At 61.8% G+C, this 56090-nt stretch carries 53 protein-coding genes and 1 tRNA gene (2 of these 54 running past the window's edge); 33 read left to right on the top strand and 21 right to left on the bottom strand.

The genetic code is table 11. From position 1 onward, the window contains the following. The 3 genes from N2A41_RS03805 to N2A41_RS03795 form a co-directional block, all read right to left on the bottom strand. A protein-coding gene (locus tag N2A41_RS03805) for an acyl-[ACP]--phospholipid O-acyltransferase (protein WP_260110328.1) crosses the window boundary here: on the bottom strand, nt 1-522 show its beginning. 2874 nt of this gene lie to the left of the window's left edge; only the first 522 of its 3396 coding nucleotides appear in the window; its start codon is at nt 520-522; its stop codon lies off the left edge, out of view. A 94-nt stretch (nt 523-616) separates the two neighbouring features. Then, complete coding sequence (locus N2A41_RS03800) at nt 617-898, bottom strand: YiaA/YiaB family inner membrane protein (RefSeq protein WP_003569708.1); 282 nt, start codon at nt 896-898, stop codon at nt 617-619. A 49-nt stretch (nt 899-947) separates the two neighbouring features. Beyond that, entirely contained in the window at nt 948-1634 is a 687-nt protein-coding gene (locus tag N2A41_RS03795) for a PspA/IM30 family protein (RefSeq protein ID WP_260110327.1), read from the bottom strand. A gap of 112 nt (nt 1635-1746) precedes the next feature. Here N2A41_RS03795 and N2A41_RS03790 point away from each other — a divergent pair, with 112 nt between their 5' ends. Together N2A41_RS03790 and N2A41_RS03785 are read left to right on the top strand one after the other, a co-directional pair. Continuing rightward, nucleotides 1747-2352, top strand: coding sequence for a TetR/AcrR family transcriptional regulator (locus N2A41_RS03790; RefSeq protein WP_260110326.1), 606 nt, complete (start codon nt 1747-1749; stop codon nt 2350-2352). A gap of 1266 nt (nt 2353-3618) precedes the next feature. After that, nucleotides 3619-4398 (top strand): SDR family NAD(P)-dependent oxidoreductase, encoded by a 780-nt coding sequence (locus tag N2A41_RS03785; protein ID WP_260110325.1) that lies wholly within the window; start codon nt 3619-3621, stop codon nt 4396-4398. Nucleotides 4399-4412: 14 nt separating this feature from the next. Here N2A41_RS03785 and N2A41_RS03780 read toward each other — a convergent pair whose 3' ends face one another. Further along, on the bottom strand, nt 4413-5546 hold the full coding sequence (locus tag N2A41_RS03780; RefSeq protein WP_260110324.1) for a Fic family protein: 1134 nt from the start codon (nt 5544-5546) through the stop codon (nt 4413-4415). 241 nt (nt 5547-5787) lie between these two features. Between N2A41_RS03780 and N2A41_RS03775 the strand changes: the two genes are divergently transcribed. Beyond that, complete coding sequence (locus tag N2A41_RS03775) at nt 5788-6567, top strand: SDR family NAD(P)-dependent oxidoreductase (protein WP_260110323.1); 780 nt, start codon at nt 5788-5790, stop codon at nt 6565-6567. Between the two features lie 48 nt (nt 6568-6615). On the opposite strand, the gene N2A41_RS03770 is transcribed toward N2A41_RS03775, so the two are convergent. Beyond that, the gene (locus N2A41_RS03770) at nt 6616-7755 is read right to left on the bottom strand and encodes a DUF4268 domain-containing protein (RefSeq protein ID WP_260110322.1); all 1140 of its coding nucleotides are present in this window, start codon (nt 7753-7755) and stop codon (nt 6616-6618) included. 146 nt (nt 7756-7901) lie between these two features. Between N2A41_RS03770 and N2A41_RS03765 the strand changes: the two genes are divergently transcribed. Genes N2A41_RS03765 through N2A41_RS03745 form a run of 5 tightly spaced genes read left to right on the top strand, consistent with a single transcriptional unit; the run spans nt 7902 to nt 15563 of the window. Beyond that, on the top strand, nt 7902-9470 hold the full coding sequence (locus N2A41_RS03765) for a type I restriction-modification system subunit M (protein WP_260110321.1): 1569 nt from the start codon (nt 7902-7904) through the stop codon (nt 9468-9470). Next, nucleotides 9467-10627 (top strand): restriction endonuclease subunit S, encoded by a 1161-nt coding sequence (locus N2A41_RS03760; RefSeq protein ID WP_260110320.1) that lies wholly within the window; start codon nt 9467-9469, stop codon nt 10625-10627. Before N2A41_RS03765 ends, N2A41_RS03760 begins: the two co-directional genes overlap by 4 nt. Nucleotides 10628-10633: 6 nt before the next feature. Next, complete coding sequence (locus tag N2A41_RS03755; RefSeq protein ID WP_260110319.1) at nt 10634-14056, top strand: DEAD/DEAH box helicase family protein; 3423 nt, start codon at nt 10634-10636, stop codon at nt 14054-14056. Between the two features lie 3 nt (nt 14057-14059). Then, nucleotides 14060-14824: a DUF429 domain-containing protein gene (locus tag N2A41_RS03750; RefSeq protein ID WP_260110318.1), complete on the top strand. Its 765-nt coding sequence runs from the start codon at nt 14060-14062 to the stop codon at nt 14822-14824. Nucleotides 14825-14828: 4 nt separating this feature from the next. Next, nucleotides 14829-15563, top strand: coding sequence for an NYN domain-containing protein (locus N2A41_RS03745; protein WP_260110317.1), 735 nt, complete (start codon nt 14829-14831; stop codon nt 15561-15563). A 244-nt stretch (nt 15564-15807) separates the two neighbouring features. On the opposite strand, the gene N2A41_RS03740 is transcribed toward N2A41_RS03745, so the two are convergent. Continuing rightward, nucleotides 15808-15881 (bottom strand) — tRNA-Gln (locus N2A41_RS03740). Nucleotides 15882-16043: 162 nt separating this feature from the next. Between N2A41_RS03740 and N2A41_RS03735 the strand changes: the two genes are divergently transcribed. The 3 genes from N2A41_RS03735 to N2A41_RS03725 are packed head-to-tail and all read left to right on the top strand — an operon-like array spanning nt 16044 to nt 19143. Beyond that, complete coding sequence (locus N2A41_RS03735) at nt 16044-16952, top strand: MBL fold metallo-hydrolase (RefSeq protein ID WP_260110316.1); 909 nt, start codon at nt 16044-16046, stop codon at nt 16950-16952. A gap of 23 nt (nt 16953-16975) precedes the next feature. Then, on the top strand, nt 16976-17425 hold the full coding sequence (locus N2A41_RS03730; RefSeq protein ID WP_260111103.1) for a thiol-disulfide oxidoreductase DCC family protein: 450 nt from the start codon (nt 16976-16978) through the stop codon (nt 17423-17425). After that, the gene (locus N2A41_RS03725; RefSeq protein WP_260110315.1) at nt 17422-19143 is read left to right on the top strand and encodes an SDR family oxidoreductase; all 1722 of its coding nucleotides are present in this window, start codon (nt 17422-17424) and stop codon (nt 19141-19143) included. Before N2A41_RS03730 ends, N2A41_RS03725 begins: the two co-directional genes overlap by 4 nt. Nucleotides 19144-19221: 78 nt before the next feature. Here the strand turns inward: N2A41_RS03725 and N2A41_RS03720 are convergent, their stop codons facing one another. Next, the gene (locus N2A41_RS03720) at nt 19222-20529 is read right to left on the bottom strand and encodes an IS4 family transposase (protein WP_260110314.1); all 1308 of its coding nucleotides are present in this window, start codon (nt 20527-20529) and stop codon (nt 19222-19224) included. 681 nt (nt 20530-21210) lie between these two features. Then, nucleotides 21211-22122 (bottom strand): DUF1499 domain-containing protein, encoded by a 912-nt coding sequence (locus N2A41_RS03715; protein ID WP_222333165.1) that lies wholly within the window; start codon nt 22120-22122, stop codon nt 21211-21213. 339 nt (nt 22123-22461) lie between these two features. Between N2A41_RS03715 and N2A41_RS03710 the strand changes: the two genes are divergently transcribed. Beyond that, nucleotides 22462-22854 (top strand): hypothetical protein, encoded by a 393-nt coding sequence (locus N2A41_RS03710; RefSeq protein WP_260110313.1) that lies wholly within the window; start codon nt 22462-22464, stop codon nt 22852-22854. A 60-nt stretch (nt 22855-22914) separates the two neighbouring features. Here the strand turns inward: N2A41_RS03710 and N2A41_RS03705 are convergent, their stop codons facing one another. Continuing rightward, nucleotides 22915-23160 (bottom strand): hypothetical protein, encoded by a 246-nt coding sequence (locus tag N2A41_RS03705; RefSeq protein WP_003546063.1) that lies wholly within the window; start codon nt 23158-23160, stop codon nt 22915-22917. A gap of 124 nt (nt 23161-23284) precedes the next feature. On the opposite strand from N2A41_RS03705, the gene N2A41_RS03700 reads away from it, so the two are divergent. Continuing rightward, a complete protein-coding gene (locus N2A41_RS03700; protein WP_260110312.1) occupies nt 23285-23473 on the top strand; it encodes a hypothetical protein in 189 nt (62 codons plus the stop codon). A gap of 308 nt (nt 23474-23781) precedes the next feature. Further along, entirely contained in the window at nt 23782-24060 is a 279-nt protein-coding gene (locus N2A41_RS03695) for a hypothetical protein (RefSeq protein WP_260110311.1), read from the top strand. A 39-nt stretch (nt 24061-24099) separates the two neighbouring features. Here N2A41_RS03695 and ppdK read toward each other — a convergent pair whose 3' ends face one another. Then, a complete protein-coding gene (gene ppdK, locus N2A41_RS03690; RefSeq protein WP_260110310.1) occupies nt 24100-26808 on the bottom strand; it encodes a pyruvate, phosphate dikinase in 2709 nt (902 codons plus the stop codon). A gap of 62 nt (nt 26809-26870) precedes the next feature. Here ppdK and N2A41_RS03685 point away from each other — a divergent pair, with 62 nt between their 5' ends. Then, nucleotides 26871-27227 (top strand): hypothetical protein, encoded by a 357-nt coding sequence (locus N2A41_RS03685; RefSeq protein ID WP_170258430.1) that lies wholly within the window; start codon nt 26871-26873, stop codon nt 27225-27227. 435 nt (nt 27228-27662) lie between these two features. On the opposite strand, the gene N2A41_RS03680 is transcribed toward N2A41_RS03685, so the two are convergent. The 3 genes from N2A41_RS03680 to relB form a co-directional block, all read right to left on the bottom strand. Further along, nucleotides 27663-31124 carry a chromosome segregation SMC family protein gene (locus N2A41_RS03680; RefSeq protein ID WP_260110309.1) on the bottom strand — a complete coding sequence of 1154 codons (3462 nt, stop codon included), beginning with the start codon at nt 31122-31124 and terminating at the stop codon, nt 27663-27665. A gap of 219 nt (nt 31125-31343) precedes the next feature. After that, nucleotides 31344-32120 carry a DsbA family protein gene (locus N2A41_RS03675; protein WP_222387146.1) on the bottom strand — a complete coding sequence of 259 codons (777 nt, stop codon included), beginning with the start codon at nt 32118-32120 and terminating at the stop codon, nt 31344-31346. Between the two features lie 207 nt (nt 32121-32327). Further along, a complete protein-coding gene (relB, locus tag N2A41_RS03670; protein WP_260110308.1) occupies nt 32328-32552 on the bottom strand; it encodes a type II toxin-antitoxin system RelB family antitoxin in 225 nt (74 codons plus the stop codon). A gap of 58 nt (nt 32553-32610) precedes the next feature. Here relB and N2A41_RS03665 point away from each other — a divergent pair, with 58 nt between their 5' ends. Further along, nucleotides 32611-32976, top strand: a complete 366-nt coding sequence (locus N2A41_RS03665) for a hypothetical protein (protein ID WP_260110307.1) — start codon at nt 32611-32613, stop codon at nt 32974-32976. 33 nt (nt 32977-33009) lie between these two features. Here N2A41_RS03665 and N2A41_RS03660 read toward each other — a convergent pair whose 3' ends face one another. Continuing rightward, on the bottom strand, nt 33010-33507 hold the full coding sequence (locus tag N2A41_RS03660) for a DUF721 domain-containing protein (protein WP_222387144.1): 498 nt from the start codon (nt 33505-33507) through the stop codon (nt 33010-33012). 108 nt (nt 33508-33615) lie between these two features. Here N2A41_RS03660 and mutY point away from each other — a divergent pair, with 108 nt between their 5' ends. The 3 genes from mutY to N2A41_RS03645 are packed head-to-tail and all read left to right on the top strand — an operon-like array spanning nt 33616 to nt 35707. Next, a complete protein-coding gene (gene mutY, locus N2A41_RS03655; protein ID WP_260110306.1) occupies nt 33616-34719 on the top strand; it encodes an A/G-specific adenine glycosylase in 1104 nt (367 codons plus the stop codon). Between the two features lie 2 nt (nt 34720-34721). Further along, entirely contained in the window at nt 34722-35336 is a 615-nt protein-coding gene (locus N2A41_RS03650) for an HAD family hydrolase (RefSeq protein WP_260110305.1), read from the top strand. A 5-nt stretch (nt 35337-35341) separates the two neighbouring features. Next, a complete protein-coding gene (locus tag N2A41_RS03645; RefSeq protein WP_170259768.1) occupies nt 35342-35707 on the top strand; it encodes a nuclear transport factor 2 family protein in 366 nt (121 codons plus the stop codon). Nucleotides 35708-35861: 154 nt separating this feature from the next. Here the strand turns inward: N2A41_RS03645 and N2A41_RS03640 are convergent, their stop codons facing one another. From N2A41_RS03640 to N2A41_RS03630, 3 genes are all read right to left on the bottom strand, one after another. Then, nucleotides 35862-37016, bottom strand: coding sequence for a site-specific DNA-methyltransferase (locus N2A41_RS03640; protein ID WP_170259767.1), 1155 nt, complete (start codon nt 37014-37016; stop codon nt 35862-35864). Between the two features lie 154 nt (nt 37017-37170). Continuing rightward, nucleotides 37171-37521: an antibiotic biosynthesis monooxygenase family protein gene (locus N2A41_RS03635; RefSeq protein ID WP_260110304.1), complete on the bottom strand. Its 351-nt coding sequence runs from the start codon at nt 37519-37521 to the stop codon at nt 37171-37173. Further along, a complete protein-coding gene (locus N2A41_RS03630; RefSeq protein ID WP_164055556.1) occupies nt 37518-37847 on the bottom strand; it encodes an NIPSNAP family protein in 330 nt (109 codons plus the stop codon). Before N2A41_RS03630 ends, N2A41_RS03635 begins: the two co-directional genes overlap by 4 nt. A gap of 69 nt (nt 37848-37916) precedes the next feature. Between N2A41_RS03630 and N2A41_RS03625 the strand changes: the two genes are divergently transcribed. Then, nucleotides 37917-38603: an ArsR/SmtB family transcription factor gene (locus N2A41_RS03625; RefSeq protein ID WP_260110303.1), complete on the top strand. Its 687-nt coding sequence runs from the start codon at nt 37917-37919 to the stop codon at nt 38601-38603. A gap of 394 nt (nt 38604-38997) precedes the next feature. Here N2A41_RS03625 and N2A41_RS03620 read toward each other — a convergent pair whose 3' ends face one another. After that, entirely contained in the window at nt 38998-39360 is a 363-nt protein-coding gene (locus N2A41_RS03620) for an oxidoreductase (RefSeq protein ID WP_260110302.1), read from the bottom strand. A 297-nt stretch (nt 39361-39657) separates the two neighbouring features. Further along, entirely contained in the window at nt 39658-39879 is a 222-nt protein-coding gene (locus N2A41_RS03615; protein WP_222387140.1) for a hypothetical protein, read from the bottom strand. A 287-nt stretch (nt 39880-40166) separates the two neighbouring features. Here N2A41_RS03615 and N2A41_RS03610 point away from each other — a divergent pair, with 287 nt between their 5' ends. From N2A41_RS03610 to N2A41_RS03580, 7 genes are all read left to right on the top strand, one after another. Further along, nucleotides 40167-40739 carry a hypothetical protein gene (locus tag N2A41_RS03610; RefSeq protein ID WP_260110301.1) on the top strand — a complete coding sequence of 191 codons (573 nt, stop codon included), beginning with the start codon at nt 40167-40169 and terminating at the stop codon, nt 40737-40739. Between the two features lie 51 nt (nt 40740-40790). Beyond that, nucleotides 40791-41141 (top strand): hypothetical protein, encoded by a 351-nt coding sequence (locus N2A41_RS03605; protein ID WP_260110300.1) that lies wholly within the window; start codon nt 40791-40793, stop codon nt 41139-41141. Between the two features lie 9 nt (nt 41142-41150). Then, nucleotides 41151-41594 carry a hypothetical protein gene (locus N2A41_RS03600; protein WP_162119400.1) on the top strand — a complete coding sequence of 148 codons (444 nt, stop codon included), beginning with the start codon at nt 41151-41153 and terminating at the stop codon, nt 41592-41594. A gap of 222 nt (nt 41595-41816) precedes the next feature. Next, a complete protein-coding gene (locus tag N2A41_RS03595; protein WP_222387139.1) occupies nt 41817-43649 on the top strand; it encodes a methyl-accepting chemotaxis protein in 1833 nt (610 codons plus the stop codon). A 188-nt stretch (nt 43650-43837) separates the two neighbouring features. Continuing rightward, nucleotides 43838-44527 (top strand): HAD family hydrolase, encoded by a 690-nt coding sequence (locus N2A41_RS03590; protein WP_017963159.1) that lies wholly within the window; start codon nt 43838-43840, stop codon nt 44525-44527. A gap of 246 nt (nt 44528-44773) precedes the next feature. After that, nucleotides 44774-45409 (top strand): DUF433 domain-containing protein, encoded by a 636-nt coding sequence (locus tag N2A41_RS03585; protein WP_162119398.1) that lies wholly within the window; start codon nt 44774-44776, stop codon nt 45407-45409. After that, nucleotides 45406-45837, top strand: a complete 432-nt coding sequence (locus N2A41_RS03580; RefSeq protein WP_017963156.1) for a type II toxin-antitoxin system VapC family toxin — start codon at nt 45406-45408, stop codon at nt 45835-45837. The genes N2A41_RS03585 and N2A41_RS03580 overlap by 4 nt, the downstream gene beginning before the upstream one ends. Nucleotides 45838-45941: 104 nt before the next feature. Here the strand turns inward: N2A41_RS03580 and N2A41_RS03575 are convergent, their stop codons facing one another. Then, on the bottom strand, nt 45942-46589 hold the full coding sequence (locus tag N2A41_RS03575; protein WP_260110298.1) for a hypothetical protein: 648 nt from the start codon (nt 46587-46589) through the stop codon (nt 45942-45944). A 263-nt stretch (nt 46590-46852) separates the two neighbouring features. Here N2A41_RS03575 and thrC point away from each other — a divergent pair, with 263 nt between their 5' ends. The 4 genes from thrC to N2A41_RS03555 are packed head-to-tail and all read left to right on the top strand — an operon-like array spanning nt 46853 to nt 53132. After that, entirely contained in the window at nt 46853-48277 is a 1425-nt protein-coding gene (gene thrC / locus N2A41_RS03570; protein ID WP_260110297.1) for a threonine synthase, read from the top strand. Between the two features lie 3 nt (nt 48278-48280). After that, nucleotides 48281-49579, top strand: coding sequence for a M16 family metallopeptidase (locus tag N2A41_RS03565; RefSeq protein ID WP_017963152.1), 1299 nt, complete (start codon nt 48281-48283; stop codon nt 49577-49579). 29 nt (nt 49580-49608) lie between these two features. After that, nucleotides 49609-50223 (top strand): GNAT family N-acetyltransferase, encoded by a 615-nt coding sequence (locus tag N2A41_RS03560; protein WP_017963151.1) that lies wholly within the window; start codon nt 49609-49611, stop codon nt 50221-50223. Next, nucleotides 50220-53132: a sensor domain-containing phosphodiesterase gene (locus N2A41_RS03555; RefSeq protein WP_170258445.1), complete on the top strand. Its 2913-nt coding sequence runs from the start codon at nt 50220-50222 to the stop codon at nt 53130-53132. Before N2A41_RS03560 ends, N2A41_RS03555 begins: the two co-directional genes overlap by 4 nt. A gap of 126 nt (nt 53133-53258) precedes the next feature. Here the strand turns inward: N2A41_RS03555 and N2A41_RS03550 are convergent, their stop codons facing one another. Continuing rightward, nucleotides 53259-53885 carry a class I SAM-dependent methyltransferase gene (locus N2A41_RS03550; protein ID WP_222387134.1) on the bottom strand — a complete coding sequence of 209 codons (627 nt, stop codon included), beginning with the start codon at nt 53883-53885 and terminating at the stop codon, nt 53259-53261. 492 nt (nt 53886-54377) lie between these two features. Between N2A41_RS03550 and N2A41_RS03545 the strand changes: the two genes are divergently transcribed. Together N2A41_RS03545 and N2A41_RS03540 are read left to right on the top strand one after the other, a co-directional pair. Then, nucleotides 54378-55205, top strand: coding sequence for a transporter substrate-binding domain-containing protein (locus N2A41_RS03545; RefSeq protein WP_170258447.1), 828 nt, complete (start codon nt 54378-54380; stop codon nt 55203-55205). A gap of 59 nt (nt 55206-55264) precedes the next feature. Further along, nucleotides 55265-56090, top strand: the 5' portion of a protein-coding gene (locus N2A41_RS03540) for an NAD(P)/FAD-dependent oxidoreductase (protein ID WP_260110296.1). 455 nt of this gene lie beyond the right edge of the window; 826 of the gene's 1281 nt are visible here — the first part of the coding sequence; its start codon is at nt 55265-55267; the stop codon falls past the right edge of the window.

Genomic DNA, 56090 nt, shown 5'->3' with positions numbered 1-56090 from the left:
CGTGCCGAAGATCAGCACATTGTCGCCGCCTGAGAAGGCGAAGGCGGCGATGATCGTGCCGGCGAGGATGGCGATGAAGGTGCCGCCCTCGATCCAGGCATTGGCCTTCGGCAGGTCGCGGCGTTCGAGATGATCGGGCAGGATGCCGTATTTGATCGGCCCGAACAGCGCCGAGACGATGCCGAAGCCGAACAGCGCCGCCATCAGCACAAAAATCGAGGAGAATGCCAGACCGACCACCGCAAGGGCGGCGACGGCGATCTCGCAGCGTTTCAGCAGCTCGGCAATTTTTGCCTTGTCGTGCTTGTCGGCGAGTTCGCCGCCGAGCGCCGACAGCAGCAGGAAGGGCACGATCAGGATGACGCCGGCGAGCGTCACCAGGGCAGCCCCCTCGCTGGCCGACATCTTGAAGAGAATGAGGAACACCAGGGTGTTTTTGAGGAAATTGTCGTTGAAGGCCGTGAGGAACTGGGTCCAGAACAGCGGCGCGAATTTCCTTGAGGTCATCAGATTGTGTTGCACGGGCTCGTTCCTCTTTCGGCTGACACGAGAAGGCCACAGAGTTGTTACGCAAAAGTTGAATGCGTCAACAACTCTGCGCTGTGGTTAAGGAAGGTCAATCTTCATCGCTACGATTGAACTTGACGAGCAGCTTTTCGGTGCGGGCATCCTCGACCTTGCGGATCAGCTTTTCGGATTCCGCATTGTCGCGCAGCGTCTTGGTGATATTCACCGTGGTCTGCACCAGCATCAGAATGCCCATGGCGAGATAGCCTTTGCCCCAGAGATCGAGCGGCATCATGTAGAGGCCGAGCGCCAGCATGAAGGCGGCCGAGCCGAAGGAGATGTAGGAGAAGCTGACCCAGCTTGCGGAATGTTTCTGGAAACTGTCGTTCATATCAGTGGTCCCTATGGTTCGATGGATGAATGGTTGGATGGATGCGGTTTCAGGCAGCAGGCGTGACGCGGCTCTTCAGCCGCGCCAGCACATCATCGGCGGAGGAGCGCAGCGGCGCGCCGCAGCCGGCATTGGCAAGCTTCTCGATGATCCCGGCCGGGCGGATGGCGCCTTCCATGTCCTTCAGGGCGACGGCCGTCAGCTCATTCTGGCTCTGGCGCAGGCGAAGGCGGGCGAGGGTCTCCTCGGCATCGTCGAGCGTCGCCAGGCCCGGGCCGGCAACAACCACGTCGAGCTTCTGCGCCTCCTGCGTGGCGCGCGCCAGCCGCTCGCCGCGCTGCAGCTCCTGCAGCCGTGCCTCGGAAGCGCGGACGATGCCTTTCAGCTTGTCGATCGCGCTGGTGAACTGGCTCTGCGCCTTCTCGGACGCATCGCGCTCGGCTTCGAGATAGGCGATCGCCTCGGCCGCCTCGCGGGCCAGGCCCTCATTGCCCTTCGCCAAAGCGGCGGAGGCGCGGATTTCGAGATCGGCGATGCGGGCAACGATCGCCCCGTGCTGCCCCTTCTCCTGTTCGTTCTGGGCGATGGCGACCGCGACGCTGCGGCGGGCCGACTGGATCGACTGGGCGGCATCGCGGATCTGCTGGGCAAGCAGCGGCACGGCGTGATGATCGGCGAAAGCCTGCTCGGCATCATGCGCCCTGCCCCGCAACAAAATGGAAATCAGTTTGAACATTTCCTTCCTCCGGTTTATGAACGTTGTTCACGAGAGGTGTTATGCCAGAATCATGAACGTCGTTCAAGATATATTTTGAACGACGTTCAAAAAAATCGAAAGGGCATGGTTAATGGCCGGTAGACGAGAAGAAAAACGCGAAGACCTGAAGGCCCGGCTGATCGAGGCGGCGCGCGAGCGGATCGCCAAGGACGGGCTGGCAAACCTCAGAGCCCGCGACATCACCCAGGATGCCGGCTGCGCGCTCGGCGGCCTCTACACGGTCTTTTCAGACCTCGCCGAGCTCGTCATCCACGTCAACTCCGCCACGCTGAAGGCGCTGGAGGCGAGGCTGACCCTGCCCGAGACCCGCGACAAACCGCCGACCGACCGGCTGCGCAACCTGGCGCAGGGTTACCTCGCCTTCGCCGTCGAGCACCGGAACCTCTGGAAGGCGCTGTTCGACCACTTCCCGCCGGAAACCAGCCCGACGCCGCAATGGCATCTTAACGAGCACCTCTTCCTGATGGATGTGATCGCCGAACCGCTGGCCGAACTGCAGCCCGACATGCCGCCCGAAGACCGCGCCATCCGCGCCCGCACCCTCTTCGGCGCCGTCCACGGCGTCGTCAGCATCAGCCTCGAAGGCCGCTTCGTCGGCCTGCCGCTGGAGCGGCTGGCGCGGGAGGTGGACGAGCTGGTGCAGACGATCGCGGCGGGAGCGGAGCGGCGGAGGTGATGATGGGGTGATTTCATTGGTTTAATGGGTGGAATTTGGTTGGGACGCCACCCCACTCTCCGTCATCCCAGGCCTTGAGCCTGGGATCCATACCTCGCTGCCGATGGATGCCGCATGGATCCTCGGGTCAAGCCCGAGGATGACGGAGTGTGGGGGAACGACACGGCAAGTAGCGCAGGGCTGACGGCGTTGCCGTTTTAGCCGGAAGCCCCACCTCACTCTCCGTCATGCTCGGGCTTGACCCGAGCACCCACATGCAGCACTCGGCGCGTATATGTTCTTCGATGGATGCCCCCTGCCGTCCCCGGTGCCGACGGCCAGCAAAGTGCTCGCCGCATGGATCCTCGGGTCAAGCCCGAGGATGACGGAGTATGAGGAAGCCTATGCGGCAAGCAGCGGAAAACCGCTTCGCGCTTCCGCCGGACTTGCTCTGGCGTCCCGCCTCTTGCCAGTCGCTCCCCTCCACCTCCGTCATCCTCGGGCTTGACCCGAGGATCCACGCGCGCTCAAAGAACTCCTAACTATTTTACCGAGCGGGAAATTTCGTACCTCAACCCCTTCCATATCCCAAAAATATCCCGATCGGTAAACTTCCCTGGACACCTTCTCCACATTCGCTATATTTTCCCGATTTGCGCCGCCGCGTGAACGAGCTTTGCGACAAGGTGCTGACATTGACCGGCAAGGTCGCCGATGAGCTCGCAGACGTATCGCCCGATCGAGACCCTATCGACCAGATCGCCGGCGTGATAACAGACCGGGCCGAGACAGCGCGCTTGACGTTATAAGGTTGAGGGAAACGGCAAACGACGCCCGACGTCGCGCCTCTGGCCGGTCGCCTCTCCCCACCCTCCGTCGTCCTCGGGCTTGACCCGAGGATCCATGCCGCTGCCGATGAGTGCGGCATGAGCTTCGAGTCAAAGCGCTGAAATCACCGCCTAAAAAGCCCTCCTCCGCCTGCCTGCACCCGTCCTTCGGACCCCCGCTTGCTGGGCAAAGACCCCGCCCCAAACCCCTCCCCACAAGGGGGAGGGGCTTAACCTGCCGCACCGCATCTCCCAAAACTCCAGATCGGCAAACGACGAGATGATCTCGGGCAAAGCGGTGATGCTGGGCTAGCCCCTCCCCCTTGTGGGGAGGGGTTGGGGAGGGGTCTTAGATCGGTCCGAACCGCCTACATATCGACCAACCCCAGGAACCCACAACCCAACTCCCGCATTGAGCTGATTGACAGACGCCCTCCACGCGACCGCGAAAGGAAACCCCATGAGCCGCATCTTCATCACCGGTTCCACCGATGGCCTCGGCCTCGCCGCCGCCCGCACCCTGATGAAGGAGGGCCACGAGGTCGTGCTGCATGCCCGCTCCAGCGAGCGCGCCTCCGATATCTCCGAGATATCGGCTGCAGCACTCGGCATCGTCATCGGCGATCTCGCCAGCGCAGTCGAGACACGGTCGATCGCCCTTCAGGTCAACACCATCGGCCGCATGGACGCCGTCATCCACAATGCCGGCATCTACCTCGAGCGGAGCCGCGGCGAAACGCCGGAAGGTCACGCAAAGACGCTGGCGGTGAATGTGCTTGCCCCTTATCTGCTCACGGCCTGGATCACCCGTCCCGATCGCCTCATCTATCTCACCAGCGGCATGCACCGCGGCGGCAGCAGCGCCCTTGGCGATATCGACTGGAAGAAGCGGCCGTGGAACGCCAGCCAGGCCTATTCGGAAAGCAAACTCTACATCGCCACCCTCGCCGCCGCCATCGCCCGCCATTGGCCGAATGTTCTGAGCAACGCCGTGGATCCCGGCTGGGTGCCGACCAAGATGGGCGGCGCCGGCGCGCCAGATGACCTGGAAATGGGGCATCTGACGCAGACGTGGCTTGCGGCGAGCGAGGAGGAAGCCGCGAAGGTGAGCGGCGGGTATTGGTATCATCGGCAGCGGCGGGAGGCGGCGGCGGAGGTTGGTGATCCCGGGTTTCAGGAGGCGCTGGTGGAGAAGCTTGCGGAGTTGACTGGTGTCCGGTTGTTTGAAGAGCGCGGGTGAGGCGCAGCCGGCGCCTATTCGCGAACAATTCGCAGCAGCGGCTCAAAGCTGTATAGAGCCGGACGCCTGCCTGCGGAGGGCTCCAATGTCTTAACCAGCTCCTTCTCGACCAGGATGCGCGTGAACCGGTGTGCAGTTGCTTCCGGAATCCCCGATTTGCTTGTAAATACATTGTTCCGGAACACGGGACGCGAGAACAAAAAGTCGAGCGCCGAGGTGCTCCATTGAGATGTGAGGATCTGCGGAAATTCCCGCTTGAGCTCGTCGTAAAGATCACGAATCCGTTCTGCGGTCGCAAGGTTCTTATTCGCCTGGGTTTCAAGCGCCTCTAGAAAGAACACAATCCACTCGGTCCACGCACCTGATTTCGAAACCTCGCGCATCCCGTCAATATATTCGTCGCGTCGATCTTCGAAATAGCTGCTGATATAGAAGTGAGGAGCGGATATTGCTCGATATTTCCATAGCGTTAGCGTGATGAGCATTCGCCCGATTCGGCCATTGCCGTCCTTAAAAGGATGCAATGCCTCAAACTCAAGGTGGGCGACGGCCGTCTTGATCAGTATCTGCCAATTCCTATCCTCGACGAACGAGAAAAGTCGCTCCATCCCATCATTAAGCTGCTCCGGGCGCATCGGGACAAAATGCACTTTGCGGCGCATGCGGTCGGCCAGGTAATTTTGTTCGACCTTGAACTCACCGGGAGAAAGATGTGCACCTCGACCAAAGCCGAGCAGAACCTTGTGAGCGCTCTTGATAAGGAAGCTTGAAAGGGGCGCGCCTTGCTCGATGCTGCGCTGCGCCGCGGTCAGGGCTCGGCTATAGAGGAAGACTTCGATCGCTTCATTCCGATAATGGCCTTCCGGCTCGTTACCGCTTTCCTCCTGATCTGCCTCATACCGCAGGACTTCGTCGAGAGTGCTTACGGTTCCTTCCATTCGGGATGAGACGACAGCTTCCTGATTGCGCAATGGCGCAAGCAGGATTTCACTATTGTGCATGCCTTTCAGCATCTGATCATAACGGGCAAGCGCGGCTGATGCCGAGGCGATCGGCATTATAAGCTGGTTGGCATCAATCCTCTCTGGAGGAAACTGATCGTAGTGGTATTCTACAGCATCTGACAGGTCGAGAGGATGTTGGACCATATTTGACTTCCAGATTTCGCGAAATTTGCAAGGCAAATAGCCTTGTCTGCACCATGATCAACTCAACGGCGTTTGTCTATCAAAAAATGCAGATATTGATAGACAAGCAGTTTGAGTTTGATTCGTGACAGTCAACCTGGCTTGAGATCTGAAATCGCTATTTTTTGAGAGTCAATGAGCCCGCACCAAAGCTGGCAACGAGGATGGGCAAACGCGCCACGCCACCGCGAAAGGAGCCCCCATGAGCCGCATCTTCATAACCGGTTCCACCGATGGCCTCGGCCTTGCCGCCGCCCGCACCCTGATGAAGGAAGGCCACGAGGTCGTGCTGCATGCCCGCTCCAGCGAGCGCGCCTCCGATATCTCCGAAATTTCGGCTGCGGCGCTCGGCATTGTGATTGGCGATCTCGCCAGCGCCGTTGAAACGCGATCGATCGCCCTTCAGGTCAACACCATCGGCCGCATGGACGCCGTCATCCACAATGCCGGCATCTACCTCGAGAGGAGCCGGGGCGAAACGCCGGATGGACACGCAAAGACGCTGGCGGTGAATGTGCTTGCCCCCTATCTGCTCACCGCATGGATCACCCGTCCCGATCGCCTGGTTTATCTTAGCAGCGGCATGCACCGCAGCGGCAGCAGCGCCCTTGACGATATCGACTGGAAGAAGCGGCCGTGGAACGCCAGCCAGGCCTATTCGGAAAGCAAGCTCTACATCGCCACCCTCGCCGCCGCTATCGCCCGCCATTGGCCGGATGTTTTCAGCAACGCCGTGGACCCCGGCTGGGTGCCGACCAAGATGGGCGGCGCCGGCGCGCCCGATAACCTGGAGATGGGGCATCTTACGCAGACATGGCTGGCGACGAGCGATGAGGGAGCTGCGAAGGTGAGCGGCGGGTATTGGTATCATCGGCAGCTGCGGGAGGCGTCGGCGGAGGTTAATGATGCTGGGTTTCAGGATGCGTTGGTGGGGAGGCTGGCGGAGTTGACGGGTGTTCGGTTGTTCGAAAGCGTGCGGTAGGTCGATTGCCGGGCGTTCCGCATTTTGAGTGCGTTGCACTCCACGCAGTTATTCTGCTGTTTCATCAACACTGGGGATTGAGCGCGCATATTGCGCTAGTGGCTGTCGGAAAGCGCCTTCCAACTTGCGTATGTGCTCCGACAGCCAGGCGAGCATTTCCGGCCAGTTTTCGGCCTCGAAACCATCGAATGGATGGGAATAGGATATACGACTTTGTTTCCTCTCGTCGAGCCGAGACCAGCTCATCTCCCCTCCCAATTTAGCCTCGATTGCAGACCTGTCGGCTTCGAGCCGATCGAACAGCCACTTGTTCTGATCACGGTCGGCGCGCGCGAGGTTCACTTCGACGCGAACTTCGTCACGTGCAAAAACCATCGTAAAAGGACAACCTCCAACGCCAGAGCCTGCATTGAGCCAATGATCACGACTAGGATTAACATTGGCAAAGAGGGTGATGCCATCCGCGCGCAATCTCTCCAAGGCGCGAGCCCAGAACTGAAGCCGGAGCTGATGTCGACGCGCTTGTACGCCCTGCGCGCTTGTTTCCTCCACCTCCTTTGAAGAGATGCCGATCATGTAGTCTGCAGCCTCCGGAGTTGGAATAATCTGCTGCAGGTCAATGAACAGCTCATCGCCGAAGCTGTAGGGCACAACGCGAAAGCACTGCGCACGGATGCCTCGACTAAGCAGCCACAACACTGTCGCGGTCACCTCGCGGCGGAAATTGGCAGCTATGAACATCATGCGCTGGCCGTTACCGGGATTCAGCACCGTCTCTTGAAGCTCCTCCACCGCCATGAATTCGCAGATGCGTTCGACGGCCGAGCCACCCCCGCAATAACGGTCGAGATACTGCTGGTAGATCTCGACAATCTGCAGCTTGTTGAGGCCCGACACATAGGCGGTGTATTTCAGTGCCTGCCAAGTCACGTCGCGACCCGAGTCGTCAAGCTTGTTCTCGATAACGACGAGATTGCCCGCCTTGTCGAGCGCAAGAAGGTCTAGCCGCTCACGCGTCTCGTCGAAGCCGTCAAACTCTTTCTGAATGATAAGTAGCTCTTCGCCAAGTGCATCTGGCTGGTGCACAAGCCACTCCTGCAGATGATCCCGCTCGCGCAATGCAAGCTCACCGAAACGCCTTTGCGCCAGGCGCGCGATTCTATTTTGGCTTCTATCAACACGAAACATTAGGCCACACTCGCAGGCCTACCGGCCGGTACCTTTTTGATAGGCATGCTTTCATCTCGCGATCATTCAACTTCCCGATGCGTCTTCAGTAGCATGGCCTGATGCCGTAGTGTCAAATCCGATTCGGAAGATGATAGGGACTAAGCATGCTGACAGGTGAAATTCGCGCGAAGATCGATCAAGTCTGGAATGCCTTCTGGGCGGGCGGGATTGCCAATCCGCTGGAGGTGATCGAGCAGATCACTTACCTGCTCTTCATGCGCGGCCTGGATGAAATGCAAACGCGCGAAGAGAACAGGGTGAGCCTGCTCGGCGGCAAGATGGAACGAGCAATCTTTCCCGAGGGCGTCTACCGGATCGAGCGGGACGAGGCGACAGGTGAAGCAAAGGAAGAGATTACCTATGCCGTGTTGCGCTGGTCCCGTTTTAGGAACGACGATGCTCAGCGCATGTTCAAGATCGTCTCGGACTATGTCTTCCCGTTCCTACGCGAGATGGCGGAGAAAGGCACTGCCCATTCTGAGCACATGAAGGGCGCCCGCTTCACCATTCCGACGCCCGGCCTTCTTGCCAAGGTGGTAGACATGCTGGCGGAAATCCCGCTGGAGGACCGCGACACCAAGGGCGATCTCTACGAATACATGCTCGGCAAGATCGCTTCCGCCGGCCAGAACGGCCAGTTTCGCACGCCGCGCCACATCATCAAGCTGATGGTAGAGCTGATGAAGCCGACGCCGCAGGACGTGATCTGCGATCCGGCCAGCGGCACCTGCGGATTCCTGGTCGCGGCCGGTGAATATCTGCGCGAGAACCACAAGGGCCTGTTCCGCGACGTCACGCTCAACCGGCATTTTCACGAGGGCATGTTCCACGGCTACGATTTCGACCAGACCATGCTGCGCATCGGCTCAATGAACATGCAACTGCACGGCGTCGAGGGCGCCGATATCCGCTACCGGGATTCGCTCTCCTCTGGCCATGCTGATGATGCGGACAAATATTCGCTGATCCTCGCCAACCCGCCCTTTGCCGGCTCGCTGGATTACGAGACAACCGCCAACGACCTGCTCGCAATCGTCAAGACAAAGAAGACCGAGCTTCTGTTCATGGCATTGTTCCTAAAGCTCCTGAAGCCCGGCGGTCGCGCGGCGGTGATCGTGCCTGATGGTGTGCTGTTCGGCTCGTCCACGGCACACAAGGCGATCCGCAAGATGCTGGTGGACGACCACAAACTCGACGCGATTGTGAAACTGCCCTCGGGCGTGTTCAGGCCTTATGCCGGGGTTTCTACGGCGATCGTGTTTTTCACCAAGACCAATTCCGGCGGCACGGATCATGTCTGGTTCTACGATCTGCAGGCCGACGGCATGAGCCTGGATGACAAGCGCCAGAAGCTGGTGCCGGAGGAGAAATTCGGCCCGGTGACGAAAGAGGCGCTCGGTGCCGACGAGCACACGAAGAACAACCTGCCGGATGTCGTCGCCCGCTGGGCCGAGCGCAACGGCACGGAGCGCGAAAACCCGCGCACCGGTCAGAGCTTCACCGTCACGCGCGAGCAGATTGCTGCCGCTGATTACGACCTTTCGCTCACCCGTTATAAGGAAATGGTGCACGAGGCGGCAGAGCACCGCCCGCCGAAGGAGATCATCGCCGAACTGCTCAAGCTGGAGAATGAGATTGCCAATGGGCTGAAAGAGCTGGAGGGGATGCTGTGAACGCACGGGTGGCACGGCTCGGAGAGTTGGTTGAGATTCGTGGAGGCGGAACGCCCAGCAAAGACGTCCCGGAATATTGGAACGGCCCCATTCCCTGGGTGTCTGTGAAGGACTTCAAGACAACCGAGATAATGCGAACAGTTGACACGATAACAGCGGCTGGTGTCGCCAATTCTGCAACAAACATTATACCCGCAGGAAATATTTTAGTCCCGACGCGCATGGCTGTTGGCAAAGCCGCTATCAACAAAGCGCCGATGGCGATTAATCAAGATATAAAGGCGCTATTTCCGGCGTCCGATGTATCCGTTCGATATTTACTTCACGCATTGCTGGCGAATGGTCGCGTTCTTGAACGCATGGCGACTGGCGCAACGGTCAAGGGTATCACTCTTGACGTGTTGAAAGCTCTCGAAATTCCTCTTCCATCTCTCGAGGAACAGAAGCGAATTGCGGCGATCCTGGATAAGGCCGATCAACTGCGCCAGAAGCGCCGTCAGGCCATCGCGCTGCTCGACAGCCTCACCCAGTCGATCTTTCTGGAGATGTTTGGGGACCCGGTAAGCAATCCAAAGCAATGGCAAGAAGCGACTTTGGGAGATGTTATATATCAAGCGTCTGACGGTCCCCATGTAAGTCCTCAGTATTGCGACGACGGAATTCCGTTTCTTTCGACCCGACATATTCAGCGCGGCGCCATCCTGTGGCAAGACCTGAAGTATATTAGCGAGGAAGACGCCAAACTGCATTGGCGCAAATGTAAACCTCAACGAGGAGATTTGCTTTATACCAAAGGGGGGACGACAGGCATCGCCGCCGAAGTGGACTTTGACGAACCCTTTGCAGTCTGGGTTCACGTCGCCCTGCTTAAGACTAGGCAGGACGTGGTTCAGCCTAAGTGGCTTGAATGCATGCTGAATAGCAACTATTGCTACAGTCAATCTCAGATATACACGCATGGAATTGCAAACCGAGATCTGGGGCTGAAGCGAATGGTCAAGATCAAGCTATTTTTGCCACCTTTGGAGGCACAGGCTGCGTTTGTCGATAACTGCGCCAGCTTGGAGCGGTTAATTCGACGTTGTGAGCTTCAGCTCGTGGAAGCCGACAACCTCTTCTTATCGCTCCAACACCATGCCTTCTCCGGTCAACTCTGAGGCTCCATGTCCAACTTCGCCTTCCTCGCCGCCGAATTTCCCGAAATCTTCGACAGCGCGAAGCGGGCGGAGGCTCTGAGCGAAGGCGATCCGCGGGCGGCAGCCTTCTATGCCCGCCGCACGGTAGAACTCGCCGTGCAATGGGCCTACAAACACGATCCGGGCCTCAAATTTCCCTACCAGAGCAATATTTCGGCGCTGATCCACGAACCAAGCTTCCAGAAGCTCGCTGGCCAGGCGGTGTTTTCCAAGGCCCGGGTCATCATCAAGATCGGCAACCAAGCCGTTCACGAGAGCCGCGAGACGAAGCCCGCCGAGGCGGCGAACGCGGTGCGCGAGCTGTTCCATCTCTGCTTCTGGCTGGCCCGCACCTATGCGCGCAAGGACCGCCCCGCCGATGGCCTTGCCTTCGATCCCGCCCATCTGAGCCGCAAGACGGATGTGGTGAAGCGCGCCTTCGCGGAACTCACCCGCATGAAGAGCGAGATGGAGGAGAAGGATAAAACCTTCGAAACCATGCTGCGCGACAAGGCCGATCTCGACGCCGAACTGAAGCGGTTGCGCGCCGAAGTGGCCGCCGCCCGCCATCAAAACGAGGCTCGGCCGGACCATCATGACTATTCGGAGGCTGAAACCCGCGACCTCTATATCGACTTACTGCTTAAGGAAGCGGGCTGGAAGCTGGACCAGCCGCGTGACCGTGAGTTTCCGGTCGAAGGAATGCCGAACAATGAAGGCAAGGGTTTCGTCGATTACGTGCTCTGGGGCGACGACGGCAAGCCGTTGGCGCTGATTGAGGCCAAGCGCACCAAGCGCGATCCCCGTGCTGGCCAACAGCAGGCCAAGCTCTATGCGGATTGCCTGGAGAAACAGTTCGGCCAGAGGCCGATCATCTTCACCTCGAACGGCTACGAACACTGGATCTGGGACGATACCGCCTATCCGCAGCGCGCGGTTTCCGGCTTCTATAAGAAGGACGAGTTGGCCCTGATGATCCAGCGGCGGGTGAGCCGCAAGCCGATCGCAGGACTGGCCATCAATAAGAAGATTGCCGGGCGCTATTATCAGACCCGCGCCATCTCGCGCGTCGCCGAAACCTTCGAGACGAACAAGCAGCGCAAAAGCCTGCTTGTCATGGCGACCGGCTCCGGCAAAACGCGCACGGTGATCGCGCTGGTCGATCTCCTGATGCGCGCCGGCTGGGTGAAGCGGGTGCTTTTTCTCGCCGACCGCGTGGCGCTGGTGAACCAGGCCGTGCGCGAGTTCAAGCGGCAGCTGCCCGAGACCTCGCCGGTCAATCTGGTGACGGAGAGACAAGCCGAGGGCCGCGTCTTTCTCTCCACCTATCCGACGATGATGAACCTGATAGACGAGCGGCAAGCGGGACAAGCCCGTTTCGGCCCGGGCCATTTCGATCTCGTCATCATCGACGAGGCGCACCGCTCGGTCTATCAGCGTTATGGCGCGATCTTCGACTATTTCGACAGTCTGCTTATCGGGCTCACCGCCACGCCGAAAGACGAGATCGACCGCAATACCTACGGCCTGTTCGACCTCGAGGATGGCGTTCCCACAGACGCCTACTCGCTCGACAAGGCGGTGGAGGATGAATATCTCGTGCCGCCGCATTCCGTCTCCGTGCCGCTGAGGTTCCAACGCGAGGGCATTCGCTACGACGATCTCTCCGATGCGGAGAAAGAGCAGTGGGATATGCTGGAATGGGATGAGGAGGATGGCGACCCGCCCGACAGCGTCAATGCCGAGGCCGTCAACAAATGGCTGTTCAACGCCGACACCGTTGACAAGGTGCTGGCGCATGTGATGACGGAAGGACTGAAGGTTGCTGGCGGCGATAGGCTCGGCAAGACGATCGTCTTTGCCAAAAACCAGAGCCATGCAGAATTCATCGAAGAGCGTTTTAATCGCGCCTATCCGCATCTTGCGGGCCATTTCGCTCGCGTCATCACCTTCAAGACCGAATATGCCCAGAGCCTGATCGACGATTTTTCCAAGAAGGATGGTAATCCGCATATCGCCATCTCCGTCGACATGCTCGACACCGGCATCGACGTGCCGGAGGTCGTCAATCTCGTGCTGTTCAAGCTCATTCGCTCGAAGACAAAATTCTGGCAGATCATTGGCCGCGGCACCCGGCTTTGCCCCGATCTCTTCGGCCCCGGCGAGGACAAGGAATTTTTCCGTGTCTTCGACTACTGTCAAAACCTCGAATTCTTCCGACAGAACCCGCAGCCGGACGAGGGCCGCAATGCGAAAAGCCTGAACGAACGCCTGTTCGCCGCTCGCTTTGACCTTGTGCGTGCTTTGGACGAGAAGCACAGGGTAGACGCATCCGGCATGGCAGAGGCCCGCCAGGAAGCCTATGATGCCGGTGACGGCAAACCGCTCAATGAGCACACAATCCGCGACGAAGCGCTGGATGCGCTGCAGAGCTACGTCGCCGGCATGAACTTCGACAACTTCATCGTACGAGCCAAGCGGCGGGCGGTGGAGAAGTATAAAGCCGCAGAGGCCTGGAACGAGCTAACAGACGCGGTCCGAGACGAGCTGTTCGACGAGGTCGCCCCGCTGCCGAGCGAGGTGAAAGGCGAGGCGGAAGAAGCGAAACGCTTCGATCTTCTGATTTTTGGCCTGGAGCTAGCGCTGCTCAAGGGTTCGAAAAGCTTCGATCGGCTGAAAAAGCAGTTGATCGAGATCGCCTCGGCGCTGGATGAACAAACCGCGATCCCGATCATCGCTGCCCAACATCCGCTGATCCTCGACATCCTCTCTGATCCCTGGTGGGAAGGCATTACCGTGCCGCTGCTCGAAGTGGTGCGGTTAAGACTTCGCGGCCTCGTGCAGCATATCGAGAAGGGCAAGCGCAAGATCGTCTACACCGATTTCGAGGACGAATTGGGTCTAGGCGCCGCGATCGATCTGCCGGAGGTCGGCGAAGTGGATTTTGCTCGCTTCAAGCGGAAAGCCCGGCACTTCCTGCGCGAGCAAGAGGACCATATCGCCATCGCCAAGCTGCGCCACGGCAGGCCGCTGACGCCGACCGATATCGAAGAACTGCAGGCCATGCTGCTCACCGCCGGCATCGGCGACGCCAAGCACCTGGAGAAGGCAACTGAAATTGCCCACGGTTTCGGTGCCTTCGTCCGCTCACTGGTCGGGCTCGACCGCGCCGCCGTCGCCGAGGCATTCTCCGGCTTTGTCGCGGGCAGTGGTGTCACAGCCGACCAGATTGAGTTCATCGACATGGTCATCGAGCACCTCACCGAGAAGGGCGCAATGGATCCCGGCCTGCTCTACGCGAGCCCCTTCATCGACGTCGCGCCAGAGGGGCCGCAGCAGGTTTTCGACTTCGAGAAGACGAAGAAGCTCGTCGAGGTGATCCGAGGATTGAACGAGAGCGCGGCAGGGTGATCCATGAAGCTCAAGGACATCAACCTTCTCGGCATTGATGTCGGCTTCTCTAAGTCCCGACCGACGACCGGCATTGCGTGGAGCACGAACGGCACATTCGGGGCAGTCAAAACACACACTGATTGGGAACGCCGGCGCCAGCATCTGCCATCAATAACGGCCTTCTCTGTCATCGCGATCGATGGGCCACTGGTACCAACGGGATCGCCGGATCGACTTGTTAGAACCTGCGAACAGGTGCTGGCCCGTGGTGCGTTTCAAAAGCGGTGCAAGCCGGGGTCCAGCCACTTTGGCACCGGGCTTCAATTGAAGCGCGCGGCACTCGAAACCGCGGCCCAGATCAGACATCTCAGCTCACCATCCCCGTTCGCTAATGCCATCTTGGGCGATGTCGCGATCGTGGAAGCTTTTCCCAACGCATTCCTGGGCGTTCTTTTGCCTGATCAGACTTTCACCAAGAGCCAGATCCTGCGCGGCAAGAAATTCGACTGGATGTATGAGCAAGTCGTTGAGGCCGGTGGGTTTAGAGAGCTTTTGGCAGTTATAGGCTGGGATGCACCGGATCTCTTGCAGCGCATGGACGCTGAGCGAGATCACGAGAAGCGAGCGGCATACATATGTCTCCTGACAGCAGCTTGTGCGGCGAGTGATAGAGCTGAAGTCGTGGGTAATGCAGCGAGTGGTTGGATCTGGCTTCCACCTGCTATTCTATGGGCAGCTTGGGCCGTTGAAGCGGCGACACGAAACCTTCGGATGATTGGAGTCTGATCGCATGCCAGCTGAAGCTCGTTCGCCACGCCTTGCGGTGCTTATTGATGCCGACAACGCATCAGCCAAGATCGCCGATGGACTCTTCGAGGAGATCGCCAAGGTCGGCGAGGCGAGTGTCCGGCGCATTTATGGTGATTTTGCCAGTGCGCGCTCCAAGGGGTGGATCGACGTTCTGGCGCGACACGCAATCATCCCCCAACAGCAGTTCGCCTATACGACCGGAAAGAACGCATCTGACATCACCCTGGTTATTGACGCAATGGATCTCCTCCACAGCGGACGCTTCGACGGTTTTTGCCTTGTGTCGTCCGATAGCGATTTCACGCGGCTGGCTTCGCGGATCCGGGAGCAAGGGATCGACGTCTTCGGATTCGGCGAGCAAAAGACACCGGAGAGCTTCCGACAGGCTTGCCGGAGATTTATCTACACCGAAAACCTGCTGCCCGCCCCTATCCCCAACGAGAGCGGCCCTGTCCAGGCACAGAAGTCTCTTCAGCCTCCCAGCGCCGCTACACCGATCATAAAAAAAATCATCGCTCAAATCGAGAGCGAGGATGGGTGGGTGTCGCTTGGCGCAGTCGGCACGCAGCTCGCCAATCTGTCATCCGACTTCGACCCGCGAACCTACGGTTTCCGTAAGCTGAGCGACCTAGTGCGCAAAACGAGTGCATTCGACATCGAACAGATGCAGGGCGGCCATCTGCGAATTCGCCTCAAGCAGCCAACTTCAAAGTAGTAGTGCTTATGTGACTAACGGAGCTCGCTGGCTGGCGGAGCGCATATGAGCGTTGCTTCACTCCGGTTGCGGGATGATTGAGCACCTTTTGACCTTGCCCCGCTCAAGCGGTCAACCCGCGACGCGATATCTATATCTTTGTAAAGATATCAATACGATCCTATGGTTATCTTTATAATGACATAGGAGACAGCCAGAGCCGCTTCATGGCGGGCGCAAAGATCAGGAATAAAAGCGCAAAAATTGGCTGGGGCGCCTGGATTCGAACCAGGGATGACGGTACCAAAAACCGTTGCCTTACCGCTTGGCGACGCCCCACCAGAGCTTGAGCGGAAACCGCCTGCTCAAATCGACGCCTGATTAGCAAAGCTCTTCGCCTGTCACAATGACTAAGTTTAACCCGGCGCAGATTTATGCGCTGCACAGCATCCGCCGCCGTGCTAGGAATTGGCGACGTCATCGGCCCGAGATCATTCCTTCATGGACAGTCCCGCATTCGACCTCGCTTTCGAGCCGGCCTATGGGCGCGCCGTGCCGGTCGCCGCAGGTGTCGAGCGGATCACGGCGGAGAATCCCGGGCCTTTCACCTTTTTCGGCACCAACAGCTATATCGTCGGCTCTTCCTCGGTCGCGGTCATCGATCCCGGCCCGGAGGACGAGGCGCATTTTCAGGCGCTGATGGCAGCGCTCGCCAGCCGCGCGGTGACGCATATCGTCGTCAGCCACACGCATCGCGACCACTCGCCGCTGGCGAGACGCCTGCAGGCGGCAACGGGGGCGGTGACGGTGGCGCAAGGGCCGCACCGGCCGGCGCGGCCGCTCAGGGACGGCGAGATCAATCCTTTCTCCGAAAGCTCGGATCTATCCTTCGTGCCGGATATCGCGATCGGCGACGGCGAGACGATTGCGGGCGATGGCTGGTCGCTCAGAGCGGTGCTGACGCCGGGGCACACGGCCAATCATGCCGCCCTCGCGCTTGAAGGCCGCGACATCCTCTTCTCCGGCGATCACGTCATGGCCTGGTCGACCTCGATCGTCGCACCGCCGGATGGCTCGATGGCGGATTACATGGCCTCGCTCGAGAAGCTGATCGAGCGCCAGGACGCTCTGCTGCTGCCCGGCCATGGCGGGCCGGTCAGCGAGCCGAAGACTTTCCTGCCGGCGCTGAAGGCGCATCGGCTGAAGCGCGAGCAGGCGGTGCTGGCGCGCATCCGGGCGGGCGATCGTGGCATCGCCGAGATGGTGAAGGCGATCTATCGCGATACCGATCCGAAGCTGCATGGGGCAGCCGCGCTTTCCGTTCTCGCCCATATCGAGGATCTCTTGGAGCGCGGTATGATTGCGGCGGATGGGCCGCCTTCGCTTGCCGCCAGCTACCGGCCGGCGTAAGGGAGATGAGGGGAGAGATGAGCATGGGGCGCGCCGAATACAGCTATCGCGAAGATCCTGATGTGCCTGATTTTGCCGATGACCGGCCGCTGATCGTCTTCGATGGCGAATGCGTGTTCTGCTCCGGCTGGGTGAAGTTCGCGCTGAAACATGACAAGCAGCAGCGATACCGCTTCCTCGCCGCGCAGACGCCGCTCGGCGCCGCGCTCTACCGGCATTATGGGCTGCATGCGCGCGACTATGAAACCAATATCCTCATCGAAAACGGCCGCGCCTTCCTCAAGTCCGACGGCTCGATCCGCATGGTGGCAGGCCTCGGCTTTCCCTATTCGCTGGTGAAGATCTTCCGGCTGCTGCCGCGGCGGTCGGCCGATGCGATCTATGAATTCATCGCCCGCAACCGGCTGAAGATTGCCGGCCGGCAAAGTTGCATGGTGCCGACGCCGCAGCAGCGCAGCCGGTTCATCGCATGAGCGGCGAGAGATTTTGCCTGCTCATCATCGGCGGCTACGGCACGTTCGGCGGGCGGCTGGCCCGGCTGCTTGGCGACGAACCGCGGCTGAGGCTGCTGGTTGCCGGGCGCTCGCTTGAAAAGGCCGACGATTTCGTTGCCGATCTCAGGACGCCGAAAGATGGCGCCGAGGGCCTGGGAAGCAACAATCTCGGTGCGATGGTACAGGCGGTAGCCTTCGATCGTGACGGCGATCTCACAGAACAGCTGACGCGGATGAGGCCTGATCTCGTCGTCGATGCCTCGGGGCCGTTCCAAAGCTTCGGCAAGAATGCCTATAAGGTGGCCGAAGCCTGCATTGATCTCGGCATCGATTATGCCGATATTGCCGACAGCACCGGCTTCGTCGCCGGCATCGGTGGGCTGGATGCGACGGCCAAGGCCAAGGGCACCTTCGCTCTGTCGGGGCTCAGCAGCCTGCCTGCGCTTTCCTTTGCGGCGCTCGAGGCTATGGCGCCGCATTTCTCCCGGGTCGAGAGTGTCGCGGCGGGCATTGCCCCGTCGGCGCATGTCAAGATCGGGCTCAATGTCGTGAGGGCGATATCAAGCTATGCCGGCAAGAAGGTTCCGATGCTGCGCGATGGGCAGCCGGCCTCCGGGCGCGGGCTGATCGATGCGATGCGGGTGACGGTGGCGCCGCCGGGGGTCAAGCCGCTGCGCAGCCGGACATTCCTGCTGGTGGATGCGCCGGATCTCAAGCTGCTGCCGGCACGCTTTGCCGATCTCCAATCCAGCTTCACCGGGGTGGGAACGGAACCGCAGCCGCTGCAACGCTTGCTCAGCTTCTCGGCAAGGCTCGTCCGCCTCCGGCTGCTGCCGTCGCTGCTGCCGTTTGCGCGGCTGCTGCAGCGGGCCAGCCACGCTTTCGCGGTGGGCGACCATCGCGGCGGCATGTTCGTCCGCGTCGGCGGCATCGATCACGCCGGAAAGCGGCTGACGTCCGGCTGGCATCTGATTGCCGAAGGTGATGACGGGCCGTTCATTCCGGTCATCGGTGTGGACGCGCTGGTGCGCCGGCTGCTGAGCGGCGTGCGGCCGGAGAATGGGGCGCGGCCGGCGGCCGGCGAATTGCAGCTTGCGGATTTCGAAGCGGCCTTCCAGCGGTTTTCGATCACATCCGGGATCACGATGGAAAACGAGGAGGCACGCCTGCCGCTCTACCAGAGAATCCTCGGCAGCGCCTGGGATCAGCTGCCGCCCGCCCTCGCCGCCCTGCATGCCGGCGGCGCCCGCGTCGCCTCCGGCCGGGCGCGGATCGAGCGCGGCGACGGGCTGCTGGCGAGGATCGTCGCCGGGGTGATCGGTTTTCCCCCGGCGGGCGAGGATGTGCCGGTCACCGTGCGCTTCGCCGCCGATGGTGACAAGGAGATCTGGACACGCGATTTCGGCGGCACGGTCTTCCGCAGCTGGCAGGTCCAGGCACAGAGCCGCGACCGGCATCTGCTCGCCGAGGTCTTCGGGCCGTTCCGGGTGCTGATGGCACTGGTGCCGGATGGGGAAAGATTGCGACTGGTGGTGCGCGGCTGGCGGTTCTGCGGCATTCCGCTGCCGATGTTTCTGGCGCCTGGCGGAGATACCTATGAGGAGGAGCGCGATGGGCGCTTCCGCTTCCACGTGGAGATCGGCGGGCCGCTGACGGGGCTGGTGGTGCGGTATACGGGGTGGTTGGTGGTGGAGTGAGGCTGCCCTTCGCGCGGGTGGCAAATGCGCCGTTCGGTTTGCGCGGATAGCTGCCCCTCACCCTAACCCTCATATGCGCTAGGTTAAGCGGGCGCGGAGATGATCGCATTGTTTTCGGCGTCGTCGCGGCGGCTCGCAGAGGTGGCGACGACTTCGCGAGACGAGATTACAGACGGCCTGCCACAGAAGTGGTCCGCGGATGGCGGCGCAAATGCTGGTCAGGGCTAACTTCATGAGACGCCAGCGCGAAGGACTTGCCAATGGGGGGCTAGCCAGCGGGGTTGCCGCATCCAGAGGGGGAGAGTCCGGGACTTGCCCGGCAATCTGTTCGGCGATGATGGCGACGATCAGCCTGGCGTAGAGCCATGCCCGGGCCAGTTCCGGCTTCTTGGCCGGCAAGCTGTCGAGGCCGGCCAGGCTCTTGAACCGTTTGAACGCCAGCTCGATTTGCCAGCGGAAGCGATAGAGGGTGAGGATATCGGCCGGCGGGAAGGTGGCGGCCGGCAGCGAAGTTAGCAGCAGAATATACTTCGCCGCCTCGAGACTGCGCGGATCGGGTTGTTTGCCGCGCTTGCGGGCATCCTTGAGCAGACGCTCCTGCTCGGCTTGGGCCTGTTGCGGATCCTTGCGCCGGACAATGAGGCGCAGGACCAGCGGCGGCGTTGGCGGCGTCCCCGTCATGCCTTCGTGGACACGAACCTGCAGTTCGCCTTCCTGCTCTTGCTGAGCGGCGAGCGCGGCAAACAGATCAAAGGGCTCGCCATTCGTCTGCAACAGGCGCAACGAGTTCCAGCCGGTCCGCACGATGAAGTCTGCACCGGCATCGATCACCGGCCGCAGGTCGCGCGGTCTTGCATAGTAGCGATCGGCCAGCACGATATCACGGGGTGCATAAGTAAGGCGCTGAAGGTTCTCGGCACCATGGATGTCGGTCAACTCAAGCTGATCGACCTGAGCCGTTGCCAAGTCGTAGCCGACATGCAACCGCCATGTCGTGCGGTCAGCGCCCGGATGGCAGATCGACGTTCCATCGAGCACACGCAAGCGATAGCCCGCAAAGCGCCCCGCCGGTACTTTGGCCTGTTCGGCAATCAGCGCGGCCACGATGTCGCCAAGCCAAGGCGCCGCTTTGCACAGCCGCTCGAGCAGCGATGGGTCTGACAAACGGGCGATCCCGCCCGCTTCGGCCCATGCACAGGTCTCGCGCAACGACATGCCAAGGCCGCCATAGGCAAGTGCCAGCCGCAACAGCGTCTCAGCGTTCTTGATTTCGCGCACCCGCGTGAAGGCACCGCGCAACCGCGCCGTTGCTTCCAGGTCAAAACCCGCCGGAAGCCGCGCGCGCACTTCCGGCCAATGATCCAAAATCTGAGGACGAATCTTCATCCAAAGCTTGAATCACAACCAGATTCCTTATGTCCAGCGCTAAACCTAGCGCATATGACCCTAACCCTCTCCCCGCTCGCGGGGCGAGGGGACGTGCCCTGCGAAAGGTTAGTGGGGAACGGAGAGGTCGCGGCGATTCCCCTTCGCCCCAGCGGGGAGAAGGTGGCCCGAAGGGTCGGATGAGGGGGCCGCACGGCACGCCCTCTCATCTTAACTATCCCGCCATGCCGACGCGAGCGCGGTCGAATCCTGCATGAATGTTGTTGGTAAGACCGGCTTCGCCGGCCCCCTCATCCGCCCTACGGGCACCTTCTCCCCGCTGGGGAGAAGAGGGAACCGAGAGGTCGCGGCATATCCCCTTCGCCCCGTTTACGGGGAGAAGGTGGCGGCAGCCGGATGAGGGGCTACACGGCACACACCTCTCGTAATAATCTATTCGGCGACTGAGACGACGCGAGCGTTGTGGAACTCACATGGTGTTGTTGAAAAGCGGCTTCGCCGGCCCCCTCATCCGCCCTACGGGCACCTTCTCCCCGCTGGGGAGAAGAGGGAATCGAGACGCTGCGGTACAAGGCGTCGAGTCCGCCGCACCCTCTCCCGGCCCTTCGCTTGGGCTCAGGGCGTTCGCAACTGCAATCGATTCACTGGATCGATTGCTGCCGCCTGCGGCGGCACCGTTGCTCACCCACCCGCAATTCCCAGCAGCTCAGCATCCAGCGCCTTCAGATAATCGCCGGCGATCTCGGCGCTGAAGCCGAGGTCGTGTTGGCCGTAGCGGGAAGCGACGCGGATGTCGACGAAGGTGGTTTCGGCCTCTTCGCGCAGCCGAATGATGAAATCGAAGCGCAGGCCGAGGATCAGCGTGCGGGTGGTGCCCTGCAGCGTCACGCCGTTGACGCCGCGGATCAGCTTGGCGACATCGTCGTCATAGGGGCGCGGCGTCGGCACGGGGATGATATCGGGCGCATCGGCCACCGCATCGTCGCTCGCCTCCGGCGGCTTGACCGGTCTGTCCTCGGGATCGCGGCCGGGCTCGGTGTCGCCACTGCTCCTGGTGATGGTCATGCCGCTCATCTTGGCGACTTTGCGCACCGCTTCGAGCACGCGGTCGAGCGCGCCCTCATAGCGCCGGCCGGTGAGTTCGGGATAGGCGGCGAGCTGCTTTTCGCGATCCTCGGGCGTCACCTCAACCTTGCGCTTCAGCCAGATCTGGTTGAAATACGGCTGCGAAAGCCAGTCGGGTGCGGCGACCGGATCGGTGGAAACGTCATAGATATCAGGCAGCGTCAGGTAACGCTCGGTGGTATAGGCGCCAAAGGCCAGCGGAAAGGCGGCATAAATCAGCGCCGCCAGCGCCGCCAGCCCGCCTTCGGCCCCCGTCATCCAGAGGCTGCGCAGCCCGAGTGCGGCGAGCATGACAGCGAGAAGCGCGCCGCCGGCGGCGGCAATCAAGAGCAGCACCAGATAAGGTGTGGCGAGGCCACCGAAGCGATGGGCGATCATAACAGCCAGCGCCAGCACCAGGGAAAACGCCCCGAGCAGCCGCGAAAAGCGGGCGGCGCTGGAAACGGGGCGGTCATAGCGGATGGCCATCAAACTTACCGGTTGCTCGTCAGCGCCCGCGCGTTCGACCACGCAAATCGCCTCAACCCTGTTTAGAGCATGATGCCGAAAAGTGTGAAGCGGTTTTCGGACGACATCATGCTCTATTCTTTGATTTAGATCGGGATTCAGATTTTAGGCCGGCCCGGCCTAAAGTCATCCGGATCTGGGGCAAGATTCGGCTAAATTGAAACGATTGTCTGAAGCATTGCGTTGGAATCCTGGGCGATGGCCATGGCGAAACGGGGCCTTCTCTATAAGCCCTTGCTGATATGTCAAAAAAAGGCCATTCTGCCGCGGTTTCATCTCCAGATACAGAGGAGAGACGGGATGATTTCACCCGAGATGGCAGCAAGGCCGCAGGCGTCCGCGCTTGGCGGGATCGACCACCAGTCCGAAACGATGCTGCCGCTGGAGCTGCTCGAACTCGAACTTTCGCTCGAAAGCTATGCCGGCGGCGATACCGACTTCTGCGCGGCGGTGCGCCAGGCCGCGGCACGCTCCGGTGGCGAATTGCTGTTCGACCTTCCGGCCGGCGGCCTCGTCCAGGATTGCCGCCGCATCGCCGTGCTTCGCATTCCAGGCGATGGCCACGACATGCGCGTCGTGCTGGCGCTGCTCGACGGCAACGGCACTGAGATCCGCATGCAGGCGCCCGATGAAGAGACCGCGCCGCTGGTGCGTTTCGCCGATGCCTTCATCGAAGTGCTGGAGCGGATCTGAGTTTCATTTTTTTACGCAATTCCGGACGGAAAACCGCTTCACACTTTTCCTGGAATTGCTCTACCGGCGCTCGGCCGCAGCTTCCGCGACACTGCGGAAGGGGAACTTGCGCCCGCATTCGCACTTGATCACGAAATTTTCCTGGTGGTTGGACGGCCGCTGCACGCCGAAGCCGCGCGGCAGCTGATCGACCTTGAAATCCGGATGCTTGCGCTTGGGATCATCGACTTCCGAGGCCTCGGCAAAGCCCTCATTGCCGCATTGCGGACAGTTCAGTTTTTTCGAAAATCGATCGCGAAGGGCCATGCTCGTTCCAAGGTTTGCAAGCTTTCCTCATACATAGGAATGGCCCTGATGCATAGAAAGGTTGGCCGGCAAAAGTGGAACCAAGTGCCAAGCCTGCCGTTCCTTTTTCGAAAAGGAGGCACTCATGCCCAACAAAGACCCGATCCCGACACCCAATGCCGATACGCCGACGCCAACGTCAGGCAATCCCGACCGGATCCAGCAAAAACCGCCACAGACGCCGGCGCAGGATCCGGACGATACGAAGAATCCTCTGGATCCGCCGGTTGATCCGGCGCTGCTGCCGATCGGGGATCCGGCTGGGGCGGCGTGAAGGGTGAGCCGCAAAGTCGCGAATGCGCTGAGCGCAAGCGAAGGCAACAATGAATGGCGTGCCGTGCGGCCCCCTCATCCGACCCTTCGGGCCACCTTCTCCCCGCTGGGGAGAAGGGAATGTGCCGCAACGTCTCGATGCCCTCTTCTCCCCTCGGGGAGAAGGTGCCCGTAGGGCGGATGAGGGGGCCGCACGGTACACGGCTCGCCTAATCACCCAGTCTCGGCAATATCCGAACCGAGGCACTAGCTTGACGACCCCTACCGAATGGCCTTTCCTCTGAGAAAAGCATTCCAAGGACCAAACCAATGCGCATCCCTATTCTCATCACCGCCCTCGCCACCATTGTCGCCGGGCTTTCCGCCTGCCAGACGATGACGCCGGAGGAGCGGCGGGCGGCGGATGAGCAGCGGTGCCTGGGCTATGGCTTCCGCCGCGGCACGGATGGCTTTGCCACCTGCCTGCAGCGCATTGATCTCGACCGGCGCGCCGAATCGCGGGCGCAAAGTGCCGAGCTGATGAACGACATGGCCTGGGATCTGAACGGGCCTTATATCTACGGCAATCACTGGCGGCATCACCACTGATTGCCACGGGCGCCCTGCACCAGGCCTCCAGCGAAAATCCTACACGATTGCCCGCAGGTCTTTCGGACCGCGCCTGACCTCTTCCAGATTGCCTGCAATCACCGCCTGCGCCGCCGCTAACCTGGCGATCGGCACGCGGAAGGGCGAGCAGGAGACATAGTCGAGGCCGATCGTTTCGCAGAAGCGGATCGAGGCCGGGTCGCCGCCATGTTCGCCGCAGATGCCGAGCTTCATGTCGTTGCGGGTGCGCCGGCCGCGCTCGGCGGCGATGCTGATCAATTCGCCGACTCCGTCGAAATCGAGCGAGATGAAGGGATCGTGCTCGATGATGCCCTTGCGCTGATAGGTGGGGATGAAGGCCGAGGCGTCGTCGCGCGAGATGCCGAAGGTGGTCTGCGTCAGGTCGTTGGTGCCGAAGGAGAAGAATTCGGCGGCCTCGGCAATCACATGGGCGCGAAGCGCGGCACGCGGCAGCTCGATCATCGTGCCGACGAGATAATCGATCTTCATGCCGGCCTCGCTCATCACCTCGCCGGCGACTTCGTCGATGCGCGCCTTGACGTAATCGAGCTCGGTGCGCAGGCCAACGAGCGGCACCATGATCTCCGGCACGACGGCAGCCCCGGTCTCCTTGGCTGCGGCGACCGCCGCCTCGAAGATGGCGCGGGCCTGCATCTCGACGATTTCGGGATAGGAGATCGCCAGCCGGCAACCGCGATGGCCGAGCATCGGATTGAACTCGTGCAGCGCATCGACGCGCTGGCGAAGGGTTGATGCCTCCATGCCCATGGCGAAGGCGACCTCGGCGACCTCGTCGTCGGTCTTCGGCAGGAATTCGTGCAGCGGCGGGTCGAGCAGGCGGATCGTCACCGGCAGGCCGTGCATGACGGTGAAGAGGCCAGTGAAATCCAGCCGCTGCATCGGCAAGAGCTTGTCGAGCGCCACCCGCCTGCCCTTCTCATCGACGGCAAGGATCATCTCGCGCATGACATGAATGCGCTCGCCCTCGAAGAACATGTGCTCGGTGCGGCAAAGGCCGATGCCCTCGGCGCCGAAGGAGCGGGCGGCCAGCGCATCGGCCGGCGTATCGGCATTGGTGCGCACCGTCATGCGCCGGGCGCGGTCGGCCCAGCCCATGATGCGGCCGAAATCGCCCGACAGCGCCGGCTGGATCATCGGCACCTCGCCTTTCAGCACCTGGCCGGCAGAACCGTCGATGGTGATGATATCGCCCTTCTTCAGCGTCACGCCGACGCCGAGCAGCCGCTCGTTGCGCTGATCGATGCGCATCGTGCCGGCGCCGACGACGCAGGGGATGCCCATGCCGCGGGCGACGACCGCCGCATGGCTGGTCATGCCGCCGCGGGTCGTCAGAATGCCTTCGGCGGCATGCATGCCGTGAATATCCTCGGGGCTGGTCTCGACCCGGAGCAGGATCACCTTGCGGCCTTCGGCTTCCGCCTCGACGGCCTCTTCGGCGGTGAAGACGATGGCGCCGGTGGCAGCGCCCGGCGAGGCCGGCAGCCCGGTGCCGATTACCTGGCGGGTGACGCGCGGATCGATCGTCGGATGCAGCAGCTGGTCGAGGCTGGAGGGCTCGATGCGCAGCACCGCCTCGTCCTCGGTGATCACCCCTTCATCGACCATGTCGACGGCGATCTTCATGGCCGCCCGGGTCGAGCGCTTGGCCGAACGGGTCTGCAGCATCCACAGCCTGCCGCGCTCGATGGTGAATTCGATATCCTGCATGTCGCGGTAATGGATTTCGAGATCGGTGCAGATGCGGCAGAGTTCGCGAAACGCCTCCGGCATCAGCTTTTCCATCGAGGGTTTTTCGGAGCCGGAGGAAATCCGCCCCTCCTCGGTGATGCTTTGCGGCGTGCGGATGCCGGCCACCACATCCTCGCCCTGGGCATTGACCAGGAATTCGCCGTAAAGCGCCCTCTCGCCGGTCGAGGGGTTGCGGGTGAAGGCAACGCCGGTCGCCGACGAATTGCCGAGATTGCCGAAGACCATCGCCTGGATGTTGATCGCCGTGCCCCAGCCTTCCGGAATATTGTGGAGTTGGCGGTAGGTGACGGCGCGCGCGCTCATCCAGCTGGAAAAGACGGCGCCGACCGCGCCCCAGAGCTGGACTTCGGGATCCTGCGGGAATTCCTGCTCCAGTTCCTCCTCGATCAGCTTCTTGTAGAGCGAGACGATATGCTGCCATTCCGAGGCGCTGAGTTCGGTATCGAATTCATGGCCGAGCTTGGCCTTCTCGTCTTCCAGGATCTCCTCGAAGGCGTCGTTGCCGAGGCCCATGACGACATCGGCATACATCTGGATGAAGCGGCGGTAGCTGTCCCAGGCAAACCGCGCATCGCCGGCATCGTGGCCGAGCGCCTGCACCGTCTCGTCGTTGAGGCCGAGATTGAGCACCGTGTCCATCATGCCCGGCATGGAGACGCGGGCGCCGGAGCGCACCGAGAGCAGCAGCGGCTGGCTGACGGAACCGAAGTGGCGGCCGGTGATCGCCTCGATCGCCGATATGCCGGCGCGCACCTCGGCCTTCACCGCATCCTCGATGTGACGGCCGTTCTTGTAATAGGTGTTGCAGGCATCGCTGACGATCGTCAGCCCCGGCGGCACCGGAAGTCCGAGAGCGCACATTTCCGCGAGATTGGCGCCCTTGCCACCCAGAATCTCGTGATCGCGCGCCCGGCCCTCAGCCTGCCCGTCGCCGAACCTATAGACCCACTTGGTCATCTTCCCCCCAACACCAAATCGGGGCTAGCTTAATCCGTTGGTGTTGAAATGAAAATCGACAAATGCGGCAGAATGTTGCGCTGCACAATAAATCTTGGCTGCGGCCGGCGTTGAAACGGTTGAAAGGTGCCCAAACAGAAAACAAGGCACAAAAAAAGCTTTGCGGGACAGCAACAATGTCCCGCAAAGCCTTGTTTCCGTCCGGCCAGGAAAACCGGACGGGGGGTCCCTCAACCCAGGAGCGGCTCAGCTTTTTTGTAAAGCAGAACCGCCTGACCTCGTCTTACGCAATTCCTGGAAAAACAGATCGCTACCTTCCCAAGATTTGCTCTCGGTTTCCGGTTCTTGCCCTCGCCCGGAATACCGCACGCAAATTCGACAATGCACAACCGTTGATCGCCCGTTTTCGAGCAGGGTAATTAGGTTGCGTTGAAACAACTTCTAATGCAAGTCAGCGAAAAGAGCATCACCCAAATGGACTACGAGGGGCGAGGAAGCCGACCTTTTTTGGTGTTTATTGCTTGTCAGGGGATTTTGCGCAATTTCCGGGCGCAAAACCGCGCCGTCGCTTTACGGAAATTGCGTCTGCGCTCGGCGTCGACATGGATGCTCGGGTCAAGCCCACTGCTGTCCGGTTGGCGCTAATGGCTGCCCCTCACCCTAACCCTCTCCGCGTAGAAACGGGGAGAGGGGACGTGCCTTGCGAGAGCGAGATGGGAACGGAGAGGGCGCGGCATGTCCCTTCGCCCCGTTTACGGGGAGAAGGTGGCGGCAGGCGGATGAGGGGCTGGTCTCAGCAAACTCGCCGATCGGGATGTCCAGTGACAATCAACCCTTCCGCGTCGTCGAAAACCTCAGGCAATCTCGCGCAGGCGCTCGGCCATTTGCAAGTCGACGGAGACGAGTTGGGAGACGCCCTGCTCGGCCATGGTGACGCCGAAGAGGCGGTTCATGCGGGCCATGGTGATCGGATTGTGGGTGATGATGACGAAGCGGGTTTCGGTGGAGGCCGCCATTTCGTCCATCAGGTTGCAGTAGCGCTCGACATTGTGGTCGTCGAGCGGCGCGTCCACTTCGTCGAGCACGCAGATCGGCGCCGGATTGGTGAGGAAGACGGCGAAGATCAGCGCCATCGCCGTCAGCGCCTGTTCGCCGCCCGAGAGCAGCGTCATGGTCTGCGGCTTCTTGCCGGGCGGGCGGGCGAGGATTTCAAGGCCGGCTTCCAGCGGATCGTCGGATTCGATCAGCTGCAGCTCGGCGGTGCCGCCGCCGAAAAGATGGGTGAACAGCCGCTGGAACTGGGCATTGACGATGTCGAAGGCGGCAATCAGCCGCTCGCGGCCCTCGCGGTTGAGGCTCTGGATGGCGCCGCGCAGCTTGCGGATCGCATCGATGACGTCGTCGCGTTCCTTGATCAGCGCTTCGAGCTTTTCGCTCAACTCCTTCTGTTCCTCGTCGGCGCGCAGGTTGACGGCGCCCAGCCGCTCGCGCTCGATCCTCAGCCGTTCCAGCTCGCGTTCGACTTCGCGCGGATCGGGAAGCGCCTGCATGGTCGGGCGCCCGGTCAGCTGCAGCGCCTCGTGCGGCGCGACGTTCAGGACCTCGCGGATGCGGGCTTCGCTTTCCTGCCGCTTTTCGCGAGCCGAAACCAGGCGCTCCTCGGCGCGGCCGCGGCGTTCACGGCATTCGGCAAGTTCCGACAGAGCCGTCGTCGCCTTTTGGTCGGCTTCGCGCTGGATGCGTTCGGCCTCGGCCAGCAGGTCGCTCGCCTGGCGGCGCGCCTCCTCGGCCTTCTGCAATTCGCTGAGCAAAGCGCGGCGCTTGTCGTCGAATTCATCCGGCGCCAGTTCGAGCTCGGCTGCCTCGTCGCGCGCCTCTTCCTCGCGCTCGCGCAATGTCGCGACATGATCTTCGGCACTTGCCGCCCGCTGGCGCCAGGTCTCGCGCTCCTGGCCGATCGCCACGATGCGGCGCTGGCGGGCTTCGTTTTCGCGGGCGAGGCTCTCATGGCGGGCGCGGCTTTCGGCCAGCGCACCGCGATGGGTCGCAACTTCCGCCTGCTGGAACCGCAGCCGCTCGTCGATATCAGTCAGATCGGGCGCGTCCTCCAGCTCGATGCGGGCATTTTCTTCCTGGACGGCGATCTCCTCCAGCTGCGACCGCAGCTGGCTTGAAGCCTCGCTGACGACATCGCGGCGGCGGATCAGATCGCCGGAGGCACGCTCGGCGGCGGCAAGCGCCTCGCGCGCCTCAGTCAGATGGCGTGCCGACAGACGACTCATGTCGCGCGCCTCGGCAAGCCGGCGCTCCCCAGCGCGGATCGCTTCGGCAGCGGCTGCCTGCCGCTCTTCGGCTTCGGCAAGCACGTCGCGGGCAAGGGCGGCTTCGCCTTCGAGTTCGGCCAGGCGGTTCTTCTGGGCCAGGCGCAGGGCCGCAGCACTCGGGGCATCGGCACTGGTGACGTGGCCGTCCCAGCGATAGACCGCGCCCTCTTTGGTCACCAGCCGCTGGCCGGGCTTCAGCGCCGCCATCAGCCGCTCGGCATCGCCTTCCGCGACCAGGCCGATCTGGCGCAGGCGGCGGGTGAGTGCTGCCGGTGCGCGGACGTGATCGAGCAGCGGCGCGACACCGGATGGAAGCGCGGGGTCGCCGGCACCATCGCCATTGTCCGACCAATGGGCCGGCGCCTCGGCATCGAGCGGCGATTCCAGATCGTCGCCGAGGGCGGCGCCAAGTGCGGTTTCGAAGCCGCGGTCGACCTTCAGCTCGTCGGCAACCGGCGGAAATTTTCCGGCCGCGGCACCGGCGGCGAGCATGCGGGAAATGGTCCGGGCCTCGGTTTCCAGCGCATTCAGCGCCGAACGTGCCTGCTCGACTGGCGCGCGCGACAGCGCCTCGGTCTGGCGGGCGCCGGCCAGCGCCTGGTCGACCGCCTGCACAGCGGCTTCCGCGTCGGCGACGGCGATCTCGCCTGCCTCGACGATGGCGCGTTTTTCGTCGGGATCGGGCAGGCCTGATATCTTCTCGCCGATGGCGGACAGTTCGTGGTTTGCCTCGTCCATCTGCCGTTCGAGGCGCATCCGCCGGTCAGCGAGATCGCGGATGGCGCGTTCCAGCTGGTTGCGGCCGGCGGCAGCCTCGGCGCGCTCGGCCGTCAGCTGGGTGAATATCCGCTCGCTATCGGCCAGTTTTGCCGCCGCGCCCTCGAAGGTCTCGCGGGTTTCCTCGGCATAGCGGCCGGAATCGGCGAGGATTTCCGAAATCTCCGCCTCTTCGGCATCGAGCCTTGCCAGGATGACGGCATTGTCGGCGACCAGCCGCTGCTCGCGGCTAATGTCCTCGGCAAGCTGGGCGAGACGGCGGGTCAGCTCGTCGCGGCGGCGCAAGATGCGGCCGGCATCCTCCTCCAGCTGGCTTCTGGCGATCTGCAGGCGCTGCAGGGCGGCAGCCGCACGCGCCTCGCCCTCGCGCAGTTCCGGCAGCTTCAGGCTGGCGACAGCCTGGTTCTTCGCCGCCTCCATCTGCATCTGCGCCTTTTCGGCGACGACGGAGGTCGCCTGGTTCAAGGCACTGTCGGCCTCGGCCTCGGCTTCCTTGGCCTGCACCCAGCGGATATGCAGCAGCATCGCCTCGCGGGCGCGGATATCGGCAGACAGCGTCTTGAAGCGGTTTGCCTGGCGGGCCTGGCGCTTCAGGCTCTCGATCTGGCTTTCGAGCTGCGAGGTGACGTCGTCGAGACGCTCGAGATTGCCTTCGGCGGCGCGCAGCCGCAGCTCGGCCTCGTGGCGGCGGGAATGCAGGCCGGAGATTCCGGCCGCCTCTTCGAGCAGCTGGCGGCGGGCCTGCGGCTTTGCCTGGATCAGCTCGCCGATGCGCCCCTGCCCGACCATCGACGGTGACCGCGCGCCTGTCGAGGCGTCGGCAAACAGCAGCTGCACGTCCTTGGCGCGGCTTTCCTTGCCGTTGATGCGATAGAGCGAGCCCTGTTCACGCTCGATGCGGCGGGTGACCTGGATCTCGTCGCTGTCGTTGAAGGCGGCAGGCGCGGTGCGCTCGCCATTGTCGAGATAGAGCGCCACTTCGGCGGTGTTGCGCGCCGGGCGGTTGCCGGAACCCGAAAAGATCACGTCGTCCATGCCGGAGGCGCGCATGTTCTTGTAGGAATTCTCGCCCATCACCCAACGCAACGCCTCGACGAGGTTCGACTTGCCGCAGCCGTTCGGCCCGACGACGCCGGTCAGCCCGCGCTCGATGATGAATTCCGTCGGCTCGACGAAGGATTTGAAGCCGACCAGGCGCAGCTTGTTGAACTTCATGCGGAAATATCCACGGCAGGAAGCCCCCTCATCCGCCCTACGGGCACCTTCTCCCCGCTGGGGAGAAGAGGGAATCGAGACGCTGCGGCAAATCCCCTTCGCCCCAACGGGGAGAAGGTGCCGGCAGGCGGATGAGGGGGCCACACCTGCAAACTGCGCTGAAAACGAAAAACGGGCGCACGGCTTTCGCCGTCGCCCGTTCTATCGAAACGATCCGGTTCAGAGCAGGCTGTCGATGAGCTTCGACATGGTGTCAACCGGCATGTCTCCAGAGTAGCGCTTGCCATTGATGATGAAAGTCGGTGTGGCGTTGACGCCGAAATCCTTGGAACCTCTTTCCCGCGTGGCGTTCACTTCATCCAGAAGCTTCTGGTTCGTCAAGCATTTCGTGAAGCTATCCTCAGTAAATCCGGCAAGCTTCGACATCTGCAGCAGTGCGCCGCGGCCATCATCGGCGGCGGCCCAGACCTGCTGCTGCTTGAAGAGCATCGAAACCATCGGGAAATACTGTTCCGGCGTGCTCAACTGCTCCGGATTGGAGGCGCTGCAGCGGGCGAGCATGAAGGCTGCGGCAGCGCGCGGGTCGAAGGGGAACTCGCGGATGATGAACTGCACCTTGCCGGCATCGACGTATTTCTGCTTGATCGCATCGAAGGTGGTGTTGTGGAAATGGGCGCAATGCGGGCAGGTCATCGACATATATTCGACGATCTTGACCGGGGCGTCGGCCTTCCCCAGCGCCATTTCCGGCAGCGCGCCGGGCTTCAGCACTTCCGCCATGTCGACATCGCCATCGGACTGCGGCATTTCGGTCGCCGAGGTGGCGGCCGTCTGCACGGTGTCGACATTGGTGCCGTCAGCCATGGTCTTGCCGGAGGACGAAGCATCGGCAGCGTCCTTGCTGTCGTTGCAGGCGACAAGCGCGACGGCAGCTGCGGCGATGGCGATACCGCTGAGCAAGCGGCGTTTCGTCAGTTGCATTTCGGACATCTGCATGGATTCCCCATAAATATGAGATTGACGGCATGACTGTGCGATATAACGGCTGGCGGCCACTCACAAGGCACGGTTCGCCAACTTCCTTCAAAGAATTGTGACCGCGGGAAGACCATAGATCAAAAATTGCGAGATTGGAGCTTTTGCCCGATTTCACCTGCAGAGATCGCAAGGGTTGCCTACCTCGTACCGGCTGCTCGATGAAACTCAGTTATCCAAGCCATGACGCGCCAACAGCTCGGCCAGCGGCACGGTATCGCTCTCTTCGCGACGAAGTTCTTCGAGGCGCCTTTCGGCAAGATAGATATCTTCGACGTCGTCGAGATGCGCGAGGATGGCTTGCCGCGCATAGAAGCTCTTGCTGCGGCCGGTACGCCTCGAAAGCTCAATCAGCCGCGCTTCGATATCAGGGGGCAACTCCAAGACCAGCATGACTTTTCTGCCGTCTGCTCTACAGGTATAGCAGACGACTATTCAAGGGGAATTTTGAATGCATTCTTTGACTAAGACTTTTCTCTACGGCTTGCTTATTGCCTCTATCGTATCGGCCATGAACGTCACGAGCGTGCTTGCCTCTGAAGAGGGCGGCAATGTTGTTTTCAATCAGATGCTTAAATGTCTAAAGCTGCCTGCGGACGCGCCGAGCGCTTATGACTTCATAGTTGTTGCGGTAATCAAGGACGGATCTGCGGACTTTTTATCGATCAACTTCCGCACGCCGCCTTCCGAATGGGAAAAAACGGCAGCCCCGTTGATCGCCGATGCAATCACACAGTGCGAGCCTTATAGCTCGATCTCGGGCAGGACGGAATTCGCTGTAACCCGTGAGCTTGTCGAAGCAGGATCAAAAAACTAAGCGCGTTGCCGGTAAACTTGGGCGTCTTGCTCATCAGCGTTGATTTCCCCGCTTGCCCATCACCGCCGTCCCTAAGCGCTGGATCGCTTGGCGCAACTTGTCGTTCTCTATCCCGTCCATCATGCCTTCGAGCTTGCGGGCGGCTTCGCCCTTTAGCGGCGGCGGGGTGCGGGAGCGGCGGATGGCCTGTGAGACCGGCTTCTGGACGATGCGGATCTGGTGAACGGCGGCAAAGCCGAAGAAGCTGTTGATGCGCTGGATGAGTTCGCCCTGGGCATGGGTGAGGAACAGCGCGCGCGCGCCTTCGCAGGCAATCGTCAGCACGCCGGGGCGGAAGCCGCCGGTCTCATTGCCGCCGCGGGCCCAGGCGATCTTTTCCGGCCGAGTGCAATCGGCGAAATCCTCGCCGGCGATTTCGCTCCACGAGCCGAGCAGCGCCGTGTTGATGCCGGCGCGCCGGGCAAGCACGGGATCGATCAGCCCGTTCGCCAGCTCGGAGATCTGTTTTGCACCTTTGCGTGGATAACTCATCGAAACCCTTCGGCGACGCCGCCAATTCGCATGCCAATTCGCACAGGCGACTTGATCGCGCGGCATTGCTTCGCCAAGTATAGGCACTTCCCCCCATCGCGGCAAATCATGACGATCACCACATTCGACACGCCCTCAGCCAAGCCCCTGCTCGACTGGTACGATCGCCACCACCGCGACCTGCCCTGGCGCGTTTCGCCCGGTATGGCGGCCCGCGGCGTCAAACCCGACCCCTATCGCGTCTGGCTGTCCGAGGTGATGCTGCAGCAGACGACGGTGCAGGCGGTCAAACCCTATTTCGAACGATTTCTCCAGCGCTGGCCCGAGGTGACCGATCTTGCCGCAGCCGAAAACGATGCTGTCATGGCCGCCTGGGCGGGGCTCGGCTATTATGCGCGGGCCCGCAACCTGAAGAAATGCGCCGAAGCGGTGGCGAACGAGCATGGCGGTATCTTTCCCGATACCGAAGAGGGCCTCAAATCCCTGCCCGGAATTGGCGACTATACGGCCGCCGCCGTCGCGGCAATCGCCTTTAACCGGCAGGCGGCTGTCATGGATGGCAATGTCGAGCGGGTGATTTCCAGGCTCTATGCGATCGCCACGCCGCTACCGGCCGCCAAACCCGCGATGAGAGAGAAGGTGGCGCTGCTGACGCCTGAGACACGGCCCGGCGATTTCGCCCAGGCGATGATGGATCTCGGCGCGACGATCTGCACGCCGAAACGACCGGCCTGTTCGCTCTGTCCGTTCCGTGGTGCGTGCGAGGCGCTGAAGCTTTCCGATCCCGAGCTTTTTCCGGTGAAGGCGGCAAAGAAGGAGAAGCCGGTCAGGTATGGCGCGGCCTTCATCGCGGTGACCGCTGATGGCGAGATCCTGCTCAGGCGGCGCATCGACAGTGGCCTGCTCGGCGGCATGACCGAGGTGCCGACGACGGCGTGGACGGCGCGCATCGACGGCGAGACCTCGGCTGTCGCCGCGCCCTTCGAAGCGGCATGGCAGGCCTCCGGCACCGTCATCCATATCTTCACCCATTTCGAACTCAGGCTTTCGATCTGGCGCGCGGCGATTGCGACCAAAGTCGCCATGCATGACGGCCCGAATGACGGATGGTGGGAGCCGGTTACAAATCTTGAAGCCCAGGCGCTGCCGACAATCATGAAAAAAGCGATCGCAGCGGCTATTCCTCTCGCGTTTAAAACATCCAAGGGATGACCATGACAACCGACATAAGACATATCGTTTTCGATATCGGCAAAGTCCTAATTCATTACGATCCGCATCTTCCCTTCAGCCGCCTCATCCCTGATGAGACCGAGCGCAACTGGTTCTTCGCCAATATCTGCACCCATGATTGGAACATCGAGCAGGACCGCGGCCGCACCTGGGCGGAGGCCGAAGCGCTGCTGATTAAACAGCATCCGGCGCGTGAGGAGCATATCCGCGCCTTCCGCAAATATTGGCACGAGATGGTGCCGCACGCCTATGACGACAGCGTCGCGATCATGGAAGGGCTGATTGCCGAAGGGCGCGACGTGACGATGCTGACAAACTTCGCCTCCGACACGTTCCGCGAGGCGCAGCAACGCTTCCCCTTCCTGACCAAACCGCGCGGCGTCACGGTTTCCGGCGATGTCGGTCTGATCAAGCCCGATATCGCCATCTACGAGACCCATACCAAAAGTTTCGGCCTCGATCCGGCAGCGACGATCTTCATCGACGACGCGCCGGCCAATGTCGAAGGCGCCAGGGCTTTCGGCTGGAATGCGGTGTTGTTTTCGGGGCCCGAGAAGCTGCGCAGCGATCTCACGGCTTACGGATTGAAGGTCTGAGACCCATGACTTTCGACCCAGCAGAAGAGATCGAACGTTTTCACGCCGCCATCAATGCCCTCGATTTTCCAGCAATCGAGGCCTATTTCGCCGAGGATGCGACCTATGTCTCGAACGGCGTCGGCGACCTCACCGGCCGCGCCGAGATCATGGCCGCCTTCCGGCGTTATTTCGACGACTATCCCGATCAGACTGCGGAAAATTCGTTGGTGGAAACATTGACGCCACTCTCCGGCCGGTCGGTCTGGTCGGTACGCGCCACCCACAGCAAATCAGGCAAGCCGCTGGTCCGCGAGGGCGAGGAGACGATTACCTTCAACGCGGAAGGCCGCGTCACTCGGGTCGAGGTCACCGACTACCAGGAGTTCTGACTGGAGCAATTCCAGCAAAAGTGTAGAGCGGTTTTGCGTCCGAATTGCACAAAACAAAAAAGAGGACGCCCGGGTTTGACCCCGGGCGCCTTGGTCTTCTTCCGCAACTGGAGGGAAACCGGAAGAAGGTATCTCGATCTGGCGAAGGCGCTGCTCACTCCGCCTTTGCCAGATCACTGCGGATGACGGACCTGAGATCGTCGATCGGGCGCAGGGACTGCCCGTCTTCGAAATGCCAGAAGGTCCATCCGTTGCATGCATCGAGGCCCTGCACCTTGGCGCCGAGACGATGAATGGAGCCGGCCTCGCCGCCGGATGCTACCGTGCCGTCGGCGCGGACAATCGCGCTATAGCGGCGCTTGGCGTCGGTCAGCACCTGGCCGGGCTTGATCAGGCCGCTTTCAACAAGCACGTTGAATGCGACGCGCACTTCGGCCTTCTTGCCGGTCATGACGGTCAGTTCCGCCTTGCCGAGCGGCTCGACGGCAGCGATGCGGGCGGAGGCCGCATCGATATAATCCTGCTCGCGCTCGATGCCGACGAAGTGGCGGCCGAGACGCTTGGCGACGGCGCCCGTCGTTCCCGAGCCGAAAAAGGGATCGAGCACGATATCGCCGGGCTTGGTCGAGGCCATGATGACGCGGGCAAGCAGCGCTTCCGGCTTCTGCGTCGGATGCGCCTTTTTGCCGTCCTCGCCCTTCAGCCGCTCGCCGCCGCTGCAGATCGGGAAGAGCCAGTCGGAACGCATCTGTACGTCGTCATTCGCCGCCTTCAGCGCATCGTAATTGAAGGTATAGCCCTTGGCCTTGGCGCTGGGGCTTGCCCAGATCATCGTCTCATGGGCGTTCTGGAAACGGCGGCCCTTGAAATTCGGCATCGGGTTGGTCTTGCGCCAGATGATGTCGTTGAGGATCCAGAAATTCAGATCCTGCAGCGTGGCGCCGACGCGGAAGATATTGTGGTAGGAGCCGATCACCCAGATCGACCCGGTGGGCTTCAGCACGCGGCGGCAAGCCAGCAGCCAGGCGCGGGTGAAGGCGTCATAGGCCTCGAAGGAGGCGAACTGATCCCATTCGTCGTCGACGGCATCGACCAGCGATTGATCGGGACGATGCAGCGTTCCGCCGAGTTGCAGATTATACGGCGGATCGGCAAAGATGATATCGACGGAGTGGCTGGGCAGAGCTTCAAGGGCGCTGACGCAGTCGCCCTTGATGATCGTGTCAACCCAGGAATCCGTCCGGGATCCCGGCCGGGAATCCGACTTGACGGAAGCCTTGAGGTCGGCAAGCGGAAAAACTGATGCCATTTAAATACTCACTCATACGCTCTACGCTTAACTGTCCGTTATGGTTACGCAACTTAGTTACCAAAGCCTGAAGCGGTGGCCGATTTCGGGAATTTATTCGGGTGCCCGATGAGTAAGCGGCAAACGTTGCCCGATGCCGGCCGGCCGCCGGCGATCAGGCGGCATCATGAACTTTGCGGCTATCGGCCGGCGCTTCGTCGCGTTCGAACATGCCGTAATCGCGCACCACACTGGCGATGCGCAGGCGATAGTCGGCGAAGATGCCGCTGCGGCCGGCCTGCTGGGCTGCCCGGTGAGCTTCGAGATTGCGCCATTCCTTCACCGCCTCCTCGTCGCGGAAAAACGAGAGCGACAGCAGCTTGCCGCGTGTCGTCAGGCTCTCGAAACGCTCGATCGAGATGAAGCCGTCGATCTTTTCGAGTTCGCCGCGCAACTCGCCGGCGAGATCGAGATATTTGTGGCGTTCGCCCATATAGGGCACGACTTCGAAGATGACGGCGATCATGACAGCACCAGCTTGGCGTGAGGAGCGGAGACATTTTTGAGAAAGATGCGATCCTCCTTCAAGATGAAGCCTTCGCGTCTGGCAAATTCGTAATTCTCGCGTCCGAGCGGGTCGGCAGCCAGCCGGGCACGATAGGCTTCGTAAGCGGCGAGGCTTTCGATATTGTAGACGCCGTAAGCCGTCGTCGCCGATCCCTCATGCGGGCCGTAATAGCCGATCAGGTCGGCGCCGTTCTTCGGAATCGCCTGGCCCCAGTTGCGGGCATATTCGGCAAACGCCTCCTTCTTGAAAGGGTCGATCTCGTATCGGATGAAGCAGGTGATCATGGTTTTCTCCTTTGGCTCTTCACGTTTTCGCACATTGCGTGACTGCGATGCTTCGGTTACGATCGAACTATGAAGGAAGGTCCTGACATTGCGCAGATCGGCGCGCTCATCGGCGATCCAGCGCGCGCCAACATGCTGGCGGCACTCACCGGCGGCCGGGCGCTGACGGCGACCGAGCTTGCCGGCGTCGGCGGCATCACCGTGCAGACGGCGAGCACGCATCTTGCCAAGCTCGAGGCCGGCGGCTTGCTGACCCAGCGCAAGCAGGGCCGCCACCGTTATTTCACGCTGGCCGACGAAGCCGCTGCCCGGCTGATCGAAAGCATGATGGGTTTTGCCGCCGGGCGCGGCCATCTGCGTCACCAGCCGGGCCCGAAGGAGCCGGGGCTGCGCAAGGCGCGCATCTGCTACGATCACCTTGCCGGCGATTACGGCGTGCGCATGCTCGACAGCCTGATCGCTTCCGGATCGATCGACGCGGTCGGCGATGGCCTGGCGCTGACGGAAAAAGGTGAAAGCGACCTCAAATGCATCGGCATCGATGTCAGCGACCTCAGATCCTCGCGCCGCCCGCTCTGCCGCTCCTGCCTCGACTGGAGCGAAAGACGCGCCCATCTGGCCGGCAGCCTCGGCAAGGCCCTACTCTCGAGCTTCCTCGACAAAGGCTGGGCGCGGCGCACGGCGGAAAGCCGCTCCATCCTGTTTTCACCGGAAGGCGACCGGCAATTTCTGATGCTTTTTCCGGTCGATTCATAGGTCGGGACGGATCTAAAAAATGTTGGCGCGCGATCCCGGCTCTAGCTCTTCACCACCCATCCGGCTCCCATTGCGCCAATGCCCCAGAACGCCAGCACCCAAGAGAGCCTCACCCTGAGGTGCCCGCAGGGCCTCGAAGGGCGAGGCGGGTGCACCGGCGTTGATAGAGGCAAGGAGAAGCGTCTCGGCGTGTCCTTCGAGGCTTCGCCCTGCGGGCTGCGCACCTCAGGATGAGGTCTGGTGGAGCGTGCCGACCGCAGATGAGCAGCATTCTGCGGATGACAGCTCGCCAGTCATAGCTTTTCACAAATAGGCACAACCGGAGCATGGCGTCAGCTCAGGCAGCTTGCCGTGGAGGCGCTGCCAGGGATCCAGTCATAATCGGATGCGTCTTCTATTGGCAGGCGGTGGCGGAATCCGGCTTGTTTGTCGTCGTGCCGGAGGGTGCCGAATTGCCGGGCTGGCCTGCCTGCTGGCGCTGGCAATCGTCCGGATCGCCGCCGGAGTTGTTGACGCCGTTCATTCCTCCTGCGCCTCCTCCATCTGTCGAATTCGCGCCCGAATTGCCAGAGCCCGAATTGCCGGATCCCGTGCCGCCGGAACCGGAATCCGACCCGCTGCCGCTACCGGAGCCGGACGCGCCGCTGCTGCTGCCGGAGCCGGATCCGGAACCGCCGCTGCCGCCGCCGGATTGTGCGATGGCGGCCGTTGTCAGGCCAAGTGAAAGCGCTGTTACTGCGAGCAGTCTCAGAAGCATTGGAATCTCCTTTTTGCTTCACCAGGGATGGTGTGCGAACCGGGATTCCTTCGATTTGTTCCGATGAAAATGCGCGGGATCTTGCCGTCTCACGACGGTTTCAAGCGCGCCGCTTAACCTTCCCGGCCCTCACGCAGCTGCCCTCTTTTCATCTTCCTGCCGCACATGCGCCCGCCGTGCCGCCGGCGTGAGGGCCAGCGCCGCGTGATTGCTCTCGGCTGCACCGAGGATGCTTTCATCCTCCTTGATTTCGCGCAGCTACGCACCCGTCGTCGGCTCTCGCAGGTTACCCAGCGCTTAGCAGCCCTTCTTCCTCATCTTCTTTTCGAGCTTGGCTCTCTTTTCGGGCCCATCCCCGACATGTTTGCCGCCGGTCAGACCATGATCCATCATCGCCTGCATCTGGGCGCAGGTTCGGTTGTGGTGGTGCTTGCCGCCCTTGGCGGTGACGTCGGTGGATGTGGAGGCAAACAGCAGCGCTACGGCTGCCGCCGACCGGACGAACGCTGCAAGCCTCATTTCCCCTCTCCTCTTGCCCCGCATGCTACGCCCGAGCCGGTGAGCCCGCAATGAGGATGGTGTCGCGCCAGCCAGGAAATGTCGGAGTTCCGAACAGCCGGACGGGCGGGAACGCGCTCCCATCGTGCTCGATCGTCAACCATGGCGGCGAGGATCGGACCAAGGTCTGAGGCCCATCCGACTGAGGGCCTAAGACAGGAACAGTGGGGTGAGAGCCAAGTTTGTCAGACAGCTATCCATCCATTCCGGATGCGACGGCACGTTAGAAACAAACGGAGGAATACACCATGATGAAGGCAACACATCTGGCCTTGGCGGCCGCCCTTCTGGCCGGCACGGCTGTTTCCGGCTTCGCCCAATCGTCTAGCACCGTCGGCACCGGCGGTTCGTCGGCCGGCGGCGGAACTGCGAGCAGCACGATCGGTACTGGTGGCAGCTCTGCCGGGGGCACCTGCCCTGCCGGCGCTACCAACTGTAATTCCGGCTCGTCCTCGACGCTCGGCACCGGCGGCTCGTCGGCCGGCGGCGGTACATCGAGCAGCACCGTCGGCACCGGCGGCTCCGCTGCGGGCTCCGGCTCCGGCTCTGGGTCTGCTTCGACGCTTGGCACCGGCGGTTCGTCGGCCGGCGGCGGCACCTCCAGCAGCTCGGTCGGCACCGGCGGCTCCGCCGCAGGCTCGGGCGACGCGAACTCGGCCTCGAGCGTCGGAACCGGTGCTTCGTCAGCGGACGGAGACAAGACCGGCAGCACAGTCGGCACCGGCGGCAGCGCTGCGGGAAGCTCTCACGACAATAAGGGCAAGAAGGGCTGTGCACCCGGACAGGTCAAGAAGGACGCCGCCGGCACCAAAGACTGCTGACGATGTCGGCCGGCGCCTTATGGCGTCGGCCAATCCCTTGGAGATAGACCAATGACCAGCTTTTCCACTATCGCAATGGGCGCTTCACTCGCCCTGATCGCCGGACAGGCAATGTCCGAGGAAATCAAGCTCGACGACGGAACGACGTGCACCATCGTCCAGTCTCAGTCGTCGCAGGGGGACATGTCGTCCACCGTAACGGCCGGTAACGGTCATGTTTCCTCATCGACCACGACCGGCGGCGGATCGACCGGTACCTCTTCGTCATCCTCCTCCGCCGGCTCCTCGGCCGGATCGGGAAGCGTCGACAGCTTTTCGACGGCGAGCATTACCCGGCCTGACGGCACCGTCATCACCAAACGGTCCGACGGAACCTGCTCGGTTACGAAACCCAAGAAGTAGGAGATAGCAATGAAACCTATCAACCTTATCGCGGCCGCCTCGATCGCGCTGCTGGCGTCGACCCCGGCCGTCCTTGCCGAGGATTGCATCGCGGCCGGAACGGTCGGATCGGCCGGAAGCGCCTCGGCAGGCGACACATCCGCAAGCTCGCTCGGAACCGCCGGTACTTGCCGGACCGACGACGGCACCACCTCTTCGATTGGATCGGGGGGAAGTGCAGCCACGACCGATGGTAAGGCGCAAAGCAAGACTCACGTCAACGACAATGGCGACCAGCTGAAGGCCCAGACCAAAGCCCAGGCTGTGGACAAAGGGACGTTCAGCAAGTCTCGCACAAAGACCAGCACCGACGGGAGCACGCTGGATAGCACGACACGCACGATGTCGCACGTCCCCGGCGAGAAGCCGGTCAAGAGCACCACCAATAAGAAGATCATCCTGCCGGAACAATAGCCGGATGGGGCTCGTCCTCGCAGACAAGTATCGCGCATCTCCTTCTGGCGCCCGCGGCTGTCCGTTGCAGACATCAGCTCCACGGCGCCAGAGGGATCAGCATTGCCCGGAGTTACGGGGTATGCAACCTGTTGTTTTAATTCAGCCAAGTGAGGTAACGCTGAGAAATCATTAATCATGTTCCGGTATTCTCACGTTCTGAATCAACGTGAGAATCCTGTCATGGCATCGATCCAGCATAAGATCATCATCGCGAGTATTGCGATTTTCGGGTTGGCAGGCGGCGCAACAGGCGTCGGTATCTGGTCGGCCTCCATTCTTACCGCAAACAGCGCCGATGTCAGCCAGTCAGCGCAAATTCTGCGCAACCACATGCAGGCCGACATGATGCACGACGCGCTGCGCGCCGACGTACTCGCATCGATGCTGGCATCCAACCCGGCAGCGGGCATCGGCGCTGACGCGGTGAAGGCAGATCTGGTGGAGCACGAGGCGTCGTTCCGCGAGATGATCGACGCCAACAAGGCGCTTGCCACCGACGACAAGACCAAAACGATCCTCGCCGGCGTCGAACGTCCCCTGCTTGCCTATATGGAAAGCGCCACTGCGATGGTCGATCTCGCCGGCAAGGATCCCACCGCGGCGTTGAAGGCATTGCCGGATTTCATGGCGCAGTTCTCGACGCTGGAAACGGCCATGGAACAGGCCGGAGACCAGATCACGGCGGCGTCGGACGATATTTCCAAGCACAGCTCCGAGATAAAAGCTTCGGTCGATATCGTTCTGAAAGCACTTCTGGGCTTGGCCGCGCTCTTCGCCTATGGCCTCTATTTCCTGACCCGCAAGACCGTCACCAAGCCGATCCTTTCGCTTTCCAACGATATGCAAAAGCTCGCCGGCGGTGACACAGCCATTGCCTGCAGCGGGATCGGCCGCACCGATGAAATCGGAACGATGGCATCGGCCGTCGAAGTCTTCCGCCAGGCGGCGATTGCCAACAAGCAACTCGAGCAGGACGCCGAGGCAGCCCGATTGCAGGGCGAAGCCGAGCGGATCACGGCCCGAAAGCAGGCTGACGAAGATGCAGCCGTTCGGCTGCGGGCAGCGACATCAGGCCTCGCCGCAGGCCTGAAGCGGCTTGCATCCGGCGATCTCGCCTTCCAGATCGACGAGCCCTTCGCCCCGGACTTTGAAAACCTCCGGCATGATTTCAACATGTCGATCCGGCAGCTCGATCAGACGCTCGGCGCGATCGCGACCGCTATTGCCGCGATCGACGAAGGCACCAGGGAAATCGCGTCCGGGGCCGGCGATCTGTCCAAACGAACCGAACAGCAGGCAGCCGCTCTCGAAGAAACCGCCGCGGCACTCGACCAGATCACCGCCAATGTCTCGAACTCGAGCAAGCGCACCGACGAGGCACGCACTGAAGCGACCGATGCAAACCGCAATGCCGTCAAGTCTTCGGAGGTCGTGTCGCATGCCGAAGAGGCCATGCGCCGCATCGAGGCTTCGTCCCAGCAGATCTCCAGCATTATCGGCGTGATCGACGAGATCGCCTTCCAGACCAATCTGCTGGCGCTGAACGCCGGCGTCGAAGCGGCGCGCGCCGGAGACGCCGGCAAGGGCTTTGCGGTGGTGGCCCAGGAAGTTCGCGAGCTCGCCCAGCGATCGGCCCAGGCGGCAAAGGAAATCAAAGGCCACATCCAGAAATCCTCGGTGGAAGTGGAAAGCGGCGTCAAACTGGTTCTCGACACCAGCCAGGTTCTGAAGGCGATCAGCGAACAGATTGCCCGCATCAATCAGCACATGGATGCAATTGCCGTATCGGCCAGAGAGCAGTCGACCGGCCTTGCCGAAGTCAACACCGCGGTCAACTCCATGGACCAGGTGACCCAGCAGAACGCGGCAATGGTGGAGCAATCCACCGCGGCATCCGGCCAGCTTGCCCAGGAAGCTGCCACGCTGCGCGAACTCGTTTCCCGGTTCAAGCTTCGGGCGACAGCGCCGACGCAATCTGTAACTGGACGTCGGGGTGGGCAGCTGGCGGCCTGACGGCTGCTATCTGCTCGCCATTGTTCGGTCCCAAGTCAACCCGACACGACCGATCCGGCAACCGCCAGGGAGCCGGGCGGCTGCCGCATCGCAGCCATGCTTGAGATCAGGTTGAGCTTTGGCCGGGCATCGTGTAAAGCCGCAGCATTCCCGGACAAGACCCAGACTTTCAGCAAGGCGTGAACATTATGGACGGCTTCGACCTCATCATCTTCGATTGCGACGGCGTTCTCGTCGATTCGGAAATCATCGCGGCTGAGGTCGAATCCGGACTTCTGACAGAGGCCGGATATCCGATCAGCGCCGAGGAAATGGGCGAGCGCTTCGCCGGCATGACGTGGCGCAACATCCTGCTGCAGATCGAGCGCGAGGCAAGCATCCCGTTTTCGGCCTCCCTGCTCGACAAGTCGGAGCATCTGCTCGACCTCAGATTGGCGCAGGACGTCCAAGCCATTCCGGGCATCGAATTCGCCGTCTCCAGGCTGGCAATGAAGCGCTGCATCTGCTCGAATTCGAGCACCAAGCGGCTCGACATGATGCTCACCAAGGTGGGCCTCAAGCCGCTGTTTGCGCCGAATATTTTCTCCGCCAAGGATCTTGGCCCCGACCGCGTCAAGCCGAAGCCCGACATCTTCCTGCATGGCGCAAGCCAGATGGGCGTTTCGCCCGACAAGGTCGTCGTGGTCGAGGATTCCGTCCACGGCGTGCATGCGGCGCGTGCCGCCGGCATGCGCGTCATCGGCTTTACCGGCGCCTCGCACAGCTATCCCGCCCATGCCGACAAATTGACGGATGCCGGCGCCGAAACGGCAATCTCCCGCATGAACGACCTGCCAGGCGTCGTTGCCGCACTGGCGGCCTGGGAAGGCGTTCTCTGAGGCGCCTTAGGTTCTGAGGCCGCGATCTGTGACTATGCCGACGATTCTGATCGGGACAGCGGCAGCTTCAAGCCCCGCTGACATCGGTGTTCTAGAACCTGAATAAATCGAAGCTGAGAAATGGGTTTCCCACCTCTGCGCCAATCGGCGCGGAATTGAGGACGGCAATGAAGCTGTCGTTCGATCTTTCCTTGCTACGCGCTTAAATCATCCCTATATTGGAGATCAATTAGCAAGGGAACGCTTATGCCTGCTACCCACGCTCTCACTTTGACTGAGGCCGGTTACGTCCTGAACCGGTCCGCGACCGCTCTCAACAAGGCTGTCGATACAGGTGTTATCCGCGCGCGCCAGCGCAAGGTCGGTAGCGCTGTTCAGCGGCTTTTGGGCCCCGCAGAAATGCGTTTTTTGCTCGTCGCCGACGGCCTCGATAAGGACCTAACTCCTGCCGGCCGTCGCAGACTATACGATGCGATCCGTCAACTCTCTTTCGACGCTCATCGTGTCAGTCTCGGGGAAATCGAGCTCGACCTGGGGAAGATAGATGCAGATCTCGAAACTCGGCTTCAGCGCCTGGAAGCTTTGCGAGAGTGGGTAGACGTAGAGCGTGGAGAACCGCTGATAAAGGCTACGCGCGTTCCGGTCCATATGGTGGCAGCACTTGCCCGCGGACAGACAGTCGCGGAGATCGTCGAGGATTTTCCTTCTCTCAGCCGCGAGCAGGTCGAGGCCGCCATCGAATACGCGAAAGCATATCCGAAGCGGGGGCGACCCTATCCATCCCGCAGTCTCAAGCGATCGCTCGCCGACCTCGCCGAACTTGGGGCCTTCGATGAAGTCGACGGAGCAGCCGATGTTGCAGGCCCGCGAATAATTCCGTGACCGGCTACTTGCTGGACGAGAATGTCTTGCGTGAGTTCAGCCCGCGAGGGAACGCCAACGTCCGCAAGTGGATCGCCGGCGTCGATGACGCGGAACTGCGCCTCAGCGTAGCGACGCTATTCGAGAAGCGCCGAGGTGCTGAAATGCTCAAACGGCGCGACCCGGAACGCGCCGCTGCTATCATTCGAGGAATTGCCAACCTGGAGAAAGCGTTTGCAGATCGGATTTTGCCGGTGGACGCCCCAGTTGTGGAAGAATGGACGCGCCTGCTCGGAGCCAAGAACAAGGACCGCTGGGACTTGGCGCTTGCAGCGACTGCGCGCGTTCACCGCCTCGTGCTTGTCACGCGTAACATCAAAGATTTCGAGGGCCGCGGTACGCGGCTGCTCAATCCGTTCACCGATCCCCCGGAGCGGATCGAGCCCTAGAATAGGACGTCGTCCGAAAACCGCTTCCCGCCTTTCCTGAGATTGGCTTTCCTTTTCACGCAATTCCGGACGGAAAACCGCCGCGCACTTTTCCTGGAATTGCTCTAGCTGCTCTTCTTGGTCTTTGCCGGCTGGGTGTCGAAGCCGATGTTGACGCGCACCAGGGCGCCGGAGCCGACCGGCATCTTGATGCCGTCCTTGCGGAAGACCACCTGGGTGCCCGGCGCACCCGGTGGGATCTCGGTCGGGAACTTGGTGACCTCGGAATAGAGCACGGTCTCGCCATCGACGACGGAGATGCGGATCGGCAGCGTCAGGGGGCCCGGCGTGCCGGCCGGGCCGGTGATGAGGCGCAGTTGGGCAACGACCGTCATCGTCAGGTTCGTGTCGTTCAGCGTGCACTGGCGGGTGTAATCGCCGAAGGAAGCCTGGAAGACGATCTGCTGCGGATCGTCCTTCTTGCCCTTGGCATAGGTGCGGAAGATCGCATCCTGGTCACGCATGAAGATCTGTGGGCAGGCGCCCTGGACGACGGGAGCGACCGTGCCCTGCGCCGTCGTCGCCGTGCCGATCGAGGGATTATTCGAGGATGGGTTGGCGGGCGCCAGCGGCATGATCTGGGCGGTGCCGTTCGACTGCGTCGCCGGCGCCGACGACTTGCTGTCGCCACCTATACCGAGCGAGTTGCAACCAGTGAGCAAGGCAAGAAAAGATGCGGAGACGATGAGACGCGAGACCTTGCCGAGCACCATATTCCATCCCTTGTACAAGCGTTTCTTGGAGGCCCCATGTCTTTTTCGCGGGGCCTTTCATGACGGTTTGCGATGGTCTATATCAGCGGCGTAAACAAAAATCGATTGGGTAAGCGCCGTTTTGATGCACTTTTCGCCGCCGGATGCGGGCAACCTCAACAGCATATCCGCGATGCCATGCCTGCAGGGCGGCCTCTTTTCGATTTCCAGCGGACCGGGCCACGGCGGCGCCCGGCCGGATTTCCTTCAGCGATAGATCAAGGATGACGAACGTGGACTATATCTCGACCCGCGGCGAGGCCCCTTCCCTCGGCTTTTGCGACGCCCTGCTGACGGGGCTGGCGCGCGATGGCGGGCTCTACGTTCCGCGCAAATGGCCGAGCTTTTCGAAGAAGGAGATCCGCGCGCTGCGCGGCAAGTCTTATCAGGAAATCGCCTTCACCATCCTGTCGCCCTTCACCAACGGCGAAATCCCCGACGACACCTTCCGGGCGATGATCGACGAGGCCTACGGCACCTTCCGCCATCCGGCAATCGCGCCGCTCGTCCAGACCGGGCCGAACAGCTTCGTCATGGAGCTGTTCCACGGCACGACGCTCGCCTTCAAGGACGTGGCGATGCAATTGCTCGCCCGGCTGATGGACTATGCGCTCGAGAAGCGCGGCGAGCGCGCGACGATCGTCGGCGCCACCTCGGGCGACACCGGCGGGGCGGCGATCGACGCTTTCGCCGGCCGCGAGCGCACCGACATCTTCATCCTCTTCCCGCATGGCAAGGTCTCGCCGGTGCAGCAGCGGCAGATGACGACCTCTTCGTCGCCGAACGTGCATGCGCTTGCCGTCGAGGGCAATTTCGACGATTGCCAGAACCTCGTGAAGGCGATGTTCAACGACGTGGCCTTCCGCGACAGGGTTCGGCTTTCCGGCGTCAACTCGATCAATTGGGCGCGCATCATGGCCCAGATCGTCTATTATTTCACGGCGGCGGTGGCGCTCGGCGGCCCCGACCGGAAGATCTCGTTCACGGTGCCCACCGGCAATTTCGGCGATATATTCGCCGGCTACTGCGCCAAGCGCATGGGCCTGCCGATCGACCGGCTGGTGATCGCCACCAATGAAAACGACATCCTGGCGCGGATGCTGAAGACCGGTCGTTACGACATGAAAGCGGTCAAGGCGACGAGTTCGCCATCGATGGACATCCAGATCTCCTCGAACTTCGAACGGCTGCTGTTCGAAGCCTATGACCGCGACGCCTCGAAGGTGCGCGCGGCAATGGAAAGCCTCAAGCAATCCAACGGCTTCGAGATCGGTGCGCAAGCGCTGAAGGCGATCCGCCGCGACTTCCGCGCCGGGCGCGCCAGCGAGAAGCAAGTGGCCGAGACGATCCGCCAGACCCACGCCGAGACCGGCTATCTGCTGGATCCGCATTCGGCGATCGGCGTCTTCGTCGCTGCCAAGAAAGAAAAGCCGAATACGCCGATGGTGACGCTTTCGACCGCGCATCCGGCGAAATTCCCCGCCGCCGTAAAATCCGCCTGCGGTATTGACCCGACGCTTCCGACGTGGCTTGCTGATCTGATGCACAGGGAGGAGCGTTTCCAGATCATCAAACCGGAGCTGAAAGCCGTTGAGACTTTTATCGGCCAGCATGCCCGCGGCGAGACGACAGCAGGCGCAGAAAGATAGCCAATGACAGTTGAGTGCACCCGGCTGAAATCCGGGCTGACAGTAGTCACAGAGACCATGCCGCATCTTGAAAGCGTTGCGCTCGGAGTCTGGATCAAATCGGGATCGCGTAACGAGACGGACAACGAGCACGGCATCGCTCACCTGCTCGAACACATGGCCTTCAAGGGCACGGCGCGCCGCACGGCCCGCCAGATTGCCGAGGAGATCGAGGATGTCGGCGGCGAAGTCAATGCCGCGACCTCGACCGAGACGACCTCCTATTATGCCCGCGTGCTCAAGGACTACGTGCCGCTCGCCGTCGATATCCTCGCCGACATTCTGACGGAATCGGCCTTCGAGGAAGAGGAGCTGGAGCGCGAGAAGCAGGTGATCCTGCAGGAGATCAACGCCGCCAACGACACGCCCGACGACGTGGTGTTCGACCGGTTCTCCGAGGCCGCCTATCGCGACCAGACGCTCGGCCGGGCGATCCTCGGCACGCCGGAGACCGTCGTCTCCTTCACGCCGCAGCAGATCCGTGGCTATCTCGGCCGCAACTATACGACCGACCGCATGTTCGTGGTCGCCACCGGCGCCGTCGAACATGAAGAATTCCTGCGCATGGTCGAGGATCGCTTCGCCAGCCTGCCGACGACCCCTTCCGCCCCGCCGGTCATGGAACCGGCGCGTTATATCGGCGGCAGCGTGCGCGAACCGCGCGACCTGATGGACGCGCAAATCCTGCTCGGCTTCGAAGGCAAGCCCTATCACGCCCGCGATTTCTACTGCTCGCAGATCCTCGCCAATATCCTTGGCGGCGGCATGTCCTCCAGGCTCTTCCAGGAGGTGCGCGAGTTCCGCGGCCTCTGTTATTCGGTCTATGCCTTCCACTGGGGCTTTTCCGACACCGGCATCTTCGGCATTCATGCCGCGACCGGCGGCGAAAACCTGCCGGAGCTGGTGCCCGTCATCATCGATGAGCTGCACAAATCGGCCGATGCGATCCATCAGAAGGAAATCGAGCGCGCCCGCGCCCAGATCCGCGCCCAGCTGTTGATGGGTGCGGAAAGCCCGGCTGCCCGCGCCGGCCAGATCGCCAGGCAGATGATGCTTTACGGCCGGCCGATCTCCAATCCGGAGATGATGGAGCGGCTGGAAGGTATCACCATCGAACGGCTGACCGATCTCGCCGGCCGGCTGTTCTATGATACGGTGCCGACGCTTTCGGCGATCGGTCCACTGGAACAGCTCGCCCCGATGGAAGACATCACTGCCTCGCTTTCGGTCCCGGCGTCGAAGACGCTGCAGGCAAGCCGCTGAGCCGACGTCCGTCCTGCCGGGAGTGATCGATGCCAAAATCGGTTTTTCGGTTCCTGCAGCGGCAGCCGGAAGCGGTGCAGCTGGAGAACGACAGATATCTCCTGCGCCTGCCGCGCTACCAGGATTTCAACCAGTGGCACCGGTTGCGCGCCGACAGCCGCAAATTCCTGGAACCCTGGGAGCCGACCTGGCGGCGCGACGAGCTGACGGAGGGCGCATATCGTGCACGCGTCGTCCGCGGCAAGCAGGAATATGCCTCGGGCCAGGCGGTGCCGCTGTTCATTTTCCTCAAAGACGACATGACGCTCGTCGGCGGCGTCACCATCGGCTACATCAGAAGGGGGGCGGCACAAAGCTGCATGATCGGCTACTGGATGGGCGAACGTCATGCCGGCCAGGGGCATATGTTTGCCGCTCTTCAAATGGTTATTCCTTACATCTTCACCGGGCTTGAGTTGCACCGTATCGAAGCAGCCTGTATTCCAGATAACGCGCGCAGCATCCGTCTGCTTGAAAAAGCCGGGTTTCAACAGGAAGGCTATCTGCGCGGATATTTGAAGATCAACGGTCAGTGGCACGACCATGTGATGTTTTCACGTCTCGCCACCGATACGGATAAAGGCAGGAAAACCGACAGCCGATGACAAGAGACCGCATGCTGCCCAAGTCACCGTCCGGACAAGTGATCGCGGTGATCGCAGCCCTTTTCCTGGCGGCATTCGCCTTCATGGCGGGCGTTGCCCAGGCGGCCGAACCGGTAAAAATTTCCCGTGACGATACCGCGCTCGATCTGACGGCGACGACCGAGATCTACGCCAACCAGGGCGAGGCCTTCCAGGTTTCGACGGCCGCCGGCGCCGACGGCATCCGCCGCCGCATCGAGGTCAGGGCGAGCTCGGAGAACCATCAGGGCGACTGGGCGGTGTTTGCGCTTGCCAACGTTTCGGAAGAACAGCTCGAGCGCGTCATCGTCGCGCCGCATTTCCGTCTGGTCAATTCCAAGCTGTTCTGGCCGGATCTCGGCTCGCAGCGCATCAGCGCGATTACGCCCAGCGAAGGTTTTGCGCTCGATCGGCAGCCGAGCGACGAGGCCGACGTCTTCCGCATCACGCTGAACCCCGGCGCCGTCATCACCTTCGTCGCCGAACTGTCGACGCCGGAGCTGCCGCAGATCTATCTCTGGGAACCGAACGCCTACAAGGACACGATCAACGCCTTCACGCTCTATCGCGGCATCGTGCTCGGCATTGCCGGCCTGCTCGCGGTGTTCCTGACGATCCTCTTCGTCGTCAAGGGCACCTCGATGCTGCCGGCGACGGCAGCCCTTGCCTGGGCGGTGCTCGGTTATATCTGCGTCGATTTCGGTTTTCTCGGCAAGCTGATCAGCGTCGCCTCGGCCGACCAGCGAATATGGCGCGCCTGCGCGGAGGTGGCGCTGGCCTCGAGTTTCGTCATCTTCCTCTTCACCTATCTCAACCTCAACCGCTGGCATGCGCATCTCGGCTACGCCACGCTTGCCTGGGTGCTCGGCCTTGCCCTGCTCTTTGGCGTCGCGATCTACGATCCGTCGATCGCCGCCGGCATCGCCCGGCTTTCCTTCGCGTTGACGGCCGCGACGGGACTGCTCTTGATCATCTATCTCGGCTTCAACCGCTACGACCGCGCCATTCTGCTGGTGCCTGCTTGGGCGCTGACGCTCGTCTGGCTGTTCGGGGCGTGGCTGACGGTTACCGGACGGCTCGACAACGACATCATCCAGCCGGCGCTCGGCGGCGGCCTCGTGCTGATCGTGCTTTTGATCGGCTTCACCGTCATGCAGCACGCTTTTGCCGGCGGCGCCTTCCAGCAGGGGCTGTTTTCCGATCTCGAGCGGCAATCGCTGGCGCTGACCGGCTCCGGCGACATGGTATGGGATTGGGACGTGGCGCGCGACCGCGTCGTCACCATTCCCGACGTGTCCGTCAAGCTCGGCCTGTCTCCCGGCGCCATGCATGGCGCGGCGCGCAACTGGCTGCCGCGGCTGCATCCCGACGACCGCGACCGCTTCCGCGCCACACTCGACGTGCTGCTCGAACACCGGCGCGGGCGGCTGAATCACGAGTTCCGCATCCGCGCCGAGGACGGGCATTTCCACTGGCTGTTGATCCGCGCCCGGCCGGTGCTCGGCTCGAACGGCGAGATCATCCGCTGCGTCGGCACGATCGTTGACGTGACCGAGCAGAAGAATTCCGTCGAGCGGCTGCTGCATGATGCGCTGCACGACAATCTGACCGGCCTGCCGAACCGGCAGGTCTTCCTCGACCGGCTGCAGTCGGTGCTGGCGCTGGCGCCGGGCGGCGAGACGCTCAGGCCGACGGTGATGGTGATCGATATCGACCGCTACAAGCTGGTCAATGATTCGCTCGGCGTCGCCGCCGGTGACAACATCCTCATCGCGCTGACGCGCCGCCTGCGCCGGCTGTTGAAACCGCAGGACACGCTGGCCCGGCTTGCCGGCGACCAGTTCGGCCTCATCCTGGTTTCCGAGCACAATCCGGCCAAGGTCGCCGATTTTGCCGATGCGATCAGCAAGGCGATCATGGTGCCGATCAACTTCGCCAATCGCGAGATCATCCTGACGGCCTCGGTCGGGCTTGCCTCATGGGTCGACCGGCAGGAGAGCGCCACCGGCCTACTCAGCGATGCGGAGCTTGCGATGTACCGGGCAAAACGGGCCGGCGGCAACCGCGTCGAGCCGTTCCAGCCGGCCTTCCGCGACTTCGGCACCGACCGGCTGCAGCTGGAAACGGATCTGCGCCGCGCCATCGAGCGCAAGGAATTGTCGATGGTCTACCAGCCGATCGCAAGGCTGGAGGATGTCGAGGTCGCCGGCTTCGAGGCGCTGATGCGCTGGGAACATCCCAAACGCGGCAATATCCCGCCATCCGAATTCATCCCGATCGCCGAGGCCTCCGATCTTATCGGCCCGCTCGGCATGTTCGCGCTGGAACAGGCGACCAACGATCTGATGAGCTGGCAGCACCAGACCGGCGAACTGCCGATCTTCGTCTCGATCAACCTGTCGAGCGTGCAACTGCTCAACAACGAACTCTATGACGACGTGCGTTCGGTTCTCGCCAAGACGCATTGCCAGCCCTCGCGCCTCAAGCTCGAACTGACGGAATCCATGGTGATGGAAAATCCGGAACAGGCCCGCCTCGTGCTGCAGAAGCTGAAGGAGGCCGGCATCGGCCTGGCGCTCGACGATTTCGGCACCGGATATTCGTCGCTCGCCTATCTCACGCGCTTCCCCTTCGACACGATCAAGCTCGACAAGACTTTGGTGCGCGACAGCAGCGACAAGAAGGCGATCGTGCTCAGATCGGTGATATCGATGGCACGCGAACTTGAGATGAAGGTGGTGGCGGAAGGGATCGAATCCAACGAGGATGCGATCGAACTCGCCAAGATGGGCTGCAACTACGGCCAGAGCTACCTTTTCGGCCCGCCGATCCCTTCGGAATCGGTGCTGCGGCTGCTGCGCGACCGGTTTCCGCTGACGAAACGGGCGTGACCCGGCAGGTCTCGTCGGTTTTCCGGTAGCAACCAAAGGCGGGCTTCGACCGGAGGCGGACATTGCGGTGACCACCTGGCGTTCATAGTCGCGCCACAACCGGCCATTCCCGCAAGTTCTGGTGCGTCACGCCCGGCTCGCCCGAACAGTCAGCCACCGATCATGGGGCCTTCCGACGCACCGACGTACCTCGCTGACGATCCAGCCGGCGTCTGTGAGTGCGGACCGCAGGGCAGGCTCGCGCCAGTACGTCTCGACGTAGCGCCGGGGCGCTGCAGCACTGCCGTGTGTGGACACATCCTCGCCTTCGCCCTCTCTAACCGAGGCATGCAACCGGCCACCGATCCGGGTCGCCTCGGCAATCCGCCCAAGCACCGTGCCGAAATCCTCGCGCGCGACATGAATCAGGCAGGCACAGGCCCAGATCCCGTCATACGGCGTGCCGGGACGCTGCGGGTCGGCCAAGTCGTCGATCAGCGGGTCCAACAGGTCGGCTTCGAAGCCACTTTCGCGAAGCAGTTCGACGAAACCCTTTGCAATGTCGGTGCGCCGGACGCTCATTCCGCGCTTCTCAAGCTCAAGTGCATCTCGCCCGCCACCGCTTCCGATCTCCAGCACCCTGCCCGAGCCGCCTAGCTCGGTCACGAACGCATCGATCTCTGTCGCGACCCATTCGGGCATCGCCGCGGCCTCGGCAGCGTACTCCGCCGCGACCCTATCATAGAACCGCACGGTATCCAGGTCGGTGCTCATCCTAGCGCTCCTCCTTCAAGACAAGAGGCTTGATGAGCAAGAGGCCCATCAGCCCGTTGCGCCCTTCACACTTCGGCAGTGGGCGACATCGCAGGCGATTTGCTTCCGAGCTTTAGCAGATATGCAGGTCAGAGACACCGCCGACCGCCTTCGGCCCGCGGCGGAGATATGTTCGTTGTTGAAGGATGCGGCTGCTTTGCGCCCTTATCGGTCGTTGACGTTTTCTGGGCTTTTACCGAAAGCAGACCATCGTCGATCCTCGAACGCGATGTTCCGTCGCAATTTCTAAGCACGGCGTTTCTTCCCTCCTGTCAGCCAGCCCCTGGCGATCGCCGACGTAACGCTTCTCGTGAAATGTACGGTGGGCAAGCGCGTGCAATACTGCTTGGCGTATCAATGGGGCGGAGTGGCTATTGACAGCGCCATAACATTCCTTTCATCTATGTTGTAAGACATCTTACATACTTCATGTGATGGAAAGGGAGGATTTCGATGAGGAGACTTTTGACATGGCTGGCACTTGGTGCGGCCGCAATGACGCTTTCGACGCAGGCTCAAGCTGGGGCGACGCTCGATCGGGTGATGGAAAAGAAGGCAATGGTCGTCGCCACCAACAGTGGTTGGCCGCCGCAGAGCTATCTTGACGACAGCAACCAAATGGTCGGTTTCGATATCGATGTTTCCCGCGAGATCGCCAAGCGTCTTGGCGTCGAAATTAGCTTCGAAACGCCGGATTGGGCGACGCTCACCGGCGGTCGGTGGCAGGGCCGCTACGATCTCGGCGTCGGCTCAGTGACACCGACCAAACCGCGTGCGCAAGTGATCGATTTCGTCGGCGTCTATTACTACAGCCCCTATGTCTATGTCGTGCACAAGGACAATACCGCCAAGACCGTCACCGACCTCAACGGCAAGGTGATCGGCGTCGAGACCGCGACGACCTCGGAGGATTTCATCAATCGCCGCCTGGAGATAGACGCGCCGGGCGTTCCACCGATCGAGTACAAGCTGGAGCCCGGTGAAGTGCGCACGTTCGCCGATTCCATGCTGCCCTTCGATGACCTTCGCCTCGGTGACGGCGTTCGCCTGTCCGCCGTTATCGCGCCGGAACAGACGGCCAGGAACGCGATCAAGAACGGCTATCCGGTCCGCGTTCTCGAAGGCGAGTATGCCTTCCGCGAGCCGCTCGTCGTGATCGCCGAAAAGGTCGACCCGGACTGGACCGCGAAGGTCGGCGACATCATCGCCGAGATGAAGAAGGATGGCACGCTCGCCAAGCTGACCACCAAGTGGTACGGCAAGGACTATAGCGCAGATTGATTTGCGGCGTCGCACGGGCGGTTTTGCCCGCCCGTGCCTTCCATTTCGAAGAGCATGCAATGTCCTACCCCGATACGTATTACAAGAGAACCATTGCCGAAGATCGGTCGCGGTCTTCCCTCTCTGGGCCGGAGGATTGCGACGCGGTCGTGATCGGCGCAGGGCTGGCTGGTCTGACAACTGCGCTGCAACTCGTCCGCGCCGGCCAGAAAGCGGTCGTGCTGGAAGCCGAGATCGTGGGCTTCGGCGCGTCCGGCCGCAACGGTGGTTTCGTAGCCCCCGGCTTCGCCACCGGCAGCGATGACATCGCCCGGACGGCGGGCAAGGATGCCGCCAAAAAGCTCTTCCATCTCTCGACGGAGGGTGTCGAATTCATCCGCGACACCATCCGCGATCTCAATATCGAGAGTGCAGCGCCGCAGCCCGGCATCACCAGTGTGTTGCGCCATGATGATGCCGCGTCGCTCAAGACCTACCGCGAGCAGTTGCTCAAAGACTACGACTACGAACTTGACTATCTCGACACCGAGCAGGTGCGGGCGATGCTGAAGTCGCAACGATATTTTCAGGCGCTCCGCAATCCCAAAGCCTTTCACATGCATCCACTGAATTATCTCCGCGCCATCGCCGCCGAAATCGAACGGCTCGGCGGCAAGATCTTCGAGGGTTCGGCAGCGATTTCGACCAGCCTTTCAGGCGCGGAGAAACGCGTGCGCACCGCCAATGGCGAAGTCCGAGCCCGGCACATGGTCTTCACGACAGGCGGCTACACCGGCAGCCTGGAGCCGCGGCTCCAGCGCGCTTTCCTGCCGATCGCGACCTATGTGATGGTCAGCGAGGAGGCGCCTGATCTGATCGCCAATGCGATCGCGACCGGCGATGCGG

Source organism: Rhizobium sp. SRDI969 (assembly GCF_025152725.1).
Lineage (GTDB): Bacteria > Pseudomonadota > Alphaproteobacteria > Rhizobiales > Rhizobiaceae > Rhizobium > Rhizobium leguminosarum_I.
This window is presented reverse-complemented; position numbering and strand designations above follow the sequence as displayed.

Bases quoted from the DNA above. Each gene is read 5' to 3' on its own strand.
- N2A41_RS03800 (WP_003569708.1), bottom strand. From the start codon at position 898: ATGAACGACAGTTTCCAGAAACATTCCGCAAGCTGGGTCAGCTTCTCC.
- N2A41_RS03795 (WP_260110327.1), bottom strand. From the start codon at position 1,634: ATGTTCAAACTGATTTCCATTTTGTTGCGGGGCAGGGCGCATGATGCC.
- N2A41_RS03790 (WP_260110326.1), top strand. From the start codon at position 1,747: ATGGCCGGTAGACGAGAAGAAAAACGCGAAGACCTGAAGGCCCGGCTG.
- N2A41_RS03785 (WP_260110325.1), top strand. From the start codon at position 3,619: ATGAGCCGCATCTTCATCACCGGTTCCACCGATGGCCTCGGCCTCGCC.
- N2A41_RS03780 (WP_260110324.1), bottom strand. From the start codon at position 5,546: ATGGTCCAACATCCTCTCGACCTGTCAGATGCTGTAGAATACCACTAC.
- N2A41_RS03775 (WP_260110323.1), top strand. From the start codon at position 5,788: ATGAGCCGCATCTTCATAACCGGTTCCACCGATGGCCTCGGCCTTGCC.
- N2A41_RS03770 (WP_260110322.1), bottom strand. From the start codon at position 7,755: ATGTTTCGTGTTGATAGAAGCCAAAATAGAATCGCGCGCCTGGCGCAA.
- N2A41_RS03765 (WP_260110321.1), top strand. From the start codon at position 7,902: ATGCTGACAGGTGAAATTCGCGCGAAGATCGATCAAGTCTGGAATGCC.
- N2A41_RS03755 (WP_260110319.1), top strand. From the start codon at position 10,634: ATGTCCAACTTCGCCTTCCTCGCCGCCGAATTTCCCGAAATCTTCGAC.
- N2A41_RS03750 (WP_260110318.1), top strand. From the start codon at position 14,060: ATGAAGCTCAAGGACATCAACCTTCTCGGCATTGATGTCGGCTTCTCT.
- N2A41_RS03745 (WP_260110317.1), top strand. From the start codon at position 14,829: ATGCCAGCTGAAGCTCGTTCGCCACGCCTTGCGGTGCTTATTGATGCC.
- N2A41_RS03735 (WP_260110316.1), top strand. From the start codon at position 16,044: ATGGACAGTCCCGCATTCGACCTCGCTTTCGAGCCGGCCTATGGGCGC.
- N2A41_RS03730 (WP_260111103.1), top strand. From the start codon at position 16,976: ATGGGGCGCGCCGAATACAGCTATCGCGAAGATCCTGATGTGCCTGAT.
- N2A41_RS03725 (WP_260110315.1), top strand. From the start codon at position 17,422: ATGAGCGGCGAGAGATTTTGCCTGCTCATCATCGGCGGCTACGGCACG.
- N2A41_RS03720 (WP_260110314.1), bottom strand. From the start codon at position 20,529: ATGAAGATTCGTCCTCAGATTTTGGATCATTGGCCGGAAGTGCGCGCG.
- N2A41_RS03715 (WP_222333165.1), bottom strand. From the start codon at position 22,122: ATGGCCATCCGCTATGACCGCCCCGTTTCCAGCGCCGCCCGCTTTTCG.
- N2A41_RS03710 (WP_260110313.1), top strand. From the start codon at position 22,462: ATGATTTCACCCGAGATGGCAGCAAGGCCGCAGGCGTCCGCGCTTGGC.
- N2A41_RS03705 (WP_003546063.1), bottom strand. From the start codon at position 23,160: ATGGCCCTTCGCGATCGATTTTCGAAAAAACTGAACTGTCCGCAATGC.
- N2A41_RS03700 (WP_260110312.1), top strand. From the start codon at position 23,285: ATGCCCAACAAAGACCCGATCCCGACACCCAATGCCGATACGCCGACG.
- N2A41_RS03695 (WP_260110311.1), top strand. From the start codon at position 23,782: ATGCGCATCCCTATTCTCATCACCGCCCTCGCCACCATTGTCGCCGGG.
- ppdK (WP_260110310.1), bottom strand. From the start codon at position 26,808: ATGACCAAGTGGGTCTATAGGTTCGGCGACGGGCAGGCTGAGGGCCGG.
- N2A41_RS03685 (WP_170258430.1), top strand. From the start codon at position 26,871: ATGCGGCAGAATGTTGCGCTGCACAATAAATCTTGGCTGCGGCCGGCG.
- N2A41_RS03680 (WP_260110309.1), bottom strand. From the start codon at position 31,124: ATGAAGTTCAACAAGCTGCGCCTGGTCGGCTTCAAATCCTTCGTCGAG.
- N2A41_RS03675 (WP_222387146.1), bottom strand. From the start codon at position 32,120: ATGCAGATGTCCGAAATGCAACTGACGAAACGCCGCTTGCTCAGCGGT.
- relB (WP_260110308.1), bottom strand. From the start codon at position 32,552: ATGCTGGTCTTGGAGTTGCCCCCTGATATCGAAGCGCGGCTGATTGAG.
- N2A41_RS03665 (WP_260110307.1), top strand. From the start codon at position 32,611: ATGCATTCTTTGACTAAGACTTTTCTCTACGGCTTGCTTATTGCCTCT.
- N2A41_RS03660 (WP_222387144.1), bottom strand. From the start codon at position 33,507: ATGAGTTATCCACGCAAAGGTGCAAAACAGATCTCCGAGCTGGCGAAC.
- mutY (WP_260110306.1), top strand. From the start codon at position 33,616: ATGACGATCACCACATTCGACACGCCCTCAGCCAAGCCCCTGCTCGAC.
- N2A41_RS03650 (WP_260110305.1), top strand. From the start codon at position 34,722: ATGACAACCGACATAAGACATATCGTTTTCGATATCGGCAAAGTCCTA.
- N2A41_RS03645 (WP_170259768.1), top strand. From the start codon at position 35,342: ATGACTTTCGACCCAGCAGAAGAGATCGAACGTTTTCACGCCGCCATC.
- N2A41_RS03640 (WP_170259767.1), bottom strand. From the start codon at position 37,016: ATGGCATCAGTTTTTCCGCTTGCCGACCTCAAGGCTTCCGTCAAGTCG.
- N2A41_RS03635 (WP_260110304.1), bottom strand. From the start codon at position 37,521: ATGATCGCCGTCATCTTCGAAGTCGTGCCCTATATGGGCGAACGCCAC.
- N2A41_RS03630 (WP_164055556.1), bottom strand. From the start codon at position 37,847: ATGATCACCTGCTTCATCCGATACGAGATCGACCCTTTCAAGAAGGAG.
- N2A41_RS03625 (WP_260110303.1), top strand. From the start codon at position 37,917: ATGAAGGAAGGTCCTGACATTGCGCAGATCGGCGCGCTCATCGGCGAT.
- N2A41_RS03620 (WP_260110302.1), bottom strand. From the start codon at position 39,360: ATGCTTCTGAGACTGCTCGCAGTAACAGCGCTTTCACTTGGCCTGACA.
- N2A41_RS03615 (WP_222387140.1), bottom strand. From the start codon at position 39,879: ATGAGGCTTGCAGCGTTCGTCCGGTCGGCGGCAGCCGTAGCGCTGCTG.
- N2A41_RS03610 (WP_260110301.1), top strand. From the start codon at position 40,167: ATGATGAAGGCAACACATCTGGCCTTGGCGGCCGCCCTTCTGGCCGGC.
- N2A41_RS03605 (WP_260110300.1), top strand. From the start codon at position 40,791: ATGACCAGCTTTTCCACTATCGCAATGGGCGCTTCACTCGCCCTGATC.
- N2A41_RS03600 (WP_162119400.1), top strand. From the start codon at position 41,151: ATGAAACCTATCAACCTTATCGCGGCCGCCTCGATCGCGCTGCTGGCG.
- N2A41_RS03595 (WP_222387139.1), top strand. From the start codon at position 41,817: ATGGCATCGATCCAGCATAAGATCATCATCGCGAGTATTGCGATTTTC.
- N2A41_RS03590 (WP_017963159.1), top strand. From the start codon at position 43,838: ATGGACGGCTTCGACCTCATCATCTTCGATTGCGACGGCGTTCTCGTC.
- N2A41_RS03585 (WP_162119398.1), top strand. From the start codon at position 44,774: ATGCCTGCTACCCACGCTCTCACTTTGACTGAGGCCGGTTACGTCCTG.
- N2A41_RS03575 (WP_260110298.1), bottom strand. From the start codon at position 46,589: ATGGTGCTCGGCAAGGTCTCGCGTCTCATCGTCTCCGCATCTTTTCTT.
- thrC (WP_260110297.1), top strand. From the start codon at position 46,853: ATGACGAACGTGGACTATATCTCGACCCGCGGCGAGGCCCCTTCCCTC.
- N2A41_RS03565 (WP_017963152.1), top strand. From the start codon at position 48,281: ATGACAGTTGAGTGCACCCGGCTGAAATCCGGGCTGACAGTAGTCACA.
- N2A41_RS03560 (WP_017963151.1), top strand. From the start codon at position 49,609: ATGCCAAAATCGGTTTTTCGGTTCCTGCAGCGGCAGCCGGAAGCGGTG.
- N2A41_RS03555 (WP_170258445.1), top strand. From the start codon at position 50,220: ATGACAAGAGACCGCATGCTGCCCAAGTCACCGTCCGGACAAGTGATC.
- N2A41_RS03550 (WP_222387134.1), bottom strand. From the start codon at position 53,885: ATGAGCACCGACCTGGATACCGTGCGGTTCTATGATAGGGTCGCGGCG.
- N2A41_RS03545 (WP_170258447.1), top strand. From the start codon at position 54,378: ATGAGGAGACTTTTGACATGGCTGGCACTTGGTGCGGCCGCAATGACG.